Below are 55,884 nucleotides of genomic sequence, written 5' to 3'. Positions count from 1 at the left end.
TTCTCGGCGACGCTCTGCCGGGTCATCACCAGCGCGGCGGCGCCGTCGGAGATCGACGAGGCGTTGGCGGCGGTGATCGTGCCGTCCTTGGCGAAGGCGGGCTTCAGCGTCGGGATCTTGTCGGGGCGGGCCTTGCCGGGCTGCTCGTCGCGCTCGACCACGGTGGCGCCGCCGCGCGTCTCGATGGTGACGGGGACGATCTCGCGGTCGAAGGCGCCGCTCTCGATCGCGGCGTTGGCCCGGCTCAGCGAGCGGATCGCATAGTCGTCCTGCGCCTCGCGGGTGAGCTGATAGTCGCGCGCCGAATCCTCGGCGAAGGCGCCCATCAGCTTGCCCGGCGTATAGGCGTCCTCGAGCCCGTCGAGATACATCGAGTCCTTGACGACGTCATGGCCGATGCGCGCGCCCGAACGGTGCTTGGCGAGCAGATAGGGGGCGTTGGACATGCTCTCCATGCCGCCCGCGACGATGATGTCGGCGCTGCCGGCGGCGAGCGCGTCGTGCGCCATGATCGCCGCCTGCATGCCCGATCCGCACATCTTGTTGACGGTGGTCGCCTCGACCGAGCGCGGCAGGCCGGCGCCGAGCGCCGCCTGCCGCGCCGGGGCCTGGCCGAGGCCGGCGGGCAGCACGCAGCCCATGAAGATCTGTTCGACCTTGTCGGCGTCGACGCCGGCGCGCTCGACCGCGGCCTTGACCGCGGCGGCGCCGAGCTGGGTCGCCGACGCGCCCGCGAGCGCGCCCTGGAAGCCGCCCATCGGCGTGCGGGCATAGGAGGCGATGACGACGGGATCGGTGCTCATGCTGATATCCTCTGATTACAGGGCGCGGGCGATCACCATCCGCTGGATGTCGGATGTGCCCTCGTAGATCTGGCAGACGCGGACGTCGCGATAGATTTTCGCGAGCCCGAATTCCTCAAGATAGCCGTAGCCGCCCAGCGTCTGGATCGCGCCCGAGACGATCGCCTCGGCCGCTTCGGACGCGAACAGCTTCGCCATCGACGCTTCCTTGAGGCAGGGCAGCCCCGCATCCTTGACGCTCGCCGCGTGGAGGACGAGCTGGCGCGCCGCTTCCAGCCGGGTGGCGAGGTCGGCGAGGCGGAAGCCGACCGCCTGGTGCTCGATGATCGGCTTGCCCATGCTGCGGCGGTCGCGGGCATAGGCGACCGCGATCTCCAGCGCCGCCTGCGCCATGCCGACGCACTGCGCGGCGATGCCGATGCGGCCCTGCTCGAGATTGGCGAGGGCGATGTTATAGCCGCGCCCCTCGGCGCCGAACAGCAGCCCGTCCTCGACGAACAGGTCGTCGAAGCGGATCGCGCAGGTGTCGGACGCCGCCTGGCCCAGCTTGTGCTCGACCTTGTCGACAGCATAGCCGGGGCTGTCGGTGGGGACGAGGAAGGCGGAGATGCCCTTCTTGCCCGCCGCCGGATCGGTCACCGCGAAGACCATCGCCACCCCGGCGATCTTGCCCGATGTGATGAACTGCTTGGCGCCGTTCAGCACCCAGCCGCCCTCGGCCCGCGTCGCGCGGGTGCGCAGCGCGGCGGCGTCGGAGCCGGCGTCGGCCTCGGTCAGCGCGAAGGCGCCGATCATCCGCCCGCCGATCAGGTCGGGCAGGAAGCGCGCCTTCTGCGCCTCGCTGCCTTCCTTCAGCAGGCCGCCGACCAGCAGGCTGTTCTGGATCGAGACGATCGTCGACAGCGCGCCGTCGGCCGCCGCGATCTCGATCAGCGACAGCGCGTAGGAGACATAGTCGGCCCCGCCGCCGCCGGCCGCCTCCGGCGCGACCATGCCGAGCAGGCCGAGTCCCGCCAGCTCCTCGAACAGGCCGGCGGGGTAGCCGCCCGCCGCCTCGAACGCCTGGCTGCGCGGGCGGATCTGCTCCTGCGCGAAGGCGCGCACCGCCTCCTGGATCGCGGACTGGGTCTCGGAAAGAATCATGGAACCTCGGCGAACAGGTTACTCATGGGTATATTGATTGCTCACCGGTTTTCTGTCAATGCTCGGCGATGGATATCGAGGCTCCGGCATCCCCGTTCCGAACCCGCGAGCAGAAGGCGGAGGAGCGTTCGGCGAAGCGCCAGGCGCTGCTGATCGCGGCGGTGCGGATGTTCAACGAGCGCGGCTATCACGCGACCCTGCTCGAGGACGTGGCGGCGAGCCTCGGCGTGTCGAAGCCGACCATCTACCATTATCTCGGCAACAAGGAGCGGGTGCTGCTCGAATGCATCGCGCTCGGCATCGAGCATTATCATCGCGCGATCGACGAGGCGCGGGAGGCGCCGGGCAGCGGCCTCGACCGGCTGCGCCATTTCCTGCGCGCCTATGCCCGCGCCAACATGGACGATTTCGGCCGCTGCGTGATCCGCACCGGCCCGGAGCCGCTGTCGCCCGAGGGCCGGAAGAGCCTGCGCGAGGGCAAGCGCGGGATCGACGCGGCGATGCGCGCCTTCATCGAGGAGGGCATCGCCGACGGCTCGATCGCGCCGACCGATTCGAAGCTGCTGGGCTTCACCCTGGCGGGCGCGCTCAACTGGCCCGCGCGCTGGCACGTCCCCGGCGGCGAGCTGAGCGCCGAGGAACTGGCGCGCCGCATGGTCGACATGCTGACCGCCGGCCTGGCGCCGCGCTGATCACGTTTATCGGTCGCCTTCCTTCGTCATTCCCGCGAAAGCGGGAATCCACGGTCGCGGGACGCTGTTTGACGCGAGGTGCCGCCGTCCATGGATTCCCGCTTTCGCGGGAATGACGATAAGGGGAGCTAGAACAGCCCCGCCAGCAGGTAGAAGCCCGCGCCGAACGCGGCGGCGGCGGGGAGGGTGACCACCCAGGCGACGACGATGCTGCTGGCGACGTTCCAGCGCACCGCCGACAGGCGCCGCGACGAGCCCACGCCGACGATCGCGCCGGTGATGGTGTGGGTGGTCGACACCGGCACGCCCAGCCAGGTCGCGGTGAACAGGGTGATCGCGCCGCCGGTCTCCGCGCAGAAGCCCTGCGCCGGGGTCAGGCGGGTGATCTTCGATCCCATGGTGTGGACGATCTTCCACCCGCCCGCGAGCGTGCCGAGGCCCATCGCCGCCTGGCAGCTGATCACCACCCAGAAGGGGACGTGGAAGGCGCCGCCGAGCAGGCCCTGCGAATAGAGCAGCACGGCGATGATCCCCATCGTCTTCTGCGCGTCGTTGCCGCCATGGCCGAGCGAGTAGAGCGAGGCCGAGATGAGCTGCAGCCGGCGGTAGCGCTTGTCGGCGGCGCCCGGCGTGCTGCGCACGAACACCCAACTCGTGATCAGCACCAGCAGCAGCGCGAGGACGAGGCCGATCGTCGGCGACAGCACGATCGCGAAGCTGGTCTTGAGCACGCCCGACCAGACGATCGAGCCCACCCCGGCCTTGGCCGTGCCCGCGCCGAGCAGGCCGCCGATCAGGGCGTGGCTGGACGAGGAGGGGATGCCGAGCAGCCAGGTGATCAGGTTCCAGCTGATCGCCCCCATCAGCGCGCCGAAGATCACATGCGCGTCGATGATGTCGGCATGGACGATCCCCTTGCCCACCGTCTCGGCGACGTGGAGGCCGAAGAACAGGAAGGCGATGAAGTTGAAGAAGGCCGCCATCGCCACCGCCTGGTGCGGCTTGAGCACGCGGGTCGACACCACCGTCGCGATCGAGTTCGCCGCATCGTGCAGGCCGTTCAGGAAGTCGAACGCCAGCGCGATGGCGATCAGCCCGACCAGCAGCGGGAAGGAGATGATTTCCATGGTCAGGCGTGGTCGAGCACGAGGCCCTGGATCTCGTTGGCGACATCCTCGAAGGCGTCGGTGATCTTTTCGAGATGGCTGTAGATCTCGCGGCCGATGATGAAGGCCATCGGCGACTTGTCGCCCTTCGCCTTGAACAGCGTCTTGAGGCCGGCGGCGTGGATCTCGTCGGCATGGCCTTCCAGCCGGACGATCCGCTCGGTCAGGCTGTGCAGCCGCCCGGCGTTGCGGCCGAGGTCGCGCAGCAGCGGCATCGCGTCGGCGGTGATCCGCGCCGCCTCGACGATCAGCCCGGCCATGTCGCGCATCTGCGGCTCGAACTCCTGGACCTCGTAGAGGGTGATCGCCTTGGCGGTCTGGTTCATCTGGTCGATCGCGTCGTCCATCGATCCGATCAGGCTGGTGATCGCGGTGCGGTCGAACGGGGTGATCAGCGTCTTGCGGACGTCGACCAGCACGTCGCGGATGATGTCGTCCGCCTCATTCTCCCGGTCGAAGATCTCTTGGCTGTGGAGCGGCATGTCGGGCCCGCCCTGCAGCAGCCGGCCGAGCGCGTCGGAGGCGGCGACGGTCAGCGCCGCGTGCGCCTCGAACTGCTCGAAGAAGCTGCCCTGCTTGGGCAGCAATGCCTGGAACCAGCGCACGATGGTGAACCTTTCTGCTGTATGGCGGCGGGTGGCCGTGACCACCCGTTCGGCAAGGCCGGGATTCCAGACCGGCGGGGTGAACCCGGCCAGGATGTCGCGAAGCTCCTCCTCGTCGACCGCGGCGGCCGCGCCCTGGGGCGTGAACCAGCGCAGCTCGCGCTCGTCCTTTTCCGGCCAGCTGTCGAGCTGGGTGGTCACCGAGAAGGGGAAGATGTCGACCGTCGCGGGGCGCGACGTGCCGTTGCGGCGCTGCTTGCGATATTGATAGGTGCCGATCGCATAGGGGCAGGCGATGCCGACCAGGCCCGCTTCCTCATAGGCCTCGTGGCTTGCCGCCTCGTGGCTTTTCAGGCCCTTGATCCGGTTGCCCTTGGGCAGCACCCAGCGCTTCGTCTCGCGCGAGGTGATCAGCAGGACCTCGGTCTGGCCCGCTTCGGTGGTGCGATAGGGCAGGACGGCGATCTGGCGAATGGTGCGAATCCCCCGGGCGTACCGGGGCTCCCTACAAATATGACAATTTCGTTGCAATGCGCTGTTGGCGATTCGGGTCCTTCGCCGTCGATCGATCGCCCCTCCATGCCCTTCCTGTCGTTCGTCGACCGCCAGCGGACGTTCGTCGGCCGAAATCGACCTTTGTGGAGAGGGCGGCGCGGTCGGTCGAAGCGTCGATGCGGGTCAACGGTCCTTGGCATAGTTGGTTGCTCAACGGCGGTTCGGAAGCAAGCCCGGGACGCCGCGGAACAGGGATTTTCACCGGACGAAGGTCGCCACCCCCGTCCGGCGCACAACAGGAGACACGACATGACCCGTTCGACCAAGATCATCGCCGCCCTCGCCGCCGCCCTCGCCACCAGCGGCACCGTCGCCTTCCCGGCCTATGCGGCCGAAGCGGGCAAGGTCTCGGCGGTCAGCTATGCCGACCTCGACCTCGCCAGCACCGACGGCGCGGCCTCGCTGAAGAAGCGGGTGGAGCGCGCGGCCCGCGACGTCTGCACCTTCGAGGGCGACCGTTCGCTCGACGGCGCGATGGAAGCCAAGGCCTGCGCCAAGGTCGCCGCCGCCCGGGCGATGCCCCAGGTCGAACTGGCGCTGGCCAAGGCCGGCACCCAGCTCGCCGACAACGGCCGGATCACCGTCGCGGCCCACTGATCCTACACGGCCGGAGCCAGCCCGGTCCCCACCTAGCCTCCCGGGAATCCCCCAAGCCACCTGACCCCCCGGGAGGCACCGCCTTACACGCGGCCGGACTGGCAATTTCCACCGCGTGGGACGCACCCTCGGGTTCCCTTGCCCGGGGGTGCTTTCCGTTTCCGCCCGGCTTTTCCGACGCATCCGCGCCATGAATTCGTGGCCGGAACGGAACCCAGGCCGGTTTCCGCGCGTCCTTCCCGCAGTTCACCCCGGCCGATGACCGGTCCGTCCATGGCCGGTTGATTCCACGGCTGTTATTGCGGCGAGGAAATGAAATGCTGTCCCGGTCCCATCAGCCGGCGCTTGCGCCCCCGCCGGCGATCGATCCAGCGAGCCATAGTCTTTTCGTCGATTTCGACGGGACGCTGGTGCCGCTCGTCGATCATCCGGAACTGGTGCGCGCCGACGCCGAACTGGTCGAGCTGCTGACGACGCTGCACCGGCGTTTCGCCGGGCGGGTCGCGCTGGTCAGCGGCCGATCGATCGCCCAGCTCGACCAGATGGTCGGGCCGATCGCCGCCGGGATCGCCCTCGCCGGCAGCCATGGCGCCGAGGTGCGCCGCGACGGCCGGCTGATCGAGCCGCCCAGGCCCGAGGGGCTCGACGGCGCGATCGCCGACGTCCGGCTGTACGGCGCCGGCCATCCCGAGATGATCATCGAGGAGAAGAGCCACGGCGTGGCGATGCACTATCGCGTCGCGCCGATCCTGGAGGAACCGGTCAAGCGCCGCGCCCAGGCGATCGCCGAGCGCCACGGCCTGATCGTCCAGCCCGGCAAGATGATGGTCGAGCTGCGCGGCGCCGGCTGGAACAAGGGCGAGGCGGTCGAGGCGCTGATGGCCGAGCCGCCGATGGCAGGCAGCCGCCCCGTCGTGATCGGCGACGACCTGACCGACGAGCCCGCGCTCGCGGTGGCGGGCGCGATGGGGGGCTTCGGCGTGCTGGTCGGCCCCGGCCGCGAGAGCGCCGCGCTCTACGGCCTCGCCGACGTCGGGTCGGTGCGCCGCTGGCTGTGGGAGGTCGCCGCGTGACCGCGACGCTCGACCTCTGGCCGATCGGCAATTGCCAGGCGTCCGCACTGGTCGACCGCGCCGGGCGCTTCGTCTGGGCCTGCGTGCCGCGGGTCGACGGCGATCCGGTGTTCTGCTCGCTGCTCGACGACAATGTGCCGGCGGCGCCGGGCGCGCGCGGCTTCTGGGAGATCGACCTGGAGGACTGCGCCGAGACCCGGCAGGACTATATCCGCAACACCCCGATCCTCGTCACCCATCATGTCGACGCGGCCGGCAACGCGATCGAGGTGGTCGACTTCTGCCCGCGCTTCTTCCGCCACGGCCGGATGTACCGCCCGGTCGCCTTCTGCCGGATCGTCCGCCCCACCGCGGGCAGCCCGCGCATCCGCGTCCGGCTGCGTCCCGCGCACGACTGGGGCGGCGGCGATCCCGAACGGACGCGCGGGTCGAACCATATCCGCTACATATTGAGCGAGACGACCCTGCGGCTGTCGACCTCGGCGCCGGTCGGCTGGCTCGAGAGCGAGCGGCTGTTCCGGGTCGAACGGCCGCTCCACTTCTTCCTCGGCCCCGACGAGAGCTTCGTCGGCGACATCGGCGACACGCTCGACACCATGCTCGAACACACCGCGCACGAATGGCGCCGCTGGGTCCGGGCGCTGGCCACCCCGGTCGAATGGCAGGACGCGGTGATCCGCTCGGCGATCACCCTCAAGCTGTGCCAGCACGAGGAGACCGGCGCGATCGTCGCGGCGCTCACCACCTCGATCCCCGAACATGCCGATTCCCAGCGCAACTGGGACTATCGCTACTGCTGGATCCGCGACGCCTATTACACCGTGCAGGCGCTCAACCGGCTCGGCGCGCTCGACGTGCTGGAAAGCTATCTCGAATATCTGCGCAACATCGTCGACAACGCCAAGGGCGGCCATATCCAGCCTCTCTACGGGGTCGGCGGCGAGGCGACCCTGGTCGAGGGCGTCGCCCCCGCGCTCAACGGCTATCGCGGCATGGGACCGGTCCGCATCGGCAACCAGGCCTATGAGCAGGTCCAGCACGACGCCTATGGCCAGATCATCCTGTCCAACGCGCAGGCCTTCTTCGACCAGCGGCTCTACCGCATGGCCGGCGAGGAGGATTTTCGCGCGCTGGAGAAGGTCGGGGAGCGCGCCTGGCAGGTCCATGACCAGCCCGATGCCGGGCTGTGGGAATTGCGCACCAAGAGCTATGTCCACACCTATTCGGTGGCGATGTGCTGGGCGGCCTGCGACCGGCTGGCCAACGCGGCCGAGGCGCTGGGGCTGGGGGAGCGGGCCGGTTTCTGGCGCGCGCGCGCCGACGCCATCCGCGAGCGGATCGAGACCGACGCCTGGCGGGAGGAGACGCAGCGCATCTCCGCGACCTTCGATGGCGACGATCTCGACGCCAGCCTGATCCAGCTGCTCGACCTGCGCTTCGTCAAGCCGGGCGACGAGCGCTTCCAGGGCACGCTGCGCGCAGTCGAGGACGGGCTGCGGCGCGGGTCGCACATGCTGCGCTACGCGACCGAGGACGATTTCGGTCTGCCGCACACCGCGTTCAACATGTGCACCTTCTGGCTGATCGAGGCGTTGTGGCTCACCGGGCGGACCGATGATGCGAGGGAATTGTTCGAAGAGATGCTGTCGCGCCGCACCCGGGCCGGGCTGTTGTCCGAGGATATCGATCCGGCGACGGGCGAGCTGTGGGGCAATTATCCGCAGACCTATTCGCTGGTCGGCCTGATCAACTGCGCCGCGTTGCTCAGCAAGCCGTGGAGTTCGGTGCGATGAGCCGGCTCGTCATCGTCTCCAACCGGGTGCAGCCGCCGATCGGCGAAGGCGGCAGCGGCGGGCAGGGCGGCCTCGCGGTCGCGCTGTCGGCGGCGCTGCGCGAATCGAGCGGTATCTGGTTCGGCTGGTCGGGCGAGACCACCGAGCAGTTCACCGGCCATATCAACCTGCAGCGCAATTTCGGCGTCACCACCGCGACGATCGACCTCGAGGAGCAGGACGTCGACGAATATTATAACGGCTATGCCAACCGGACGCTGTGGCCGCTGTTCCACTACCGGATGGACCTGGCCGAGTTCGAGAGCGGCTTCGCCGAGGGCTATGAACGGGTCAACCAGCGCTTCGCCGAGACGCTCGAGCCGCTGATCGAGGCCGACGACCTCGTCTGGGTCCACGACTATCACATGTTCCCGCTCGGCCAGTATCTGCGCGACCGGGGGATTGCGAACCGGATCGGCTTCTTCCTCCACATTCCCTGGCCGCCCTATCGGCTGCTGCTGTCGCTGCCCAACCACCGCCAGCTCGCCGAGACGCTGTTCGCCTATGACGTGGTCGGTTTCCAGACGCGCGATTCGCTCGACAGCTTCCGCGACTATGTCATCCAGGAAATGGGCGGTTCGTTCGGCGAGGACGGGCGGATCATCGTCGGCGATCGTTCGATCATCGCGATTCATTGTCCGATCGGCATCGACACCGACAATTTCGTCGAGGCGACCCGGTCGACCGCCGCGCGCCATGCCCATCACCGGATGCGGGAGAGCGCCAACGGCCGCGAGATGATCATCGGCGTCGATCGGCTCGATTATTCGAAGGGGTTGCAGGAACGCTTCCTCGGCTATGAGCGGCTGCTCCAGCAGAACGAGAAGATCCATGGCGAGGTCTTCCTGCTGCAGATCGCGCCGCCGTCGCGCAGCGACGTCCAGAGCTACCAGGAGATCCGGGCCTCGCTCGATTCGCTGTCGGGGCGGATCAACGGCGCCTATGCCGATGTCGAATGGGTGCCGATCCGCTACGTCAATCGCGGCTATCCGCGCGACCGGCTGGCCGGCATCTATCGCGCCGCCAGGATCGGCCTCGTCACCCCGCTGCGCGACGGGATGAACCTGGTCGCCAAGGAATATGTCGCCGCGCAGGACCCGGAGGACCCCGGCGTGCTGATCCTCTCCCGCTTCGCCGGCGCGGCCGAGCAGCTCACCGAGGCGCTGCTGATCAATCCCTACAGCGCCGAGGAGATCGCCGACGCGATCGAGCAGGCGCTGGCGATGCCGCTGGAGGAGCGCCAGGCGCGCTGGCGCGCCTGCATGGACAATGTCGAGAAGGAGGACGTGATGTGGTGGCGCCGCCGCTTCACCGCCGCGCTCGAAGCAGTGACGCAGTCGGCGGCGTGAGTCCGGCCTCCGGCTTCGAGCACGTCATCCTGACGAAAGTCAGGATCCATTGCCGCTCCATCGAGATGGAGCCGGGGCGTTGCGGTTCTGGATCCCGGATCAAGTCCGGGATGACGATGGAAAAACCGCTTCGTCCATCTCTTGACCCCCGGCGCCGCCATCCCTAGCTGGGCGGTGCGAGGCCACGTCCTCCCCCGCGCCCGCGGGTCTCAAGTCCGGGACGGCCCGGCAGCCCTTTGAAGAAGGAGGCTGCCATGGCCTGGGTGTTTCTGATCGTCGCCGGTGGACTGGAGGTCGTCTGGGCCTTCTTCATGAAGCAGTCCGAAGGCTTCACGCGTCCGTTGCCGGCCGCCATCACCATCGTCGCGATGATCGCCAGCTTCGCCCTGCTGTCCTGGTCGATGCGGTCGCTGCCGCTCGGCACCGCCTATACGATCTGGACCGGCATCGGCGCGGTCGGCGCCTTCCTGGTCGGCATCATCGTGCTGGGCGAACAGGCGAATGCCATGCGGATCGCCGCCGCGCTGCTGATCGTCGGCGGGCTGGTGCTGATGAAGCTGTCGTCGCAGGGATAGACGCCGGCGCGGTCAACTGACCGGCGTCCGACGTCGATAGCTCAGCGCCTCGGCGATATGGACGCGCTGGACTGTTTCCGATCCGGCCAGGTCGGCCACCGTCCGGCTTACCCGCAGCACCCGGTGATAGCCGCGCGCCGAGAGGCGCATCGCCTCGGCGGCCTGGGCGAGCAGCTTGCGGCCGGCGTCGTCGGGGGTGGCGACCGCGTCGAGCAGCTCGCCGTCGGCCTCGGCGTTGGTGCGGGCGCCGTGCGCGGCGTAGCGCTCGGTCTGGAGCGCGCGGGCGGCGGCGACGCGGGTGGCGACCTCGGCCGAGCCCTCGGCGGGCGGCGGCAGGACGAGATCGGCGGCGCTGACCGCGGCGACCTCGACATGGAGGTCGATGCGGTCGAGCAGCGGCCCGGACAGCTTAGCCTGATAGTCGGCCGCGCATTTCGGCGCGCGCGAGCAGGCGAGGGCGGGGTCGTCCATATGGCCGCAGCGGCACGGGTTCATCGCCGCGACGAGCTGGACGCGCGCCGGGAAGGTGACGTGCGCATTGGCGCGCGCGACCGAGACCTTGCCGGTTTCGAGCGGCTGGCGCAGCGAATCGAGCACCGCGCGCTGGAACTCGGGCAACTCGTCGAGGAACAGCACGCCGAGATGGGCGAGGCTGACCTCGCCCGGCCGCACCTTGATCCCGCCGCCGACCAGCGCCGCCATCGACGCCGAGTGATGCGGCGCGCGGAACGGGCGGGCGCGGATCAGCCGGCCGTCCTGCAATTCGCCCGCGACCGAGGCGACCATCGACACTTCGAGCGCCTCGGCGGGCGTCAGATCGGGCAGGATGCCGGGGAGGCAGGCGGCCATCAGCGACTTGCCGGCGCCGGGCGGGCCGCTCATCAGCAGATTATGACCTCCGGCGGCCGCGATCTCCAGCGCGCGCTTGGCGGTTTCCTGCCCCTTCACCTGCTTCAGGTCGGCCAGCGGCGCGACGGCCTCGGCGCTGCCGGGCAGCGGCGGGGTCAGCGGGGCGCCGCCCTTGAAATGGCCGATCAGCGACAGCAGGTCGGGCGCGCCGATCACCTCGATCGTGCCGGCCCAGGCGGCTTCGGGCCCCTGCGCCGCCGGGCATACCAGCCCGAGGTCGCGTTCGGAGGCATGGAGCGCGGCGAGCAATACGCCGGGCGCGGGCGCGACCCGGCCGTCGAGCCCCAGCTCGCCGACCACGACATAGGCGGCCAGCGTCTCGGCATCGATCACCCCCATCGCGCCGAGCAGGCCCAGCGCGATCGGCAGGTCGTAATGCGATCCCTCCTTGGGCAGGTCGGCGGGCGACAGGTTCACCGTGATCCGCTTGGGCGGCAGCGCGAGGCCGATCGCCGACAGCGCGGCGCGGACCCGCTCGCGGCTTTCGGCCACCGCCTTGTCGGGCAGGCCGACGACGATGAAGGCGGGCATGCCCGGCGCGACCTGCACCTGCACCTCGACCGCACGGGCCTCCAGCCCGAGAAACGCGACCGTCGCGACATGCGATACCATCAACCAGCCCCCGATGTTCGCGGACTGTTCTAGAATCGTTACGCTGCCATCGCAACGGCCGGGTCGTGCGTCACTGGCTCAGCAGGTCGACCGTGCCGTTGTCGAAGCCCGAGACGCGCACCCAGCCGAGCTGGGTCGGCGGCACGCCGGCGAGGTCGACCGTATATTGCTTCCAGCTTCCGGGCGGCAGCGGCTCGGGCGCGGTGAACAGCAGCGACTGCGTGCTGGTTGCTGCCATCGGCAGGCCCTTGGCGTCGTTGGAGCCCCATTCGATCTTGGCCTTGAGCCCGCTCAGCCGGGCCGCGGTCGGGTTGCCGAAGTCGAGCACGACGCGCGATCCGCTGGCATAGGGCTCGATATTGGCGATCGCGACGGCGATCCGCCCCATGTCGCCGTCGATCATGCTGTAGCCGCTGCCGCCGGGCTTCAGCGTGATCGCCTTGTGCGCGTCGGCGGCCTGCTCGACCTTGGCGAGGCGGGCCTCGATCGTCTTCAGCCGCTCCTCGGTCTTCGACCCGCAGGCGGTCAGCGCGGGCAGCAGCATCAGCATGCAGAGGGTGGTAGGACGCATTTCATACTCTCCCGGATGGTCATCGGCGTTCCGAACGTCCGTGAAACGAAAAGGAGCCATCGTCCGTAACGAAAACCTGTTCCCGCCATCCATGCCCGAGGGAAATGGCATGAAACTGCGGTGGCCGGTACGGCCGGCGATTGACTCATCCGGCCCTTTTGCCTAAGCGCGCTCCCGATATGTGGCTGCCGCATTGTTCGGCGGCCCCTTTTGTTTTGGATTTGAGGCAGAGACGATGAAGCGCACTTTCCAGCCGAGCAACCTGGTCCGCAAGCGGCGCCACGGCTTCCGTTCGCGCAGCGCCACCCCCGGTGGCCGCAAGGTGCTGGCGGCCCGCCGCGCGCGCGGCCGCAAGAAGCTGTCGGCCTGACCGGGACTCCCTACGCGGTGCTCCAGCGCCGCGCGGATTTTCTCGCGGCCAATGGCGGCAGGCGGGCGCCGATGCCCGGTTTCGTCCTGCTCGTCCGGCCACGGGGCGATGATGATCCGGTCATGCGCCTCGGCATCACCGTCACCAAGAAGATCGGCAACGCGGTCGTCCGCAACCGCGTGAAGCGACGCTTCCGCGCGCTCGCGCGCGAGCTGTTGCCGGTCGCGGGCATCGCGGGCGCCGATCATGTGCTGATCGGCCGCGCCGGCGGAGTCGAGCGCGATTTCGCGCAGCTCCGCGCTGAACTGCTCAAGGCGCTCGGCAAGATCGCACGATGATCGGCCGGCTCATCATCCTGCTCGCCAGGGCCTGGCAGATGGGCCCGTCGCTGGTCCTTCCCCCCACCTGTCGCTATGTACCGAGCTGTTCGGCCTATACGATCGAGGCCGTCTCGCGCTATGGCGCGCTCAAAGGCGGGTGGCTGGGGTTCCGCCGGATCTGCCGATGCCACCCCTGGGGTGGGTCGGGTTTCGATCCGGTGCCCTGATCGCCAATCTGATCATCCAAGGAATTCCGGGAGTTTTTGGTGGAAAACCAGCGCAACATGATCCTCGCGATCGTCCTGTCGGCGCTCGTCCTGTTCGGATGGCAGTTCCTCGGTGATCGTTTCTTCCCGCCCGCCAAGCCGCCGGTGACGAAGATCGAGGGCGGCCAGGAGAAGGTTCTTCCCCAGCCCGGCGCCGATCCGGCGGCCGCCGGCCCCAAGGCGATTCGCGCCCGCGCGGCGGTGCTGCGCGAGACCCCGCGCGTCGCGATCGACACGCCGAAGCTCGCCGGCTCGATCAACCTGAAGGGCGCGCGGATCGACGACCTAGTGCTCAAGGCCTATCGCGAGACCGTCGCGAAGAACGCGCCGCCGATCCGCCTGCTCTCGCCGCTCGGCTCGCCCGCGGCCTATTATGCCGGCTTCGGCTGGACCGGCGACGGCGTCGACGCGCCGGGCCCCAACACCGTCTGGACCGCGAGCGGCACGGCGCTGACGCCCGAGACGCCGGTGACGCTGAGCTGGACCAACACGCGCGGCCAGCGCTTCGAGACCGTCATCGCGGTCGACCGCGACTATATGTTCACGATCACCCAGAAGCTGGTCAACGGCGGCGCGGGCGCCGTCGCGGCGCGGCCCTATGGCCTGATCTCGAAGGACGGCGTGTCGAAGGACCCGTCGAGCTGGACGCTCCACACCGGCCCGATCGGCGTGTTCAACGATGCCGCCAATTACGACCTCAGCTTCAAGAAGCTCGACGAGGCGGGCCAGCCCGGCATCCGCTTCGCCAGCACCGGCGGCTGGCTGGGCTTCGGCGACAAATATTGGCTGACCGCGCTGGTCCCCGACAGCAAGGCGTCGGTCGACGCCGGCTTCCTGTCGACGGCGCCGCAGGTCTACCAGGCGGTCGAGAGCGGCCGCGCGCTGGTGATCGCGCCGGGCCAGGCCGGCTCGGTCTCGCAGCGCTTCTTCGCGGGCGCCAAGGAAGTGGCGCTGCTCGACCGCTACGAGAATGACCAGGGCGTGCCGCTGTTCAGCCGTGCGATCGACTGGGGCTGGTTCCGCGTGCTCGAGAAGCCGATCTTCTGGGTGCTCGACCAGGTGTTCAAGCTGGTCGGCAATTTCGGCGTCGCGATCATCATCCTCACCTTCCTGGTGCGCGGCCTGATGTTCCCGATCGCGCAGAAGCAGTTCCGCTCGATGGCCGGCATGCGCCGCGTCCAGCCGAAGATGAAGGAGCTGCAGGAGCGGCTGAAGGACGACAAGCCGCGCCTCCAGCAGGAGCTGCTCAAGCTCTACCAGGAGGAGAAGGTCAATCCGCTCGCGGGCTGCCTGCCGATCCTCGTCCAGATCCCGGTCTTCTACGCGCTCTACAAGGTGCTGATGGTGACGATCGAGATGCGGCACCAGCCCTTCGTGCTGTGGATTCGCGACCTGTCGGCGCCCGATCCGCTGCACGTCCTCAACCTGTTCGGGCTGCTCGACTTCACCCCGCCGGCGTTCCTCGGCATCGGCGTGCTGGCGCTGCTGCTCGGCGTGTCGATGTGGCTGCAGTTCAAGCTCAATCCGCAGCCGATGGACGACGCGCAGAAGCAGGTGTTCGCGCTGATGCCGTGGATCATGATGTTCATCATGGCGCCGTTCGCGGCCGGCCTGCTGATCTACTGGGTCACCTCCAACTTCCTGACGATCGCGCAGCAGGCGTGGCTCTATCGCCAGCATCCGGTCGAGCCGGTGCCGGCCTCCGCCACCACCATCGTCGCGAAAAAGAAGTGAGCGAGCCCGACGACTTCGAGACGCTGGTCGAGCCCGCGCGCAAGCTGTTCGCGGGCCCGGTCTCGTTCCTGAAGTCGGCCCCGGATCTCCGCTATCTGCCCGATCCGGTCGCGCCCGAGGTCGCCTTCGCCGGGCGCTCGAACGTCGGCAAGTCGTCGCTGCTCAACCGGCTGACCAACCGGGTCGGCCTCGCGCGCACGTCGAACACGCCGGGCCGCACGCAGGAGCTCAACTTCTTCGACGTCGGCGCGGACGAGGAGGGCGGCGTCCCGGCGCTGCGCCTCGTCGACATGCCGGGCTACGGCTTCGCCAAGGCGCCCAAGGACATCGTCCGCAAATGGCGCCATGTCGTGAACGACTATCTGCGCGGCCGGGTCGTGCTGCGCCGCGCGCTGGTGCTGATCGACAGCCGCCACGGCATCAAGGACGTCGACCGCGAGATCATGGAGATGCTCGACAAGGCGGCGGTGACCTATCACCTCGTCCTGACCAAGGCCGACAAGATCAAGGCCAGCGAGCTCGCCGCCGTCACCGAGCGGACGGCCGCCGAGGCGCGCACCCATGTCGCCGCCCATCCCCGGCTGCTGGTCACGTCGAGCGAGAAGGACATGGGGATGGCCGAGCTGCGCGCGGCGATCCTCGACGCGATCAGGTCCTGATCCGGCCGCTTCCGATTCGGTGGAAGTGAAACCGCCCATCGGTTAAAGGCGCGGTCATCCATCCAGGAGGCCCCGATGACGCTCAGCATCCATATCGGCAACAAGGTCTATTCGAGCTGGTCGCTGCGCGGCTGGCTGGCGGTGCGGCAGTCGGGTCTTCCGTTCAGGGAGGTGGTCGCGCCGCTCTACGACGACAGCTGGGACGAACGGCGGCAGACGCCCGAATTCGCGCCGTCCAACGGCAAGGTGCCGATCCTGTGGGACGGCGACACGCCGGTGTGGGAAAGCCTGGCGATCATCGACCATCTCGCCGACAAGGTCGGCCGCGACCGCTTCTGGCCGGCCGACGACGCGGCCCGCGCCTTCGCCCGCTCGATCGCGTCGGAGATGCATGCCGGCTATCAGGCGCTGCGGTCGCAATGCGGCATGAACCTGCGCCATGTCTACCCGCCCGAGCCGCTCGCGCCCGAGGTGGAAGCCGACGTCCGGCGCATCACCTCGCTCTGGGACCAGGCGAAGCGGCGCTTCGGGCAGGGCGGCGACTATCTGTTCGGCGGGTTCGGCGCGGTCGACATCATGTTCGCGCCGGTCGTCACCCGCTTCCGCACCTATTCGATCCCGCTCCCCTCGCTCGCCTCCGACTATTGCGCGGCGGTCTGGGACCATCCTTTCATGGTCGACTGGAGCCGCGGCGCGGCCGGCGAGAGCTGGGTGATCGAGAAGTTCGAGCGCGCGGCGGAGAAGGCGTAGGCAGGGGGGCGAACGTCGCAGTCGCCCCTTGTCGTCATTCCCGCGGAGGCGGAAATCCACCGGCGAACGATTTCCGAACCAAGAGGGACACGACCAGGCCTCCCGGTGGATTCCCGCCTTCCCGGGAATGACGTCCGGTTTTTTTGGGGGGAGATGCATCGATCGATCGGGTGTCCTCTACCCCTTTGCATATCGACGTGGGGAGGCTAGGCGGGCGGCGTGGTGAACATGATCGACCCCCTCGACCTGACCCGGCGCCTGATCGCCTGTCCCAGCGTGACCCCGGCCGACGCCGGGGCGATGGCCGTGATCGCGACGGCGCTGGAGTCGATCGGCTTCACCGTCCATCGCTTCGCGGCCGGCGAGGCGCCCGACGGTCCGGTCGAGAATCTGTTCGCGATCCGGGGGCAGGGCGGGCCGCATTTCGCCTTTGCCGGGCATAGCGACGTGGTGCCGCCCGGCGACGGCTGGACCAGCGATCCCTTCGTGCCGGAGATCCGCGGCGAGCTGCTCTACGGGCGCGGCGCCGTCGACATGAAGGGGGCGATCGCCGCCTTCATCGCCGCCGCCGCGCGGCTGGGCGATCATCCCGGGACGATCAGCCTGATCATCACCGGTGACGAGGAGGGACCCGCCACCTTTGGCACCGTCGCGCTGATCGACTGGATGAAGGCGCGGGGCCTGTGCCCCGACCTTTGCCTGGTCGGCGAGCCGACCTCGACCCACCGGCTCGGCGACATGGTGAAGATCGGCCGGCGCGGATCGGTCAACATGTGGATCGAGAATGTCGGGACGCAGGGCCATGTCGCCTATCCGCACCTCGCCGCCAACCCGATCCCCGCGCTGGTCAAGGCGCTCGACGCGCTCGCGGCGCTCCATCTCGACGACGGAAACGCCTGGTTCCAGCCGTCGAACCTCGAGATCACGACGGTCGACGTCGGCAATGCCGCGACCAACGTCATCCCCGCCGTCGCGCGGGCGCGGCTCAACATCCGCTTCAACGACGAGCATCGCGGCGCCGACCTGGTCGAGCTGGTCCGCCGCACCGTCGCGGAGCATGCGCCGGCCGCGACGCTGCGCGCGGTGATCTCGGGCGAGAGCTTCATCACCCCGCCCGGCGACTTCTCGGCGCTGATCTCGGCGGCGATCATGAAGGTGACGGGGCTGACCCCCGAGCTGTCGACCACCGGCGGCACCTCCGACGCGCGCTTCCTGTCGAAGCTCTGCCCGGTCGTCGAGTTCGGCCTGTGCAACGCGACGATGCACAAGCTGGACGAGGCGGTGGCGATCCCCGATCTCCACGCCCTCGCCGACATCTACGAGGACATCGTCCGCACCGTGCTGGCGCACCCCGGAGCCTAATTGCAGTAGCGCGCGATCGTCTGGCGCAGGCCCATGGCGAGGCGCCGGGTCCGGGCCTCGTCGCGCAGGTTGAGATCATGGCCGATCAGGCCGATCGCGACCGGCACGTTGCTGCCCGACGGCAGCGGACAGGCGATCGATTCGACCGCGACCGTGTCGTTGCGCCGGCACAGCGCATAGCCCTGCGCGCGGATGCGGCCGACCCGTTCGATCAGCTTGCCCATCGTCGGCGCGCCGCGCGCGGCGATGCCGATCTTCTGGCTGCGCCCGGCGACGTCCATTACGTCGACATTGGACTGGCTGGCCAGCAGGATGCCGGCGAAATTGGTCGCGGGCCGCCAGCCGCCATCGTCGTAGTGGACCAGCGTGCGGCGATAATCGATCGTCGCGCCGTCGAAATGCCAGGAGCCCTCGACCGCGCCGACCGTCTCCAGCCAGCAGTCGTTCTGGGCGGTCATGTAGACGGTGGCGCCCGTCTCGTCGCGCAGCTCGCGCATCAGCGCCGCCGTCCGCCCGTCGCCGAAATAGGAGCGTTCGATCGCGCGGGCGGTGCCGACGATCTTGTAGGACGGCTGGTAGGTCTTCGACAGCCGGTTGAAGGTCAGGTAGCCGCGCGCCGCGAAGGTCCGCAATATGTCGTCGATGCTGCTGTTGGGCAGGCCGAGCGCGCCGCTCACCTCGCTGGTCCGCACCGGCCCCTGCACCGACGCGAAATATTCGAGGACGTCGATCGTCCTGTCGCACGACTTCACCGTCCCGCGTTCGGACGGATTCTTGCCGCGGCCCGGAACCACCTTGGCCATGCGCCTCTCCCGCCGTCATCGCCGGCTGCGCGGCGTTTCCTGCTGCGGCGGAGGGTCGGCGCGGGAGCGCTTTCGCACAATCCCCATTTGGGGAGGAAGGAGACCGGCGTCCCCCCTCCCTTTCAAGGGAGGGGGGTATCAGCCCAGCACCGCCACGCTGCGCAGGATCAGCCGGACGAGATCGGCCTGCCGCCCGACTCCGACCTTGCCGAGGATCGCCTTGCAATAGGTGCGGACGGTGCTTTCCTTCAGGTCGAGCCGGTCGGCCGCCTGCGCCAGGCTGTAGCCCATGGCGAGCAGCGTCGCGAGCTGCGCCTCGGCCGGGGTCAGGTCGAAGATCTTGGTGACGAGCCGCTCGATCGGGCGCTCGCTGGTGTCGCCCGCGAAGTGGAGGATGACGGCGGGGCTCGCGTCGCTGACATAGGGGGTCGGCGAATCGATCCCGCGCACCAGCAGGCCGAGATGCTCGTCCTCGGCCGAGCGGATCTTCATCCCCTCGGCATAGCGGCCCGCCTCGCCGGCGCGCCAGGCCTCGATCGCCTGCCCGACCAGCGCCTGGAAGATATTGTTCTCGCCACGGTCGGGGATCACCACCTTGCGGTCGGTGACGATCAGGTCGCCGCGCTCGGCCAGCCGCTGCGCCGCGCCGTTCATCCGCACGATCCGCCCGGTGCCCGACAGGATGATCGTCGAGATGGTGAGCCGGTCGAGCGTGTCGGCCAGCGCGTGGAGCTCCGATCCGTCGCGCTGGATGCGCGAATAGAGGGTCAGCGCCTGTTCGAGATGCGGCCGCAGCCGCGCCAGCATCAGCTTGTCGCGCTCGTCGAAGTCGCCGCGGCTCTCGTCGTTGACCAGGCCGACATTGCATTCCCAGCCGCCCGGCTCGGAGATGTACATGCCCAGCGCATATTCGACGCCGTAGGGCTTGAGCACGCGGCGGTAGAACTCGTTCTCGTGCAGCGTGTCGCGCGGCATGATCTCGTCGAGCGTGTGGATGTCGCCGGGCTTGGTCAGCGCGTTGCGCAGCGGATCGAGATGGCCGAGCCGGGCATGGGCGAGCCGCGCTTCGTCGGCGTCGCCCATGGCGAGCGCGGGGCGGTGGCCCCAGACCAGCAGCGGCGGCCGGCCGCGCCCGCTCAGGCGCAGCACCATGCCCGCGCTGAGGCAGCCCATCCGCTCCTCCAGCCGGCCCAGGAACTGCTGCCAGGGCGTGGTCTCCAGCGGACCCCGGTAGATGAGCCCGATCAGTTCGTCGGGCTCGGCTATGCTGTGCTCGGTCGCCATCTCGTCCTTCAAGCCGGCCGCCATCATGCGCATGGGCGGCAGGCTTGGCAATCGCGGGGATGGGGCCGGCGACGGGTGGTCGGCGGCGTCAGGACGCGGAGGCGAGGTCGAGGAAGACGGGGCGCTCGCCGCCGCCATGGATGGCGATCCGCGCCCCGCTCAGATAGGCGGCGGCGGGCGAGGCGAGGAAGATCACGGTCGCGGCGACGTCGGAGCCCTTCGCCATCCGCTTCATCGGCAGCGAGGCGTTGATCCGGGCGATCCCCTCGGCCCCGCCATAATGGTCGGCGTCGGCCGCGCCGGTGTCGAGCAGGCCGACGATGAGCGCGTTGACGCGGATCGTCGGCCCCCATTCCATCGCCAGCGAGTCGGTGAGGTTGAGCAGGCCCGCCTTGGCCGCGGCATAGGCGGCGGTGCCCGGCGACGGGCGCGTGCCCGAAATGCTGGCGATGTTGACGATCACGCCGCCCTCGGGCTGGCGCGCCATCACCGGATGGCAGGCGCGCGCCATGTGGAGCGGGCCGAGCAGGTTGAGCGCGACGATCGCCTCGCTGAACCGGGGCGACGCCTCGGCGGCGGGGACCGGCGGCGATCCGCCGGCATTGTTGACGAGCAGGTCGATCCGCCCGGTGCGGGCGACGACCCGGTCGACCAGCGCCGCGATCTCGTCCGGCTTGCGGACGTCGCACGGCTCGAAGAAGGCGGTGCGGCCGCCGGCCTCGGGCAGCGTCTCGGGCTCGCTGCGGCCGCAGATGGCGACCGTCCATCCCTCCGCGAGCAACGCCTTGCTGATCGCACGGCCCAGCCCCTTGCCGCCGCCCGTGATCAATGCCGTCCTGCCTTCGTCCGCCACGCCTTCGCTCTCCCTTTCCCGCGCACAGTAGGCGCGGGGCGCGGGATCGGAACCCCCCAAATGGGGAGCGGGCGTCATGTCCGCATCCTTCCCCGTCATGCTGAACTCGTTTCAGCATCCACCGGGAGGCTGGGCTCTTGCTTTCCGGCTCCTGCGACGATCTGACGCACCGTCTCCAGTCCAGCCCGAGCGGTCGGGTGGATCCTGAAACAAGTTCAGGATGACGATCTGCGGAGATGAGCGTCCGAACCTCCGCTGGCATGATGGACAGGGTGAAAGACTCCTCCCCCTCCAAATGGTGATGGGCGGGGAAGGCGGCCCTGCATAGGCTTTGTCCCGATCGAGGATGCTGGGAGAAAGCGTTTGGACAAGCAGGGCATGGCTCCCGTCGTGGACGGCCTGTTCGCGATGGGGGATGACGGGCTGGCGCTGCTCGGCTCGCGCTGCACGGCGTGCGGCACCTATTATTTCCCGAAACTGGCGACCTTCTGCCGCAACCCCGATTGCGCGAGCGAGGGCTTCGAATCGGTCCGCCTGTCGCGCACCGGCAAGCTCTGGTCGTTCACCGACGCCTGCTACACGCCGCCCGCGCCCTATGTCGCGGCCGATCCCTTCATCCCCTATGCGATCGCGGCGGTCGAGCTGGAGCGCGAGCAGATGATCGTGCTCGGTCAGGTCGTCGACGGCGTCGGCGTCAGGGACCTGCGCGCCGGCATGGAGATGGAACTGGTCCCCGGCATCCTGCTCGACAGCGGCGAGGCGGGGGAGAAGGCGACCTGGAAATGGCGTCCCATCGCGGGAGACGCACGATGAGCGGCGAGATCGCGATCCTCGGCGTCGGCATGCACCCCTGGGGCAAATGGGGCCGCAACTTCGTCGAATATGGCGTCGCCGCCGCGCGCGAGGCGCTGGCCGACGCGGGCGTGCCGTGGCGCGACGTGGGCTTCGTGTCGGGTGGCGCGACGATGCGCTGCGGCTATCCGGGCTATGTCGCTGGCGCGACCTTCGCCCAGGCGCTCGGCTGGCAGGGGGCGGAGGTCAATACCAGCTATGCCGCCTGCGCCTCGGGCTCGCAGGCGCTGGCCGCCGCGCGCGCCAAGATCCTGGCGGGGCAGGCCGACGTCGCGCTGGTGGTCGGCGCGGACACCACGCCGAAGGGCTTCCTGGCGCCGGCCAAGGGCGAGCGGCCCGACGATCCCGACTGGCTGCGCTTCCGCGTCGGCATCACCAACCCGACCTATTTCGCGCTCTACGCGCGCCGCCGGATGGAGGCCTATGGCGACACGCCGGAGGATTTCGCCCGGGTGAAGGTGAAGAATGCCGAGCACGGCTTCACCAATCCGCGTGCGCGCTATCGCAAGAAGTTCACGATGGAGGACGTCGCCGCCTCGGCGATGGTCGCCGATCCGCTGCGGCTGATGGACGTCTGCGCGACGTCGGACGGCGGCGCGGCGCTGATCGTCTCCAGCCTCGATTATGCGAAGCGCATCGGCAAGGGCGACGCGCCGCGCATCGCCGCGATCTCGACGGTCACGCCGACCTTCGCCTCGGCGATCATCGAGATGCCCGACCTCGCCACCGACAGCGCGGTCGCGGTGCCGGCGAAGAGCTTTCGCGCCGCGCTGCCGGCCAAGGCCTATGAGGAAGCCGGCATCGGCCCCGAGGACATCGACGTGGCCGAGGTCTACGACCTGTCGACCGCGCTCGAGCTCGACTGGATCGAGGACCTGCGGCTGTGCGGGCGCGGCGAGGCGGCCGGGCTGCTGCGCGACGGCGCGACCCGGATCGGCGGGCGTATCCCGATCAACCCCTCGGGCGGTCTCGCCTGTTTCGGCGAGGCGGTGCCCGCCCAGGCGCTGGCGCAGGTCTGCGAGCTTGCCTGGCAGCTTCGCGGCCAGAGCGGCGACCGCCAGGTCGAGGGCGCGAAGGTCGGCATCACCGCTAACCAGGGCCTGTTCGGCCATGGCTCCTCGGTGATCGTGAAGCGCTGAGATGGGCGATCCCCTCTGGACCGCGCTGACCGACAAGCTCGGCTGCCGCCTGCCCGTCGTCCAGACGGCGATGGGCTGGGTGGCCGAGCCGCCGCTGGTCGCGGCCTCGTGCGAGGCGGGGGCGTTCGGCTTCCTCGGCGCGGCGGTGATGACGCCCGACGAGGCGGCGGCGAAGATCGCCGAGGTGCGGCGGCGGACGACGCGGCCGTTCGGCGTCAACTTCCACATGTTCCAGCCGGGCGCGGCGGCGATCGTCGAGACGATCATCGCCCATGCCGACCAGGTCCGCGCGGTCAGCTTCGGGCGCGGGCCCGACGCGAAGATGATCGCCCGCTTCCGCGACGCCGGCATCGTCTGCATGCCGACCGTCGGCGCGGTGAAGCATGCCCGGAAGATGGTCCAGCTCGGCTGCGACATGATCACGGTGCAGGGCGGCGAGGGCGGCGGCCATACCGGATCGGTCGCGACGACGGTGCTGCTGCCGCAGGTGCTCGACGCCGTGCAGGTGCCGGTGGTGGCGGCGGGCGGCTTCGGCGACGGGCGCGGCCTGGCGGCGGCGCTCGCCTATGGCGCGGCCGGGATCGCGATGGGCACCCGCTTCCTGCTGACCCGCGAAAGCCCGGTGCCCGACGCCGCCAAGGCGATCTACCTGAAGGCCGGCACCGACGACATCGTCGTCAGCCGCAAGGTCGACGGCATGCCGCAGCGGATGGTGCGCACCCCGCTGCTCGACCGCATCGAGCGGTCGGGGCGCATCGGCCTGTGGATGCGCGCGATCGAGGGCGGGCTGGCGATGAAGCGCCGGACCGGCGCGTCGATCGGCGAGCTGCTGTCCGCCGCGCGCGGCATGGCGTCGCATGGCGACGGCGGGCTGGTCGGGGCGATGATGGCCGCCGCCGCGCCGACGCTGATCCAGAAGGCGGTGGTCGACGGCGACATCGACCATGGATTGCTCGCGACCGGCCTCGTCGCCGGCCGCATCGACGCGCTGCCGAGCTGCGCCGAATTGCTCGACCGGATCGAGGCCGAGGCGCGCGCGCGCCTCGCGGCGCTCGCCGGCGGCTGAGGAGAAGAGGATGCCGATCCGTACAGAAATCCGCGACCGCATCGGGGAGATCATCTTCGATCACCCGCCGGTCAACGCCTTCGACAGCGCGACCTGGAACGAGATTCCGGGGATCGTGCAGAAGGTCGGCAGCGACCCGTCGGTCCATGTCGTGCTGATCCGCGCCGAGGGGCGTGGCTTCTGCGGCGGCGTCGACATCAAGGAGATGCAGGCGCATCCCGAGCGGATCGCGCTGCTCAACCGCGGCAACTATCTGACCTTCAAGGCGATCCGCGACTGCGAGGTGCCGGTCGTCACCGCGGTCCACAATTTCGTGATCGGCGGGGGCATCGGCGTGTGCGGCGCGTCCGACACGATCTTCGCCGCCGACAACGCCTATTTCTCGCTGCCCGAGATCGATCGCGGCGCGATGGGCGGCGCCAGCCACCTGTCGCGCATGCTGCCGCTCCACAAGGTGCGCGCGGCCTTCTTCACCGGCGGCCGCATCCCGGCGGCCGAGGCGCACCGGCTGGGCGGGGTCGAGGCGGTGGTGCCCGCCGACCGGCTGGTCGAGGAGACGCGCGCCTTCTGCGCCGTCATCGCCGGCAAGAGCCGCAAGGCGCTGACCATCGCCAAGCAGGCGCTGAACGGCATCGAGCCGCGCGACGTCGATCGCGACTATCGCTTCGAACAGGGCTTCACCTTCGAGATGTACATGCACGAGGACAGCCAGGCGTCGCGCGACGCCTTCGTCCAGACCGGCGAGGCGGCGAAATTCTGATGGAGCTCGCCTACACCCCTGAACAGCAGGCCTTTCGCGCCGAGGTGCGCGACTGGATGGCGGCGAACGTCCCCGCCCGTCCGCTCGTCACCCTCGAACGCGAGGAGGGCTATCACCAGCACGTCGCCTGGGAGCGCCGGCTGGCCGAGGGCAATTGGGGCATGGTCACCTGGCCCGAAGCCTATGGCGGGCGCGGGCTCGACCTGATCCAGTGGCTGATCTTCGAGGAGGAATATTATCGCGCGCAGGCGCCGCTCCGGGTCAACCAGAACGGCATCTTCCTGCTCGGTCCGACGATCATGGAATATGGCACCGACGAGCAGAAGGCCCGCTTCCTGACGCCGATGGCGAAGGGCGAGGTGATCTGGGCGCAGGCCTGGTCGGAGCCCAATGCCGGATCGGACATGGCCGCGATCAAGACCCGCGCGGTCCGCGACGGCGACCATTATGTGATCAGCGGGCAGAAGACCTGGTCCTCGCGCGCCAGCTTCGCCGACTGGGGCTTCGGCCTGTTCCGCACCGATCCGGAGTCGAAGCGGCACAAGGGGCTGAGCTTCATCCTGTTCGACCTGAACACCCCCGGCATCACCCGCCGGCCGATCCGCCAGTTCCACGGCGATCCCGGCTTCGCCGAGCTGTTCTTCGACGAGGTGCGGGTGCCGGTCGAGAACCGCATCGCCGCCGAGGGCGAGGGCTGGAACGTGGCGATGGCCACCGCCGGCTTCGAGCGCGGGCTGATGCTGCGCAGCCCGGCGCGCTTCCAGGCGGCGGCGGCGCGGCTGGTCGCGCTGTTCCGCGAGCATCGGGACCGCGCCTCGCCCGCCGCGCGCGAGCAGGTGCTCGCCGCCTGGATGGGGGCGCAGGCCTATGCCTACAACACCTATGCCGTCGCCTCGAAGATCATGGCGGGCGGCCATATCGGCGCCGAGGCGAGCCTCAACAAGATCTTCTGGTCCGAGCTGGACCGGGCGATGCACCGCACCGCGATGCAGTTGCTCGGCGCCACCGCCGAGCTCCGCCAGTTGGCGGGCGACCGCGCCAACGACTGGCTCGAAGGCTATATCTTCTCGCTCGCCGGGCCGATCTATGCCGGGTCGAACGAGATCCAGCGCAACATCATCGCCGAGCGGCTGCTCGGCCTGCCGAGATAATCGCATGGATTTCCGCATCACCGAGGACCGCGCCGCGCTGGTCGACAGCGTCCGCGACTATCTGGCCGGCGTGCACGGCGTCGAACGGCTGCGCGCGCTGGACGCCGACGGCTCGGCGCGCTCCGACGAGCTGCGCCGGGGCCTGACCGAGATGGGCCTGCGCGGCCTGCTGGTGCCCGAGGCGCAGGGCGGGCTCGGCCTGTCGCTGGTCGACGCGGCGCTGATCGCGGTCGAGCTGGGCCGGGCGGCGGTGGCCGAGCCGCTGGTCGACGACGCCTTCGTCGCGGTCCCGCTGCTGATCGCGGCGGGCGGGCAGGAGGCGCTGCTCGGCGCGATCGCGACCGGCGACGCGCGGGTCGCGCTCCAGCATCCCGTCAACGGTTGGGTCGCCGACATCGACGGCGCCACCCATCTGATCGCCGAGCGCGACGGGCGCCTGCTGCTCGACGCCGCTCCGGCGCGGGGCGAGGCGCTCGACAGCGTCGATCCGCTGCGCCGCCTTCAGGCGCCGGTCGCCGCGAAGGGCGACGACGTCGGCGCGTCCGACGCGCTGCTCGACCATGCCGGGCTGTTCGCCGCCGCGCAGGGCATCGGCCTCGCCGAGGCGATGCTCGCCCAGGCGACCGATTACGCCAAGATCCGGACCCAGTTCGGCCAGCCGATCGGCTCCTTCCAGGCGGTCAAGCACCACCTAGCCAGCGCGGCGGTGGCGATCGAGTTCGCGCGGCCGCTGCTGCTGCGCGCCGCGCTCGCGCTCGAACAGGGGCTGGCCAGCGCGCCGGTCCATGTCAGCCACGCCAAGCTCGCCGCCGCCGACCTCGCCTGGTCGGTCGGAGAGGCCGCGATCCAGGTCCATGGCGCGATGGGCTACACCTATGAGGTCGATCTCCACTTCTGGATGAAGCGCGCCTGGGCGCTCGCCGGCGCCTGGGGCGATCGCGCCTTCCACCTTGCCCGCATCGACGCGGCCGTGATCGGCGGATCGCTGCCGATCGGCCCCGCGCACAGCTTTGCTTGAGGAAACCACCATGGCCGAAGCCTATATCATCGACGCCGTCCGCACCCCGGTAGGCCGCAAGAAGGGCGGACTCGCCGGCGTCCACTCCGCCGATCTCGGCGGCCATGTCATGGCCGAGCTGATGCGCCGCACCGGCGTCGATCCCGGCGCGGTCGACGATGTCGTGTTCGGCTGCTGCGACACGATCGGCAGCCAGGCGGGCGACATCGCGCGGAGCTGCTGGGTGGTCGCGGGCCTGCCCGAGCACGTCCCCGGCGTGACGATCGACCGGCAGTGCGGATCGGCGCAGCAGGCGGTCCATTTCGCCGCGCAGGGGGTGATGAGCGGCACCCAGGACCTCGTCGTCGCGGGCGGCGTCCAGAACATGAATGCGATCCCGATCTCGGCGGCGATGTGGGCGGGGCAGAGCTACGGCTTCCCCGATCCCTTCTCGACCTCGCCCGGATGGAAGGCGCGCTATGGCGACCAGGAGGTCAGCCAGTTCCGCTCGGCCGAGATGATCGCCGAGAAATGGTCGATCAGCCGCGAGGACATGGAGCATTTCGCGCTCGCCAGCCACCAGCGCGCGATCGACGCGCGGGCGCAGGGCCGGTTCGACCGCGAGATCGTGGCGGTGGGCGACGTCGCCCATGACGAGACCCCGCGCGAGACCTCGCTGGAGAAGATGGCGGCGCTCGCCCCGCTGATCGAGGGCGGCCGGCTGACCGCGGCGGTGTCGAGCCAGACGGCGGACGGCGCGGCGGCGCTGCTCGTCGCGTCGGAGCGCGCGGTCAGGGAGCATGGGCTGAAGCCGCGCGCGCGCATCCACCATCTGTCGGTGCGCGCCGACGATCCGGTGTGGATGCTGACCGCGCCGATTCCCGCGACCCGCCACGCGCTGGCGAAGGCGGGGATGCGGATCGAGGACATCGACCTGTTCGAATGCAACGAGGCGTTCGCCAGCGTCGTGCTCGCCTGGATGAAGGAGCTGGGCATCCCGCACGACCGGGTCAACGTCAACGGCGGCGCGATCGCGCTCGGCCATCCGCTCGGCGCGACCGGCGCCCGGATCATGACGACGATGCTGGCCGAGCTCGAACGGCGCGGCGGGCGCTACGCGCTCCAGACGATGTGCGAGGGCGGCGGCCAGGCCAACGTCACCATCCTCGAACGGCTCTGATCGACGCGGAAACATCCACAGGAGGACATCGACCATGGCCGGCATCTGCCAGGACCGCACCGTCATCATCACCGGCGCCGCGCGCGGCCTCGGCAAATCCTATGCGCTGGCCTTCGCCCGCGAAGGGGCGAACGTCGTCGTCAACGACATCGGCACCAGCCTGCACGGCGAGGGGCGCGACACATCGGCCGCCGACGCGGTGGTCGAGGAGATCCGCGCCGCCGGCGGCCAGGCGGTCGCCAATTATGACGACATCACCGACTGGGACGCGGCGGGCCGGATCGTCCGCACCGCGATCGACAGCTTCGGCGGGCTCGACGTGGTGGTGAACAATGCCGGCATCGTCCGCGACCGCATGTTCGTCTCGGCGACGCTCGAGGAATGGGACGCGACGATGCACGTCCACCTGCGCGGCCATTTCTGCGTCAGCCGCCACGCGGTTGACTATTGGCGCGCGCAGCAGAAGGCGGGCAACCCCGTCGACGCGCGGATCATCAACACCACCAGCAACGCCGGCCTCCAGGGATCGATGGCGCAGGCGGCCTATTCGACCGCGAAGGGCGGCATCGCCGCGCTGACCCTGGTCCAGGCGGCCGAGCTGGGCCGTTACGGGATCACCGCCAACGCGCTCGCCCCCGCCGCGCGCACCCGCATGACCGAGGGCGCCTTCGCCGAGAAGATGGCGAAGGTCGAGAGCGGCTTCGACGCGCAGGACCCGGACAATATCGCGCCGACCGTAGTGTGGCTGGGATCGGTCCAGTCGCGCGACGTCACCGGCTGCGTCTTCGAACTGGAAGGCGGGCGCATCTCGATCGAGGACGGCTGGGACCTCGGCCCGACGGCCGAGCAGCAGGCGCGCTGGAACCCGGCCGAACTCGGCCCCGTCGTCGCCGGCCTGCTGGCGCAGCGCAAGGCCCCGCGCAAGGTGTGGGGTAGCTGACTGGCCATGCGGTTCAGCTTCTCCGACGAGCAGGCGATGATCGCCGAGACCGTCCGGTCCTTCTTCGCCGAGCAGGCGACGAGCGAGCGGACGCGCGCGGCGATGGAGACGGCGCACGGCCATGACGCCGAGCTGTGGCGCTCGGCCGCGCAGGAGCTGGGCCTCGTCGGGCTCGCCCTGCCGGAGGACTGTGGCGGGAGCGGGCTCGGCCAGATCGAGTCCGCGATCGTCGCGGAAGCGGCCGGCCATCAGGTCGCGGCGCTTCCCCTGCTTTCGACCGCCCTCGCGGCGCGGGCGCTGGTCGCGGGCGGGACCGCCGACCAGCGCGCGCGCTGGCTGCCGAAGCTTGCCTCGGGCGAGCTGATCGGCAGCTTTGGCGAGGGCGGTCGGATCGACGGCGGCAGGCTTCACGGACGGATCGACCATGTCCCCCACGGCGCGGTCGCCGACCTGTTCGTGATCGCGGCGGAGGGCGGCGTCGCGCTGCTGTCGCGCGATGCCGCCGTCGTGGCCCCCTGCACCTCGATGGACCAGACCCGGCCTTATGCCTGCATCGACGCGGACGGCGCCGCGGTCGAGCTGCTCGCCGACGGCCCGGCCGCGATCGACGCGGCGACGCGCGCCGGCTGGATCGCGCTGGCGGCCGATGCGCTGGGCGGCGCGCAGGCCTGCCTCGACCGCACCGTCGCCTATGCGAAGGAGCGGGTCCAGTTCGGCCGGGCGATCGGCAGCTTCCAGGCGATCAAGCATCGTCTCGCCGACATGATGGTCGAGATCGAGCAGGCCCGTTCGGCGGTCTACTGGGCGGCCTGCGCGGCCGACGAGGGGGCGCCCGACGCGCTGCTCGCCGCGCACGCCGCCAAGGCGCTGGCGGCCGACACCTATCGCTTCTGCGCGGGCAACATGATCCAGCTCCACGGCGGCATCGGCTTCACCTGGGAGCATGACGCGCATCTGTTCTTCAAGCGGGCCCAGTCCGACGCGACCCTGCTCGGCACGCCCGAATGGCACCGCGAGCGCATCGCCGTGCTCGTCGGACTGGATGGAAGCTGTTTGGACGAGGCGGCCTGATGAAACTCGGTTTCTCTCCCGAGGAAGAGGCGTTCCGCGCCGAGGCGGCGGCCTGGCTGCAGGCCGAGCTGTCGGGCCCGTTCGCCGACCTGCGCGGCATCACCAGCCTCACCGCCGCGCCCGATCGGCGGCGGGCGTGGGAGCGGCGGCTGGGCGAGGCGCGCTGGGGCTGCATCGGCTGGCCCGAGGCCTATGGCGGCCGTGACGCGACGCTCGCCGAGCAGGTGATCTTCGCCGAGGAATATGCCCGGGCGGGCGCGCCGCCCCGGCTCAACCATATCGGCGTCGAGCTTGCCGGGCCGACCATCCTCGCCTTCGGCAGCGACGAGCAGAAGGCCCGCCTGCTGCCGCCGATCGCGCGCGGCGAGCAGCTCTGGTGCCAGGGCTATTCGGAACCCAATGCCGGCTCCGACCTCGCCAATGTCCGTACCCGCGCTTGGCGCGACGGCGGCGACTGGGTGATCGAGGGGCAGAAGGTCTGGACCAGCCTCGCCCAATTTTCCGACTGGATATTCGTCGTCGCCCGCACCGAGCCGGGATCGAAGGGCCCCAAGGGGCTGAGCTTCCTGCTCGTGCCGATCGACCAGCCCGGCGTCACCGTGCGGCCGATCCGGCAGATCACCGGCGACGCCGAGTTCAACGAGACCTTCTTCGACGGCGCGCGCACCGCCGCCGCCAACATCCTGGGCGAACCCGGCCAGGGCTGGCAGGTGGCGATGGCGCTGCTCGGCTTCGAGCGGGGCGTGTCGACGCTCGCCCAGCAGATGGGCTTCCGCAACGAGCTCGACGCGGTGATCCGCGCGGCGAAGACGAACGGCGCGGCGCGCGACCCGCTGATCCGGCAGCGCATCGCCAAGGCCGAGATCGGCCTGCGGCTGATGCGCTACGGCGCGCTGCGGATGCTGAGCAGCGGAACCGGCGGCGCGGAGGGCAATGGCAATGGGGCGGCCGCGCTCACCTACAAGATCCAGTGGGCGAGCTGGCGCCGCAGCCTCGGCGAACTGGCGATCGACGTGCTCGGCATCGCCGGCGAGATCGGGGAGGGCCCCGACTACGGCTTCGGCGAGCTGTCGACCCTGTTCCTCTACAGCCGCGCCGACACGATCTACGGCGGCACCAACCAGATCCAGCGCAACATCATCGCCGAGCGCGCGCTCGGCCTGCCGCGCGAGCCGCGCGGCGATATCGGATAGGAGAGAGAATTGGCGCGTCCCGCACCCGAATATCCGCGCCCGTCCAACATGATGGCGGGCAAGACCATGCTGATCACCGCCGCCGCCGGCAGCGGCATCGGCGGCGCATTGGCGCAGCGCGCGGCGGAGGAGGGGGCGACCCTGATGCTGTCCGACATGCACGAGCGGCGGCTAGGCGAGACCGCCGACCGCATCGCCGCGCTCGGCCTGCCGCGTCCCGAGACCTTCGCCTGCGACGTGACGCAGGAGGAGCAGGTCCAGGCGCTCGTCGCCGCCGCGATCGACCGGCTCGGTTCTGTCGACGTGCTGGTCAACAATGCCGGCCTCGGCGGCAACGCGCCGGTCGTCGAGATGACCGACGACCAGTGGTTCCGGGTGATCGACGTGACGCTCAACAGCGTCTTCCGCATGACCCGCGCGATCCTGCCGCACATGTACGGGCGGCAGCGCGGGGCGATCGTCAACAACGCCTCGGTGCTCGGCTGGCGGGCGCAGAAGCTGCAATCGCATTATGCCGCCGCCAAGGCGGGGGTGATGGCCTTCACCCGCTGCTCGGCGCTCGAGGCGGCCGAGCATGGCGTCCGCATCAACGCGGTCGCGCCGAGCTTCGCGATGCATCCGGCGCTCAGCAAGGTGACGCCGCCCGGCCTGCTCGAGGAACTGGTCGGCAAGGAGGCGTTCGGCCGCGCGGCCGAGCCGTGGGAGGTGGCGAACGTCATGCTGTTCCTCGCCTCCGACCTGTCGTCCTACATGACCGGCGAGGTCCTCTCCGTGTCGAGCCAGCAGGCATGAGCGCGCTCGTCATCGAGACGCCGGGCGCGCTGCTCGGCCGCGAGGGGACGGCGCTCGGCCCGACCGACTGGCTCACCATCGACCAGGCGCGCGTCGACCGCTTCGCCGATGCGACCGGCGACCATCAGTGGATCCATGTCGATCCGGTCCGCGCGGCCGAGGGGCCGTTCGGCGGAACGATCGCGCACGGTTATCTGACGATGAGCCTGGTCAATTATTTCCTGCCGCAGATGATCGACGTCCGTGGCTTCTCGATGGGCGTCAATGTCGGCGCCGACCGGCTCCGCTTCCTCAATCCCGTCCGCACCGGCAGCCGCGTGCGCGGGACCGGCGAGATCGTCGGGGTCGAGGAGATCAAGGGCGCGATCCAGAGCACCGTCCGCATCACCGTCGAGATCGAGGGCGAGACCAAGCCCGCCTGCGTCATCGACACGATCAGCCGCTATTATCCGGAGGCCACCCCCCATGCGTGAAGCCGTCATCGTTTCCACCGCGCGCACCCCGATCGGCAAGGCCTTTCGCGGCGCGTTCAACGACACCGAGGCGCCGGTGCTGGGCGGCCATGTCGTCCGCGAGGTCGTCGCCCGCGCCGGGATCGACCCGGCGATGGTCGAGGACGTGATCATGGGCTGCGCCGCGCAGCAGGGCACCCAGGGCTATAATCTCGGCCGGCTGTCGGCGGCGGTCGCGGGGCTTCCCGACAGCGTCGCGGGGATGACGGTCGACCGGCAATGCTCGTCGGGGCTGATGGCGATCGCCATCGCCGCGCGGCAGATCATGTTCGACGGGATGGACGTCGCGGTCGGCGCGGGCACCGAGTCGATCAGCCTGACCCAGAACAAGCACAAGAATGCCTATCGCGCCCGCTCCCAGGCCGCGATCGCCGCGTCGCCGCACATGTACATGCCGATGATCGAGACGGCCGAGATCGTCGCCGAGCGCTACGGCGTCAGCCGCGCGGCGCAGGACGAATATTCGCTGTCGAGCCAGCAGCGCACCGCCGCGGCGCACGCCGCCGGCCGCTTCGCCGAGGAGATCGCGCCGCTCGCCACCGACATGCTGGTGACCGACAAGGCGACCGGCGAGACCAGCACCCGCCGCGTCACCCTCGACCGCGACGAGGGCGCGCGCGGCGACACCACGCTCGAAGGGCTGGCGTCGCTGAAGCCGGTCTTCTCGGGCGGCGAGGTGATCGCCGAGGGCAAGCACATCACCGCCGGCAATTCGAGCCAGTTGTCGGACGGCGCCGCCGCTTGCCTGCTGATGGAGGCGAGCGTCGCGGCGAAGCTCGGCCTGACGCCGCTCGGCGCGCTGCGCGGGCTCGCGGTCGCCGGCTGCGCGCCCGAGGAGATGGGGATCGGCCCGGTCTTCGCGGTGCCGAAGCTGCTCGAACGCAACGGGCTGACGGTCGACGACATCGACCTGTGGGAACTCAACGAGGCCTTCGCCTGCCAGGTGCTCTACTGCCGCGACCGGCTCGGCATCCCGCAGGAGCGGCTCAACGTCGACGGCGGCGCGATCGCGATGGGGCATCCGTTCGGCATGTCGGGCGCGCGCATGACGGGCCACGCCCTGCTCGAAGGGCGGCGGCGCGGCGCGAAGCGCGCGGTCGTCACCATGTGCATCGGCGGCGGCATGGGCGCGGCGGGATTGTTCGAGATCTACTGAGACCAACCCAACCCCAACGATAACAGGAGAGGCGGGCGATGACGGTGGAGCAAAAGGCCGATCGGCCCGGGGAGGAATTCCGGCCGGGTCCGGCGGCGGTCGTCGCGATGATGTCGGGCGCCTGCTCGATCGGGCTGGTGTTCGTCGTGCTGCCGCCGATCCTGCACCAGCTCGCCGATCATCTCGGCGGCGACGCCGATGCGGCGTTCGGGGTGCAGATGATGGCGGCGATGCCGGGCATCGGCCTGGTGCTCGGCGGCCTCGTCGCGAGCTGGACGATCGACCGGCTCGGCGCGCGGGCGCTGCTCAACTACGCGCTGATCGCCTATATGGTCCTCGGATCGGCGGGGCTCTACATCGACGACCTGACCGGGCTGTGCGTCACCCGCCTGCTGCTCGGCCTCGCGACGGCGGGGATATCGACCGCCGCCAACACGCTGATCGCCCATTTCTACGGCGGCGCCGCGCGCGGGCGGATGATCTCCGCCGCGACGGTGGTCGGCAGCATGGCCTGCGTCGTCGCGATGCTGGCGAGCGGCGAGATCGCCGAGATCGCCGGCTGGCGCGGGCCCTTCGCCATCTACATCGCCGCGCCGATGGTGCTGTGGCTGGCGACGATCATCGGCATCCCGCGCATCTCGATCCGGGGCGAGGCGCCGGCCGATGGCGAGAAGGGCAGCACCGGCATCGTGATCGCCAGGCTCTGGCCCTATTATCTGCTGATCACCAGCCTCTACGTCGTGCTGATGATGACGAGCACGCAGGTCTCCTTCCTGCTGGCCGAGAACGGCATCATCCGGCCGGTGATCCAGGCGCGCGTGCTGGGCACGGCGAGCTTCTTCCTGATCCTCGGCGCGTTGCTCTATGGCTGGATGCAGGGCCGCTACGGCGCGAACGCGGCGTTCCGGCTCGGGCTGCTGACGCTGGGGATCGGCATCGTCGGCTTCGGTTTCGCGCACGACGCGGTCACCGCCTCGATCGCCGCCGCGTCGAAGGGGCTGGCGAGTGGTCTGCTCAATTCGGGCTTCATCCACATGATCATGAACCGGTCCGAACCGCATCTGCGCGGCCGCGCGCTCGGGATCATGACCAGCGCGATGTTCCTGGGCGACTTCATCAACCCGATCGTCGTCCATCCGATCAAGGAGATGCTCAGCCTCCACGCGGCCTTCCACGTGCTCGGCGCGCTGGTGCTCGCGGGGTTGCTCTGGTCGCTGCTGCGCCGGTCGAGCCCGCCCGCGCTGGCGGCGGGGTAGGGAGACGCTCGTCCCTGCCTCCTCGTCATTCCCGCGAAAGCGGGAATCCACGGATACGGGACACAGTTTGACGCGAGGTGCCGCCGTCCATGGATTCCCGCTTTCGCTGGAATGACGGAAGGGGGGCCAGGAGAAGGGGAGAGGATATGAACAGGCTGCAGGACAAGGCGATCCTGATCGCCGGGGCATCCGCCAACATCGGCGCGGCGACGGCGATCCGGCTGGCCGGGGAGGGCGCCCGGGTGATGCTGGGCGCGCGGAGCCCCGACCGGATCGGCGCGGTCGCCGACCAGATCAGGGCCAAGGGCGGCCAGGCCGAGACGGTCTGCTTCGACGCCACCGACGACGCCTCGATCGCGGCGATGGTCGCGCAGGCGGCCGATCGCTTCGGCGGGCTCGACGGCATGTTCGTCAACATGGCCGAGCTGACCCTGCACAAGGTCGACACCGACGCCGTCTCGGTCCCGCTCGAGGTGTTCGACCGGGCGGTGGCGGTGAACCTGCGCGGGCATCTGCTCTGCGCGCGCCACGCGATCCCGTTGCTGGTCGAGCGCGGCGGCGGATCGATCGTCTTCACCTCGTCGAGCGCGGCGTTCATGGGGCGCGACCGGGGCATCTCCTACACCGTCACCAAACATGCGCTGACCGCGCTGATGCGCCATGTCGCGACGACCTGGGGCAAGCAGGGGGTCCGCTCCAACATCGTCTCGCCGGGCCTCGTCCTGTCGGAGAAGAACCGCAACCATCCCGAGATGGACAAGGTGCTGGCGAACACGCCCAGCCCGCGCCTCGGCGAGCCGGAGGACCTGGCCGCCGCGGTGGCGATGCTGATGTCGTCCGACGGCGAATGGATCAACGGACAGGTCCTCTGCGTCGACGGCGGCGTGGTGATGCGCTGAACGGGGGAGGCGGACGATGCTGCTGAAGGACAAGGTCGTGATCATCACCGGGGTCGGCCCGGGGATGGGATGCAAGATGGCGACGATCGCCGCCGCCGAGGGCGCCAGCGTGGTGATGAGCGCGCGGTCCGCCGCCTTCGTCGACGGCGTCGCGGCGGAGATCGTGGCGGCGGGCGGACGGGCGATCGCCGTGCCCAGCGACGTCACCCGGATCGAGGACTGCGATCGGGTCGCGCAGGCGGCGATCGACGCCTATGGCCGGATCGACGGGCTGGTGAACAGCGCCTTCCGCTTCGTCGGCGGGCTGCCCTTCGGCCGCGAGGCGCTGCCCGAATGGCAGGCGTCGCTCGACGTCGCGCTGTTCGGCACGCTCAAGATGATCGATGCGGTGATCCCGCATATGAAGGCGCGGCGCGAGGGATCGATCGTCAACGTCAGCACCCGATCGACGATGCAGCCGCTCGCGGGCGAGGGCCCCTATGTCGCTGCCAAGACCGCGCTGCTCGGCGTCAGCCGCCAGCTCGCGATGGAGTTCGGTCCCTATAATATCCGGGTCAATTCGCCGCGCATGGGCTGGCTGTGGGGCGATCCGGTGCGCGGCTACCTGACCGCCAAGGCGGAGAAGCGTGGCGTTCCGCTCGACGAGGTCGTCGCCGAGATCGTCCGCGACATCCCGCTCGGCGTGATCCCGCCCGACGAGGAATGCGCCCGGTCGGTGCTGTTCTTCCTGTCCGACCATGCCCGGATGGTGACGGGCACCTCGCTCGACATCAACGGCGGGCAGTTCATGATGTAGCGGCGGCCATCCGCTCCTCGGCCACCGAACGGATCATCGCGCGCAGCCAGTCGACCGCCGGCTGATCGCCGTGCCAGCGGTGCCACACGGTCGAGATCTGGAACAGCGCCGACGGATGGGGCGGCTTCCACAGCGCCAGCTTGTACCGCTCGGCGAACGCCTCGGCCAGGTTGCGCGGCATCATCGCCGCCAGGTCGCATTCGGCGACGATCGCCATCGCGACGATCGGGTTGGGCGCGGTCATCGCCACCGTCCGGCGCAATCCGCGCTCCTCGAAATACTGGTCGAGGATGCGGGGATCGTCGCGCACCACCCGCCGTTCGAGGCCGGCGTCGGAGACGATGCCGCTGACCGCGCGGTCGTTGTCGGGGCTGGCGATCGCCAGGTGCGGCAGCGCGGCGAGCCCCTCCAGCGTCGGCTGGCGATTGGCGAAGGGGCTGTCGGCCCGCATCACCCAGACCATGTCGTCGGCGAACAGGGGTTCGGAGGCGAGCCGCTCGGGAATCCGCTCGAACCCGCCCATCGCCAGGTCGATGCGGCCGGCGTCGAGCTCCTTCATCACCGCGCCGACCGGCTGGATGCGCAGCTCGGCGAGCGGGGCGGCCTTGCGGAAGCGGGCGATCACCTCGGGCATCAGCACGGCGGTGACATAGTCGCCGCACGCGATCGAGAAGCGCCGGTCGGTCTTCTCGGGCACGAAGCTGTCGCCGTTCAGCGCCTGCTGGATGTCGACCAGCGCGCGGCGGATCGGCACCGCCAGCGCCAGCGCCTTGGGGGTCGGGTTCATCCCCTTGGCGCCGCGCAGGAACAGGTCGTCCTTGAGGATGTGGCGCAGCCGGTTGAGCGAGTGGCTGACCGCCGACGGGGTCAGCCCGAGCAGCCCGGCGGCGCCGGTCACGCTGCCCTCCTCGGTCAGCGCGTCGAACACCCGGAGCAGGTTCAGGTCGAGCGATCGAAAATGAATCTGGGTCAATTCAGTCCTGACGACATCTCATTCGAATCAATGTGATTCACAGATAAGATGTTGGGGAAGTCGGAAAGGCGCAACAACAAAGCATGGCCTTCCACCCCCAATGAACCGCGCGGCCCCAGGCCGGCGCACAGGACCAGGAGACGGACGATGGCGACGCAACTTTCCCCCGAATCGCATGAGGAACGGGTCTATAACGGACGGGCCTGGGAGGATTTCTGCGACGGGCTGAAGGCCGCCGGCCAGGTGATCTTCCGCCCCGAGGCGCCCGACACGATGCTCGACCGGGCCGAGGGCTGGCGCTGGCTGACCCGGCTGACCCGCGCCGCGCTCGACATGGCGGTCGAATATGGCGACCCGGCCTTTCCAGGCTTCTACCAGCTGTCGAACCACACGATCCGGATCGGCGCCGACAATCCCGACAACACCTATTTCAACGCCACCATCACCGCCGATCACGACTATAAGATCAGCGGCTATCGCGGCACCGCGCCGATCCTGACCTTCGGGTCGAAGGCGAACCGCTACGCGATCGACGGGACGATGGCGACCACCGGCGAGATCGACCAGCGCACCCTGAAGGTCGACGAGAACGGCTATTTCGAGATCATCGTCAGCCAGAAGGAGCATCCCGGCAACTGGCTGCGGCTGGAGCCGGATTCGACGATGGTGATCGGGCGAGAGACCTTTCTCGACCGCGCCACCGAGAAGCCCTGCGCGATCAAGATCGAGCGGATCGGCCGGGTCGGCGGCCCGCCGCCGCTGTCGGCCAAGCAGATCGACGAGGCGCTGCAGGAGACCGCGCGCTGGGTGCACGGCACCGCCAAGACCTTCGCCGACTGGGCGCAGCTCTTCGCCAAGGACCCGAACGACCTGCCGCCGGTCCACCAGGCGATGTCGATCAACGGCGGCGGCGACCCGACGATCCGCTATTATCACGGCTATTGGGAGCTGAAGCCCGACGAGGCGCTGGTGATCGAGAGCGAGGTCCCGGACTGCGTGTTCTGGAACTTCCAGCTCAACAACTATTGGATGGAATCGCTCGAATATCGCTACCTGCCCGTGCATGTGAACAAGCACAGCGCGCGCTACCGGCCCGACGGCAGCGTGATGATCGTGGTCGCGGCCGAGGACCCCGGCGTCGGCCATTTCCTGACCACCGACGGTCATGCCACCGGCACGATGCTGCTGCGCTGGGTGTTCGCCGACAGCGACCCGCAGCCGCGCTGCCGCGTCGCCAAGATCGCCGACCTGCGGGCCGGGAAATAAGGCGATGACCGAGGCGGTTCCGCTCGAATATGACGCGCTCATCGCCGCCGCGCGGCAGCGGTCGGGGCTGGAGGATTTCGGGCCCGACTGGATCTTCACGCCCTTCCGCGTCTATCTCGACGCGATCGCGAAGGAGGCCGAGCTCAGCGAGATCGGCCGCTTCATCCAGGCGGAAAGCATCATCAAGGGGCTCGTCGCGCGGCTGCGCCGCACCGACGACATCCGCCGCCATCCGGAGATCCTCGACGAGCAGGTGACGGTCGCCGCGACGATCGTCAGCCTGCACCGGACCGGCAGCACGCTGATGCACCGCATGCTCGGCAGCGCGCCCTCGCTCACCGCGATGCACTGGTGGGAGACGCAGTTCCCCGCGCCGCTGGAGGGCGAGGCGCGCGGCGATCCGGGCGGGCGGCGGGCGGCGGCGCAGACTCTGCTCGACCAATGGCTCGCGGCGATGCCGGAGCTGCTCTCGATCCACCCGATGTCGCTCGACCAGCCCGACGAGGAGGTGTCGCTCCAGGAACAGATGTTCATGGGGCTGTCGCCCGAGTCCTTCCTCCACATCCCGTCCTATGCGGCGTGGAGCGCGACCGCCGATCATCGCCCGGTCTATGAGGATTTGCGGCTGTGGCTCCAATATCTGCAATGGCAGGACCGGAGCCGCGCCGGCCGCGCCTGGGTGCTCAAGACCCCGGCGCACCTGACCGCGCCCGAGCAGCTGGCCGCGGTCTTCCCCGAGACGGTGATCGTGATGACGCATCGCGACCCTATCAAGACGATCCCGTCCTTCGCCAGCATGTCCTTCACCCTGCGGCGGATGCTGTCCGACCGCGCCGACAAGGCGCGCACCGGCCGGCACTGGCTCGATCGGCTGAGCACGCTGATGAGCCGGCTGATGCGGCTGCGCCCGTCGATCGGCGAGCATCGCTTCGTCGACATCGACTATGAGGAGCTGGTCAAGGACCCGATCGCCCAGGCTCGCCGCGTCTTCGCCGCGATGGGCCGCGAGCTGGGCGGCGAAGACGAGGCGGCGATGCGCGCCTGGTTCGATCGCAATCCGCGCGACGGGCGCCCGTCGCATCAATATGGGCTGGAGGAATATGGCCTGACCGCCGAGGCGATCGACGAGCGCTTCGCCGACTACAAGGCCCGCTTCCTCAAGCGGCGCGCGGTGGAGGCGGCATGAGGCCGTTCCGCATCGGCGACGTCGAGATCGGCCGCGTGGTCGAGCTCGACGGCGTGCCCTTTCCGGCTGACCTGATCTTTCCGGGGATCGATCCGGCGGCGATCGCGCGCAGCCGCGAATGGCTCGACGAGCGCTTCGTGCTGCGCGACGCCGACCAGCTGATGTGGAGCTTCCACAGCTATGTGATTCGCGCCGGTGGGCGGAACATCCTGATCGACACCTGCCATGGCAACGACAAGCAGCGGCCCGCGCCGGTCGACTATTGCCACATGTGGCAGACCGACTATCTCGGCAATCTGGCGCGCGCCGGGCTGCGGCCCGAGGATATCGACATCGTCATGTGCACCCATCTGCACATCGACCATGTCGGCTGGAACACCCGCCTCGACAATGGCCGCTGGGTGCCGACCTTCCCCAACGCCCGCTACCTGATGACCCGGCTCGACTATGAGCGGTTCGAGCATATGTCGCCCGACGACCAGGAAGGCGCGATCAGCCATTATTCCTTCCAGGACAGCGTGCTGCCGGTGATGGAGGCGGGGCAGGCCGACCTGATCGAGACCGACCATGTCGTCGAGCGCGACCTGGCCGGCGGCATCTGGCTGGAGGCGGCGCCGGGGCATACCGCCGGGTCGGCGCTGATCCACGTCCAGAACGCCCATGGCCACGCCATCTTCTGCGGCGACGCGCTCCACCATCCGGTCCAGGCCGAGGACCTCTCGATCCATGTCGCGGGCGAATATGACAGCGCCAGGGGCGAGCGGACGCGCCGCGAGCTGCTGGCGCGCTGCTGCGACACCGACACGCTGCTGCTGCCCGCCCATTTCGCCTCGCCCTCGGCGGCGCGGGTGATCGCGCCGGGCGGCGGTTTCCGCTTCCACTTCGACGGGGAATGACGATGACCGGCTTCGATCCCGCTTTCGTCCAGCTCGGCTACGTCACCGCCGACATCGACGCCGCGATCGACCATTTCACGCGCAGCGCCGGGGTTTCGCAATGGCTGCGCTGGTCCGACGTCGCGGTCGAGAAGGAGATTGACGGCGCCGTCGCGCGGTCGGTGCTCGACCTCGCCTTCGCCTGGCGCGGATCGACGATGCTGGAGCTGATCCGGCCGGTGTCGGGCGCGGTCGACATCTACAGCCTGCGCGGGGCCGAGGACGCGCCGGTGACGCTCCACCATATCGGCCATGGCGTGCCGGGGGCGGAGGCGGAATTCGAGGCGCGGCTGGAGGCGATGGCGGCGGCCGGCCATCCGGTCGCGCTCGTGACACGCGGGGAGATGGGCAATTACGCGCTGCTCGACACCCGCGCGACCACCGGGCTCTACACCGAATATCTGTGGGGAGGACCCAGGGGAGACGCGCTGTTCGACAGCGTTCCCCGCAACGAGATTTTTTACCAAGCTATCGCTTGAATTTTCTGGACGGGCGCCGCCATCGGTGGCAATAAGCGGCCGAACGACTGCCAGTCCAGATCGGCGACACGAACCGAGCAGAATGTCAGTCAGGAGGTTGCAATGGCTACGATCGCAGAAGACCGGAAGGTGGAATCCACCGCCAGGGACATGATCATATCGGCGGACAGCCACATCAATGAGCCGCCCACCGTGTTCGACCGGCTGCCCGCCAGCTTCAAGGACCGCAAGCCCGTGATGATGCGCGGGATCGACGGCGGCGACGGCTGGAGCTTCGACGGCAATCCCCCCAAGCGGACCTTTGGTATCGAGGCCATGGCCGGCTTCGATAAGAAGGATTTCAAGCTCAGCGGCATGCGCTTCGACGAGCTGCGCCCCGGCAACTGGGACGGCCGCGCGCATCTCGACGACATGGACATCGACGGGATCTACGGATCGGTGCTCCACCCCGCCAACGCGATCCAGGTCTATTCGCTGGCCGACCGCGAGCTCGGCGTCGCCTGCATGCGGTCCTACAACGACTGGCTGCTGCTCGACTTCCAGGCGGTCGATCCGAAGCGGATCGTCGGCCTGCCGATGCTGCCGGTCGACGACGGCATGGACGTCACCCTCGCCGAGTTCGAACGGGTGCTGAAGAACGGCGCCAAGGCCTGCTTCATCCCCGGCATGCCGGTGCGGCCCTATAACGATCCCTATTATGAGCCGCTCTGGGCGGCGGCGAGCGCGGCGGACATCTCGCTCAACCTGCACCGCACCTTCGGCGGCAAGCCCGACAAGTCCGACTGGGACGAGCTGGTCGACCAGCGGGTCAGCGTCGGCGGCATCGTCTTCCGCTATTTCTCGTCGGTGCGGCCGCTGACCTACATGATCTTCGCCGGCATCTTCGACCGGCATCCCAATCTGAAGATCGTCGCGGCCGAGGTCGATTGCGGCTGGGTGCCCTTCTGGGGCCAGACGATGGACGCGCATTGGGAGGCGCAGCAGGCCTGGTTCCCGCAGAAGCTGGAGCACAAGCCGACCGACTTCCTCGGCCGCAACTGCTTCGTCACGACGATCGACGACTATGTCGGCTACGACCTGATCAAGACCGGCCGCTACCCCTATCTGGCGGCGATGACGATGTTCTCGACCGACTATCCGCACTCGGCCACGATCTGGCCGAACTCGCGGGCGGTCGCCGACAAGCTGACCGAAGGCATGACGGAGCATGATCGCTCGCTCGTCCTGCGGGACAATGCGATCCGCATCTTCCACTTCGGCGAATGACCAACCGGCGGCACGGCAACAGCCGGCCGCGACCGAAGCCTGATCGTTTGAGGCGGAAGCGCGTCGCGCTTCCGCCGATGACGTGAATCGGGCCCTTTGAAAGGCGAGGAGGAGAGGCCATGAGCGCGACCGAAGCCACCGCAACGATGGAGCGGCCGCAGGGCGCGCGATGGCTGGCCGCGATACCCGCGATGATGGCGGGGGCCTGCTCGATCGGCCTGATCTTCACCGCGCTGACCCCCGTCCTCCCCAGGCTGTCGGCGCAGTTCGGCGGCGGCAAGGTCGGCGCCGAGATCGCCGGGCAGATGGTGATGTCGGTCCCCGCGATCGGCCTCATCCTGGGCGGCATCGGATCGGGCTGGCTGATCGAGCGGGTCGGCGCGCGCCGGCTGCTGCTCGCCTCGCTCCTGCTCTACGCGCTGTGCGGATCGGCCGGGCTGTGGGTCGGCGATCTCTGGGCGCTGTTCGTGTCGCGCACGCTGCTCGGCTTCTTCACCGCCTGCATCTCGACCTCCGCGAACAGCTTCATCGGCGAGTTTTTCGACGAGAAGGGGCGCGGCCGGATGCTCTCCGCGATGACGGTGGTGGGCAGCCTGCTCGCGACCTGCGCGGTGCTGATGTCGGGCTGGTTCGGCGAGCATGTCGGCTGGCGCGCGCCGTTCGCCATCTACCTGATCGTGCCGGCGGTCCTGTTCACCCTGGCGGCGATCGGCCTGCCCGTCATCCCGATCCGCACATCGGGCCATGGCGAGGCCGGGCAGGGCGTGTTCCTGCGCAACTGGCCGATCTACCTGATGATCGGCGCGCTCTACGTCGTGCTGATGATGACCAGCACCCAGATATCCTATCTGCTCACCGAACGCGGCATCACCAGCCCGATCATCCAGTCGCGGGTGATCAGTATGGCCTTCGCCTGGCTGATCGTCGGCGCGATCTTCTACGGGACGATGCAGGGCCGGATCGGCTGGGCGCCGACCTATTATATCGGGCTGCTGTCGCTCGGCCTCGGCATTGGCGGGCTCGGCTTCGCGCCCGACGCCTGGCTGGCGGGCGCCGCCACCGCGCTCAAGGGCTTCGGCGCCGGCATCCTCAGCCCCGCCTTCATCCACCTCGTCCTCAACCGGTCCACGCCGGAGACGCGCGGTCGCGCGCTCGGCCTGATGACGACATCGATGTTCGTCGGCGACCTCGCCAACCCGATCGTGGTGGCGCCGTTCCGGGCCGTCTTCGGGATGCACGGCGCCTTCATTTCCTTGGGCTCGCTGGTGCTGCTCGGCGCGGTCATGGCCTTCTTCACCGGGCTGGGACGCAAGGCCCCGCCCGCCGCCGGACACAGGAGGGTTGCGGCATGACCATCGATCTGGGCCGTCCGGCGATATTGAGCATGGAGATGCAGCGCGGCGTCGTCGGCGACCGCAGCCGCATCCGTCCGCTGATCGAGGCGGTCGACGCGGTCGGGCTGGTGCCCAACCTCGCCGGCATGATGCGCCGGGCGCGGGCGGCGGGGATCAGCGTGATCCACTGCAATGCCGAGTTCCGCGCCGACCTGAAGGGCTCCAGCGCCAATTGCCCGCTGCTCGCGGCGATGACGCGCAAGCCCGACCATATCCTCGAAGGATCGGAAGGGGCCGAGGTCGACCAGCGGCTCGAACCCTCGCCCGAGGACATCGTCCTGCGGCGCTTCCACGGCGTCTCGCCCTTCACCGGCAGCACGCTCGACATGACGCTGCGCAACCTGGGCGTCGACACGGTGATCGCCACCGGCGTCTCGGTGAACATGGGCGTGCTCGGCCTGTGCATCGAGGCGGCGAACCTCGGCTATCGCGTGCTGCTGCCGCGCGACGCGGTCGCGGGCTTCCCCGCCGACTATGCCGCGGCGGTGATCGACAACAGCCTGGCGCTGGTCGCCACCATCACGAACAGCGCCGCCGTCTCCGCCGCGATCGAGGCGATGACCCCGGCACGGGAGCTTGCCCATGGTTGATCGTACCGACGATCCGGTCCTCGTCGAAGTCGTCCGCAACGCGCTTGCCATGGTCGCCGAGGAGGCGGGCATCGCCGCCGCGCGCAGCGCCAGCTCGCCCTTCGTCAGCCAGGCCTCGGCGATCGCCTGCGCGATCTTCGATGCCGAGGGCCGGCTGGTGGTGCAGACGGCGGGGGGCATGCTCCACGTCTCGGCGCTGCAGGTGATGCTGCCCGAGATCTGGAAGAGCCATCCGCCCGAGAGCCTGCGCGAGGGCGACGCGATCATCCTCAACGATCCGTTCCGGGGCGGCATCCACCCGACCGACGTCGGCGCCTTCCGGCCCATCTTCCACGACGGGAAGCCGGTCTTCTACTGCGGCGCGATGATGATCGTGTCGGACCTGGGCGGCCTGTCGGCGGGCGGGCTGCCGGCCAACGCGACCGAGACCTTCCACGAGGGCATCGTCCTGCCGCCGCTCAAATTCTTCGCGCAGGGCGCGCGGGTGGCCGAGGTCGAGACGCTGCTCCAGGCCAACAGCCGCACGCCGCAGCGCATCGTCGGCGACATCGAGGCACTGGTGATCGGCGGCAACATCGCGGCGGCGCGGATGGCGGTGCTGATCGAGCGCTACGGCATGGCCCGGCTCGGCGCGATCATCGACGACCTGTTCGACCATGCCGAGCGGATGACCCGCCACGGTATCGCCGCGATCCCGGACGGCACCTATCGTGGCGCCTATGCGATCGAGGAGGACGGCGTCGAGACGGGGCGCGATTTCCGGGTCGAGGTGACGGTCACGGTCGACGGCGACCGCTGCCGCTTCGACTTCACCGGCACCTCGCCGCAGGCGCGCGGGGCGATCAACTCCTCCTATTCGCAGTCGCTGTCGGGCGCGGTGTTCGCGCTGCGCTGCTATCTCGATCCGGAGATTCCGCTCAACGAGGGCTTCTACCGCTGCCTCGACATCGAGCTGCCGGTCGGCACGCTGGTCAATCCGCGCCATCCGGCGGCGTGCAACCTGCGCATGGCGACGGTGCAGGCGATGATCGATGCGATCAGCCGGGCGCTGTCGGGCGCCTATCCCGACCATGCCGCCGCCGCCGCCGGGCTGGTCTCGACCGTCACCGCGCACGGCAAGCAGCTCGACGGCGCGACGAGCTGGAGTTTCCTCGACGTGTTCTTCGGCATCGGCGGGGCCCGGGCGGGCGCGGACGGGGCGGACGGATCGCCGTTCATCATCTACGGTGCGTCCAACTATGACCGGAACATCGAGTCCTACGAACTCGAATTCCCGATGGTCTACCAGGAATATCGGCTGTTGCAGGACTCGGGCGGCCCCGGCCGCTGGCGCGGCGGCTGCGGGCTGGTCAAGACCGTCACCTTCGAGGTCGACGCCGAGATTACGGTGCGCGGCACCGACCGCTATATCGTGCCGCCGCAGGGCGCCGACGGCGGCATGGCGGGCCAGCCGGGCGCCTGGGTGCTCAACCGGGGGCGGGCCGACGAAGCGCATCTGCCGCCCAAGAAGACCAACCATCGCATCCGCGCCGGCGACACGCTGACCATGGTCGTCGCGGGCGGCGGCGGCCTCGGCGATCCGCGGGAGCGCGATCGCGATCTCGTCCGCCGCGACGTCGAGGAGGGCTATGTCTCGCCCCGTTCGGCCCGCGACGATTATGGACTCGACATTGAGGTGACGGCATGAGCGCGCGGCGCATCTTCATCGGCGTCGATATCGGCGGCACCTTCACCGATCTGGTGCTGGCCGACAATCGCGGCGCGATCCACAACATCAAGACGCTGACGACGGCCGACGATCCGGTGCGCGGGGTGATGACCGCCGTCGCCCAGGGCCTCGACGAGGCGGGCGCGGCAGCGGGCGAGGTCACCCGTTTCGTCCATGCCACGACGCTGCCGACCAACCTCGTCCTCGAACGCAAGGGCGCGAAGCTGGGGCTGATCGCCACCGAGGGGTTCGGCGACCTGTTCCACATCGGCAAGCAGCATGCGATCGGGCCCGACCGCTTCAACCTGTCCTACACGCCGCCGGCGCCGCTGCTGCCGCGATCGATGGTCGCCGAGGTCGGCGAGCGGGTGAACGCGGCCGGCGCGGTGCTGCGCGCGATCGACCGCGCCGATATCGAGCGCGCGGTGCGCGGACTGGTCGAGCGCGGCGCGGAGGCGATCGCGGTCTGCCTGCTCAACAGCTACGCCAATCCCGCGCATGAGGCGGTGGTCGGCGAGGTCGCCCGCGCGGTCGCGCCCGACGCCTATGTCTGCCTGTCGTCGGAGGTGTGGCCCGAATTCCAGGAATATGAGCGGGCCGCGACGACGCTGATCTCGGCCTATATCGGCCCGACCCTCGCCAATTATGTCGGCCGGCTGGAGGATGCGCTGCGCGGCATCGGCATCGATGCGGAGCTGCAGATCATGCAGTCGAGCGGGGCGGTGATGGGCGCGGCGATGGCGGCGCGCAAGGCCGCCTATGCGATCGAATCCGGCCCGGCCGCCGGCGTCATGGCCGCCGCCCATCTGGCGCGCGAGGCGGGGCGCCCGGGCCTCGTCTCCTTCGACATGGGCGGGACGACCGCCAAGGCCGGACTCGTCGTCGACGGCGAGCCGCGCATCACCCACCAGTTCCGCGCCGGCGGCGGCACCAGCGCGGCGGGTCGCGCCGATGCGGGCGAGCCGATCAAGGTGCCGGTGATCGACCTGGCCGAGGTCGGCGCGGGCGGCGGCAGCATCGCGCGCGTCGACACCGGCGGCTTCCTGCGCGTCGGGCCGCACAGCGCCTCCTCTTATCCGGGGCCGGCCTGCTACGGGCTCGGCGGCACGCAGCCGACCGTCACCGACGCCAATGTCGTGCTCGGCTACATCAACCCCGGCTATTTCGCGGGCGGCAGCATGACGCTCGACGCCGAGGCGAGCCGCCGCGCGATCGAGGAGCATGTCGCCCGGCCGCTCGGGATCGACGTGGTCGCGGCGGCGCGCGGCATCCATGCCCTCGCCAACACCGCGATGGCGGCGGCGATCCGGGTCGTCACCCTCCAGCGCGGCATCGACCCGCGCGACCATGCGCTGGTCGCCTCGGGGGGCGCCGGGCCGATCCACGCGGTCAAGCTCGCCGAGCTGTTCGGGATCGAGACGGTGATCATCCCACCGTCGCCGGGGGTGCGATCGGCCTGGGGCCTGCTGATCTCCGACCTCGCCCATGATTTCGTCGCGACCGCGATCATGCGCGCGGCCGACGCCGATCCGGCGCGGATCGCTACGATCCTGGCTGGGCTGGAGGAGAAGGGCCGGCAGGCGCTGGCCCGCGCTGCCTCGGCCGAGACGCGGATCATCGTCCAGCGCAGCATCGACATCCGCCTCGCCCACCAGCACCAGGAGATCACCGTGCCGCTCGGCGACGGGCCGGTCGACGCTGCGCTGCTGGCGCAGGCCGAGGCCGATTTCCGCACCATCTATGCCCGCACCTTCGGCATCCGGCCGAAGGAGGCGTGCCAGTTCGTCAATTTCCGGCTGCGCATCTCGGCGGTGGTCGAGAAGCCCGCGCCGCTCGGCCGCGCCTGGGGCGACGGCGTCGCCGACCGCGCGCGCAAGGGCGTCCGCCAGGCTTGGTTCGACGGCCGCGCGCTCGCGACCCCGGTCTACGACCGCGCCCGGCTCGAACCCGGCGACCGCATCATGGGGCCGGCGATCGTCGAGGAACCCGATTCCTCGACGATCTGCCCCGACGGCTATGCCGCCACCGTCGACCTGCACGGCAACCTGCTGATCTCGCCGGTCAGCGCCGACGAGCGCGCGGGCCCCGAGGACGGCGACGCGGCGCCGGTCGCGCGGACCCTGCACGACGCGCTGTGCTGAGGTGCGGTGCGCTTACTTCATCGTCATTCCCGCGAAAGCGGGAATCCACGGTTACGGAGCATCTGGCCCCTTGCGGGCCGCCGTCCATGGATTCCCGCTTTCGCGGGAATGACGGAAAGATGAGGCAATCCGCAGAATTCGATCGGCAATAGCCGCTCCTTTTGGGGAGCGGCTTCCGGTCATCCTCAGCCGATCACGCCCGCCGCGCGATAGCGGTCGATCTGGTCGGCATCGAGGCCGAGCGCCGCGAAGATCTCGTCGCTATGCTCGCCGCAATGGGGCGCGGGCTGGTCGGCATGCGCCGCCCGGCCATCGACGGTCAGCGGCGCCGAGACGAGCTTGACCGGATAGCCGTCCTTCGTGCCGATCTCGAAGATCATGTCGTTGGCGACCGTCTGCGGGTCGGCGTAGAGATCGTGCAGGTTCTGGACCAGCTCCCAGGGCGCGTCGAACGCTTCGAAGCGGGGTTGCCACTCCGCCCAGTCGCGCGCGCCGAACGCCTGTTCGAAGATGCCGATCAGCTCGCGGCCGTTGGCCATGCGCGCGGCCGCGTCGCGGAAGCGCGGATCGTCGATCAGCGCGTCCAGCTCCAGCGTCGCGCACAGGCCGGGCCAGAAGCGGCTCGAATCGAGGAAGACGAGCTGAATCCAGCGGCCGTCGCGGGTGCGGTAGGTGCCGACCAGCGGGTTCTGCTCGACCGCGCGTTGGAGGATGTTGGGCGGATAGCCCGGGTCCTGCGACGCGACCAGATCGTTCGAGAGCATCCAGGTCGCCATCGACAACAGCGAGGTTTCGACGACCGACGGCTCGCCGGTCTGCGCCCGCTTGAACAGTGCCCCCGCCACGCCGAAGGCGAGCGCGACCGCGCTGGCATGGTCGCCCACCGCGCGCGGCTGGCGCGCATAGCTGCCCTCCTGCGACAGGATATGGCCGAAGCCGCCGCGCGCCCAGAAGGAGCTGGCGTCGAAGCCGGCCTTGCCCGCCTCGGGCCCGGCGAAGCCCAGGCCGTTGGCGCGGGCGTAGATCAGCTTCGGATTGTGCGCGCGCAGCTCCTCGACCGTCAGGCCGAGCTTGCGGATCGCCGCCGGGCGCAGGCTGGTCATGAATATGTCCGCGCTCTCGATCAGGCTGCACAGCAGCGCGTGGCCGTCGGCGCTCTTGAGGTCGATGCAGACGCTCTTCTTGCCGCGGTTGTTCTGTTCGAGGCTGAAATTGGGGCCCGCTGTCGAGCGACGGTCGACGACGAGGCTGCGATAGGGATCGCCGACGCCCGGGGTTTCCACCTTGATCACTTCCGCGCCGAGGTCGGCGAGCATGGTGCTCGCGGCGGGCACCATGACATATTGTGCCAGTTCGACCACGCGGACGCCCTTGAACAGTTGCATCCGATCCCTCCAACCGCGGTCCGTTCGATCGGCCGCGCCCGATCACAAATATGACCAAGCGCTTTGTTGGTCAATCGGCGCCAAGCTTTAATCAAGTTGAATATTATGCATTTTCATTTTTACCAAACAAGCGCTTGGATTGTGTCTGATGTCCCGTTAGGTTGAGTGAAACGACATGAGGAGGGGAAGGCGACATGGCGTCTGGCCTGTCGGGAAAGGCGGCGATAGCCGGGATCGGCTATACCGAATTCTCGCGTAATTCCGGTGTCAGCACATTGACGCTCGCGCTGCGCGCCATCATGGCCGCGCTCGACGATGCGGGTCTCGATCCGGACAAGGTGGACGGTATCGCCACCCACCGCGTCGGTGACTCGATCCCGGCTCCAATGGTCGCGACGACGCTCGGATTGACCGACCCTCATTATTATGTCGACCATTTTGGTGGCGGCGGCAGCTCGCACGGACTGGTCGGGCAGGCGGCGCTCGCGGTCGCCAGCGGCGTCGCCGACCATGTCGTCTGCTACCGGGCGATCAATGCCCGTTCCGAATTCCGTATGGGCGGCACCGGCCGCCCGCTGGTCGACCATATCGAGACCCAGTATCAGGCGGCCTACGGCTATATGGCCCCGCCGCAATATTATGCGATGATGGCGCGGGCCTATATGGATGCCTTCGGGATCGACGAGCGCCACCTCGGCGCGGTCGCGATCTCGCAGCGCGCCAACGCCGCGCACAATCCGCGCGCGATGATGCGCGATCCGATCAGCTTCGACGACTATTGCGCGTCGCGGATGATCGCCGAGCCGTTCCGCCTGCTCGACTGCTGCCTGGAGACCGATGTCGGCGTCGCCCTGCTCGTCACCACGCCCGAACGGGCGCGCGACCTGCGCAAGCCGGCGGTGATCGTCGACGCGGCGGCCTGGGGCGGCGGCACGACCCTGCAGAGCGCCGGCGCGCCCGACATCACCACCTCCTATGCCGCGCGGATGGCGCCGCGCCTGTTCGACATGGCGGGGATCGGCCCGGCCGACGTCGACTTCGCCAATTTCTACGACTGCTTCACCTTCTCGGTGCTGATGCAGCTCGAGGATTACGGCTTCTGCGGCAAGGGCGAGGCGGGCGGCTTCGTCCTCGACGGGCAGCACCGGATGGACGGGCGACTGCCGGTCAATCCGCATGGCGGCTTCCTGTCCGAAGGCTATGCGCACGGCATGAACCATATCGCCGAGGCGGTGCAGCAACTGCGCGGCGAAGCGGGCGGCCGCCAGGTCCGCGACGCCCGGATCGGCCTCAGCACCGGCGCCCCCGGCTATGTCGGCGGCGTCACCAGCGCGCTCCTGCTCCGGAGGGACGGATGATCGCCAAGCCTGTTCCCGTGCCCGACAAGGATTCGGCCCCCTATTGGGAAGGGCTGGCGGCGGGCGAGCTCAGGGTGCAGCGCTGCTCGGGCTGCGGCACGCTGCGCTGGCCGGCGCGGGCGATCTGCAACCGCTGCCGCAGCTTCGACGCCGACTGGGTGGCGATGAGCGGGCGCGGCACGATCAAGAGCTGGATCCGCACGCATCAGCGCTTCCACCCGGCCTTCGCCGACGAGCTTCCCTATGTGACGCTGCTCGTCGCGCTCGCCGAGCAGGCGGACATCCAGATCATCGGCGCCTTCGCCGATCCGGCGGCCGAACCCAGGACGGGGGCGGCGGTGCGCGCGGTGTTCAGGAACGGCCAGGACGGTGGGCCGATCCTGTTCTGGGAGCCCGATGCTCCCTGACGCGAGCGGGCCGGCCAAAAATACAAAGCAAGCATTTGGTTTAATGAAGAGTGCGGGCAACGACCCGCATGAACAGGGGACGAGCATGACGGACAGGACGACGACGGTTTCGCTGCTTCTGGGGATTTCCGCGATCGCGCTGGGCGCCGCTGCGCCGGCGGCGGCGCAGGGCACGCCCGAGGAGACGGTGGCGACCACGGGCGGGGGGCTCGAGGAGATCATCGTCACCGCCCGCCGCCGCGAGGAGGCGATGCAGGACACGCCGATCTCGGTCAGCGCGCTGTCGAGCGCCTCGCTGGAGCGGTCGAACGTCCAGGCGCTCGACGACATCACCCGCCTGATGCCGAACGTGGCGATCCAGGCGCAGTCGGGCTTCCTGGCGGGCAACACCGCCTTCATCCGCGGCATCGGATCGCAGGAGCCGCTGCTGTCGGTCGACTCGCCGGTCGGCATCTACATCGACGGCGTCTATATCGGGCGCAACAACGCCTCGAACCTCGAACTGGTCGACCTGGAGCGGATCGAGGTGCTGCGCGGGCCGCAGGGCACGCTGTTCGGCCGCAACACCACCGGCGGCGCGATCAGCATGGTGACCAAGAAGCCGGCCAGCGCGTTCGGCGTCGAGCAGAAGGTCACCGTCGCCCAATATGACGAATATGCCGCGCGCACCCGGATCGACACCGGCCTGCTCGGGGCGACGGGGCTCAGCGCGACGCTGTCCTACATGCACCGGCAGCGCGACGGCTGGCTGAACAACAAATATGCCAAGGGATCGCACACCCAGGGTGCGCTCAACACCGATGCGGTCTGGGTGAAGGTGCATGGCGAGTGGGGCGCCTTCCAGGCGGACTACACCTTCGACTGGACCGACATGCGCGGCGTGCCCGGCGGTTTCCAGACGCGCTTCCTGTCGCCGCTGCTGCAGGCCTATTATGGCAACACCACCGGCAATTCGCTGCTCGACGAGGTGCAGCAGGATTATAACAAGAATTTCAGCGTCCGGTCGAAGGCGTTGCAGCGGGTCAAGATCATCGGCCATGCGCTGACCCTGCAATATGACGTCAGCGACGACATCACGCTCAAGTCGATCACCGGCCGCCGCACCTACAAGGCGGCGCTCGGCACCGCCTATGCCCCGCCCGGCATCTTCGGCAACACCACCGCCGGTATCCAGGAAGTGCAGATCTACTCGGCCGACGCTAAGGACGAGGACGTCAAGCAGTTCTCGCAGGAGTTCCAGCTGCTCGGCAAGCTCGGCGACTTCAGCTATGTCGGCGGCCTCTATTATTTCGAGGAAGACAGCAAATATTTCAATCCGACGAGCTATTCGTTCGTCGTCTCGCCGACGCTGGCGTCGAACCTGTCCTCCTCGACCATCTTCGACTATCAGGCGAAGTCCTACGCCGCCTTCGGCCAGGCGAGCTGGAAGCCGCAATCGCTCGACGAGAAGCTCGAGCTGACCTTCGGCGTCCGCTACACCAAGGACAAGAAGGCGGTGCAGCAGACCGCCAGCACCGTCCGCAACGGCAAGGCCAGCTTCGACGACACCTCGATCAACGCGATCGTCAGCTACAAGCCGGTCGACGACGTGATGGTCTATGCGCGCTACGGCACCGGCTATCGTTCGGGCGGCTTCAACACCCGCGCCAGCGCCACCCAGTCCTTCGTGTTCGAGCCGGAGAAGGCGAAGACCTACGAGGCGGGGATCAAGAGCGAGTTCCTCGATCGCCACGTCCGGCTCAACGCGGCGGTCTTCCACACCGACTACAAGGACCTCCAGGTCACCCAGTATCTCGCCACCGCGGCGGGCGGCGGCGGCTTCACCAACAACGCCTCGGCCAGGTTCCGCGGCTTCGAGGTGGAGTTGCAGGCGGTGCCGGTCGACGGCCTGACGCTCGACGGCAGCGTCGGCTATGTCGATCCCAAATATAACGAGATATTCTTCATCGTTCCCGCGGCGCCCGTGCCCGGCCACACGCCGGGGGCCGGCGAGGTGGCCGGCGGCCTCGGCAACTATGCCGACATCAGCAAGTTCCCCTATGTGCCGAAATGGACGGTCCATCTGGGCGGGCAATATCTGAGCGAGGATATCGGTTTCGGGAAGCTGCTGCTCAAGCTCGACTATTCGTACAGCAGCAAGCGCTACTTCATGACCAACGTCCTGAACGGGCTGAACTTCGCCGATGCGATCGCCGATCCCGGCCAGCACCAGTTCGATGCGCGCATCGGCCTGGTCGAGGTGCCGGTCGCCGGCAAGTCGATGGACATCAGCCTCTTCGTCGAGAACCTGACCAACGAGCACAACATCAGCTCGGGCATCGACTTCGGCGCGCTCGGCTTCGCCGGCAACATCTACAGCCCGCCGCGCCGGATCGGCGTGGACGCGAAGATCAGCTTCTAGGACGACCAGGCGCCGGGCGATCGATCGTCCGGCGCCGCCACGATCATCGGAGTTCTAACCGCACGAGGAACAGGAAGGGAGGGACGGATGCAGGACCTACTCGAACGGCTTCCCGTCATCGACGTCGACGCCCATGAGATGGCCCCGGCCCATGTCTGGGGCGAGATGTTCGGGCCGCACAGCGCCCGCTTCGCCGAGGTCGCGGCCGACTTCATCCGATCCTTCGGCGCCAACAGCTTCTGGCGCCCCGGCCTGGCCGATGACGCGGCGATCACGCCGGCGAGCGTGTGGACCGAGAAAGGACCGTCCGCGCCGGGTGCATTCGACTTCGATCGCCGCCGCCGGGTGCTCGATGCGATGGGCATCGCCCGCCAGCTCATCTTCCCGTCCGCCGCGCTGCTCGCCTTCGGGCCGCTGACCGGCAGCAGCCTCGCCAGCCTCGGCCTGCCGATCCCGGCCGGCGAGGAGGGACAGCGCATGCTGCGCGGCGTCGTCGCCGAATATAATGACTGGGTGGTGCGGACGACCACCGCGCCGGACAGCCGCTTCCGCCCGGCGGCGCTGCTGTCGGGGGCGACGGTCGACGAACTGATGGAGCAGGCCGGCGACCTGGTGGCGCGTGGCGCGCGGGCGGTGTGGCTGCCGACCGGACGGCCGCCCGGCGGTCGCTCGCCCGCCGCGCCCGAACTCGATTCCTTCTGGGCGCTGATGGCCGCCAACGGCGTCGCGGTGACGCTCCATCTCGGCACCGATTCCGGCTTCCGGTCGAGCGACGCGTGGAGCCAGGCGCCGGCCTTCGCGGTCGGCAAGGTCGACAGCGTCGAGATCGCGCTCGAACCCTTCGGCACCACGACCGTCCATATGGGGGCGAGCAACTTCCTCTCGGCGATGGTGCTGGGGGGGGTGTTCGAGCGTCACCCGATGCTGCGCTTCGGCGTCATCGAGCTGGGCGCGACCTGGTTCGGTCCGCTCGCCGAGCATCTCGACCTGTGGGTCGAGCATATCTACGCCAAGCGCATGGCCGGCGTGCTGTCGATGCCGCCCTCGGCCTATATGGATCGCAACGTCCGGGTCACGCCCTTCTATTTCGAGCCGGTCGACCTCTATTTCCGCCGCTATCCGCAGCTCAGCCACGCCTGGTGCTATTCGAGCGACTATCCGCATGTCGAAGGCGGGGTCGACAGCAAGCTCGGCTTCCTGGCGCGGCTGGAACCGCTCGGCACCGTGGCGATCGAGAAATTCTTCGCCGGCAACGGCGCCTGGCTGGTGCCCGAATGAGGGTGCCGGCTATCCTATCTCCAGCGAAAGGACGGACATGATCCTCTCCGGCAAGACCGTGATGATTTCGGGTGTGGGGCCGGGCATGGGCCGCAAGCTCGCCCTGCTCGCCGCCGCCGAGGGGGCGAAGGTGGCGATCGGATCGCTGCCCTCCGAACAGGCGTTCATCGACGGCGTCGCCGCCGAGGTGAAGGCGGCGGGCGGCGAATGCATCGCGGTCGGCTGCGACGTCACCGACCAGGCGCAGTGCCACGCCTTCGCCGCCGCGACGATCGAGGCGTTCGGCACGATCGACGGCCTCGTCAACAGCGCCTATGTCCATGGCGGCTGGGACCTGTTCGAGGATGCCGACCTCGACGTCTGGCGCCGCGCCTTCGAGGTGACCTTCTGGGGCGCGCTGCACATGACCAAGGCGGTGTTGCCCGAGATGAAGCGCCGCCGCGCCGGCGCGGTCGTCAACATCTCGACCCAGGG

54 protein-coding genes (2 of these 54 cut by a window edge) are annotated in these 55,884 nt (G+C 69.3%); 43 read left to right on the top strand and 11 right to left on the bottom strand.

Translation table 11 applies throughout. From position 1 onward, the window contains the following. Both HRJ34_RS13755 and HRJ34_RS13750 read right to left on the bottom strand, forming a co-directional pair. Positions 1-803, bottom strand: partial view of an acetyl-CoA C-acyltransferase gene (locus HRJ34_RS13755; protein ID WP_012049787.1) — the 5' portion only. Its footprint begins 382 nt before the window's first position; 803 of the gene's 1,185 nt are visible here — the first part of the coding sequence; its start codon is at positions 801-803; the stop codon falls past the left edge of the window. A gap of 15 nt (positions 804-818) precedes the next feature. After that, on the bottom strand, positions 819-1,946 hold the full coding sequence (locus HRJ34_RS13750) for an acyl-CoA dehydrogenase family protein (RefSeq protein WP_208631516.1): 1,128 nt from the start codon (positions 1,944-1,946) through the stop codon (positions 819-821). A 68-nt stretch (positions 1,947-2,014) separates the two neighbouring features. On the opposite strand from HRJ34_RS13750, the gene HRJ34_RS13745 reads away from it, so the two are divergent. Continuing rightward, the gene (locus HRJ34_RS13745) at positions 2,015-2,638 is read left to right on the top strand and encodes a TetR/AcrR family transcriptional regulator (RefSeq protein WP_012049789.1); all 624 of its coding nucleotides are present in this window, start codon (positions 2,015-2,017) and stop codon (positions 2,636-2,638) included. Between the two features lie 128 nt (positions 2,639-2,766). Here HRJ34_RS13745 and HRJ34_RS13740 read toward each other — a convergent pair whose 3' ends face one another. Continuing rightward, complete coding sequence (locus HRJ34_RS13740; RefSeq protein ID WP_012049790.1) at positions 2,767-3,765, bottom strand: inorganic phosphate transporter; 999 nt, start codon at positions 3,763-3,765, stop codon at positions 2,767-2,769. A gap of 2 nt (positions 3,766-3,767) precedes the next feature. Continuing rightward, positions 3,768-4,883 carry a DUF47 family protein gene (locus tag HRJ34_RS13735; RefSeq protein WP_029548781.1) on the bottom strand — a complete coding sequence of 372 codons (1,116 nt, stop codon included), beginning with the start codon at positions 4,881-4,883 and terminating at the stop codon, positions 3,768-3,770. Between the two features lie 330 nt (positions 4,884-5,213). Here HRJ34_RS13735 and HRJ34_RS13730 point away from each other — a divergent pair, with 330 nt between their 5' ends. The 5 genes from HRJ34_RS13730 to HRJ34_RS13710 all read left to right on the top strand — a co-directional run bounded on the left by HRJ34_RS13730 (position 5,214) and on the right by HRJ34_RS13710 (position 10,390). Beyond that, positions 5,214-5,561: a UrcA family protein gene (locus HRJ34_RS13730; protein WP_016745828.1), complete on the top strand. Its 348-nt coding sequence runs from the start codon at positions 5,214-5,216 to the stop codon at positions 5,559-5,561. 317 nt (positions 5,562-5,878) lie between these two features. Next, positions 5,879-6,634, top strand: coding sequence for a trehalose-phosphatase (gene otsB / locus HRJ34_RS13725; RefSeq protein ID WP_012049793.1), 756 nt, complete (start codon positions 5,879-5,881; stop codon positions 6,632-6,634). Then, positions 6,631-8,427 (top strand): glycoside hydrolase family 15 protein, encoded by a 1,797-nt coding sequence (locus HRJ34_RS13720; RefSeq protein WP_016745829.1) that lies wholly within the window; start codon positions 6,631-6,633, stop codon positions 8,425-8,427. Before otsB ends, HRJ34_RS13720 begins: the two co-directional genes overlap by 4 nt. After that, positions 8,424-9,815, top strand: coding sequence for an alpha,alpha-trehalose-phosphate synthase (UDP-forming) (locus HRJ34_RS13715; protein WP_192812889.1), 1,392 nt, complete (start codon positions 8,424-8,426; stop codon positions 9,813-9,815). The genes HRJ34_RS13720 and HRJ34_RS13715 overlap by 4 nt, the downstream gene beginning before the upstream one ends. Positions 9,816-10,069: 254 nt before the next feature. Further along, on the top strand, positions 10,070-10,390 hold the full coding sequence (locus HRJ34_RS13710; RefSeq protein ID WP_208631515.1) for a DMT family transporter: 321 nt from the start codon (positions 10,070-10,072) through the stop codon (positions 10,388-10,390). Positions 10,391-10,402: 12 nt separating this feature from the next. On the opposite strand, the gene HRJ34_RS13705 is transcribed toward HRJ34_RS13710, so the two are convergent. Continuing rightward, a complete protein-coding gene (locus tag HRJ34_RS13705) occupies positions 10,403-11,911 on the bottom strand; it encodes a YifB family Mg chelatase-like AAA ATPase (RefSeq protein ID WP_208631514.1) in 1,509 nt (502 codons plus the stop codon). Positions 11,912-11,981: 70 nt separating this feature from the next. Continuing rightward, a complete protein-coding gene (locus HRJ34_RS13700) occupies positions 11,982-12,482 on the bottom strand; it encodes a DUF3251 domain-containing protein (protein WP_012049798.1) in 501 nt (166 codons plus the stop codon). A gap of 235 nt (positions 12,483-12,717) precedes the next feature. Between HRJ34_RS13700 and rpmH the strand changes: the two genes are divergently transcribed. The 7 genes from rpmH (at position 12,718) to dapE (ending at position 17,943) form a co-directional block, all read left to right on the top strand. Next, positions 12,718-12,852 (top strand): 50S ribosomal protein L34, encoded by a 135-nt coding sequence (gene rpmH, locus HRJ34_RS13695; RefSeq protein WP_012049799.1) that lies wholly within the window; start codon positions 12,718-12,720, stop codon positions 12,850-12,852. Between the two features lie 17 nt (positions 12,853-12,869). Next, complete coding sequence (gene rnpA / locus HRJ34_RS13690; protein WP_016745833.1) at positions 12,870-13,190, top strand: ribonuclease P protein component; 321 nt, start codon at positions 12,870-12,872, stop codon at positions 13,188-13,190. After that, positions 13,187-13,399 carry a membrane protein insertion efficiency factor YidD gene (gene yidD / locus HRJ34_RS13685; RefSeq protein ID WP_012049801.1) on the top strand — a complete coding sequence of 71 codons (213 nt, stop codon included), beginning with the start codon at positions 13,187-13,189 and terminating at the stop codon, positions 13,397-13,399. Before rnpA ends, yidD begins: the two co-directional genes overlap by 4 nt. 39 nt (positions 13,400-13,438) lie before the next feature. Then, entirely contained in the window at positions 13,439-15,172 is a 1,734-nt protein-coding gene (yidC, locus tag HRJ34_RS13680; protein ID WP_012049802.1) for a membrane protein insertase YidC, read from the top strand. Further along, a complete protein-coding gene (gene yihA / locus HRJ34_RS13675) occupies positions 15,169-15,831 on the top strand; it encodes a ribosome biogenesis GTP-binding protein YihA/YsxC (RefSeq protein ID WP_012049803.1) in 663 nt (220 codons plus the stop codon). Before yidC ends, yihA begins: the two co-directional genes overlap by 4 nt. A gap of 75 nt (positions 15,832-15,906) precedes the next feature. After that, positions 15,907-16,581 (top strand): glutathione S-transferase family protein, encoded by a 675-nt coding sequence (locus HRJ34_RS13670; RefSeq protein WP_016745836.1) that lies wholly within the window; start codon positions 15,907-15,909, stop codon positions 16,579-16,581. 228 nt (positions 16,582-16,809) lie between these two features. Next, the gene (gene dapE / locus HRJ34_RS13665; protein WP_208631513.1) at positions 16,810-17,943 is read left to right on the top strand and encodes a succinyl-diaminopimelate desuccinylase; all 1,134 of its coding nucleotides are present in this window, start codon (positions 16,810-16,812) and stop codon (positions 17,941-17,943) included. Here dapE and HRJ34_RS13660 read toward each other — a convergent pair. From HRJ34_RS13660 to HRJ34_RS13650, 3 genes are all read right to left on the bottom strand, one after another. Further along, positions 17,940-18,746: a helix-turn-helix domain-containing protein gene (locus HRJ34_RS13660; RefSeq protein ID WP_012049806.1), complete on the bottom strand. Its 807-nt coding sequence runs from the start codon at positions 18,744-18,746 to the stop codon at positions 17,940-17,942. The genes dapE and HRJ34_RS13660 overlap by 4 nt on opposite strands. 138 nt (positions 18,747-18,884) lie before the next feature. Further along, positions 18,885-20,063, bottom strand: coding sequence for a helix-turn-helix transcriptional regulator (locus tag HRJ34_RS13655; protein WP_016745839.1), 1,179 nt, complete (start codon positions 20,061-20,063; stop codon positions 18,885-18,887). A 55-nt stretch (positions 20,064-20,118) separates the two neighbouring features. After that, complete coding sequence (locus tag HRJ34_RS13650) at positions 20,119-20,883, bottom strand: SDR family oxidoreductase (protein WP_226948784.1); 765 nt, start codon at positions 20,881-20,883, stop codon at positions 20,119-20,121. Positions 20,884-21,261: 378 nt separating this feature from the next. On the opposite strand from HRJ34_RS13650, the gene HRJ34_RS13645 reads away from it, so the two are divergent. The 16 genes from HRJ34_RS13645 (at position 21,262) to HRJ34_RS13570 (ending at position 36,643) form a co-directional block, all read left to right on the top strand. Further along, on the top strand, positions 21,262-21,696 hold the full coding sequence (locus HRJ34_RS13645) for a Zn-ribbon domain-containing OB-fold protein (protein WP_226948783.1): 435 nt from the start codon (positions 21,262-21,264) through the stop codon (positions 21,694-21,696). Then, on the top strand, positions 21,693-22,874 hold the full coding sequence (locus HRJ34_RS13640; protein WP_012049810.1) for a lipid-transfer protein: 1,182 nt from the start codon (positions 21,693-21,695) through the stop codon (positions 22,872-22,874). Before HRJ34_RS13645 ends, HRJ34_RS13640 begins: the two co-directional genes overlap by 4 nt. 1 nt (position 22,875) lies before the next feature. After that, positions 22,876-23,940 carry an NAD(P)H-dependent flavin oxidoreductase gene (locus HRJ34_RS13635; RefSeq protein WP_208631510.1) on the top strand — a complete coding sequence of 355 codons (1,065 nt, stop codon included), beginning with the start codon at positions 22,876-22,878 and terminating at the stop codon, positions 23,938-23,940. A gap of 10 nt (positions 23,941-23,950) precedes the next feature. After that, on the top strand, positions 23,951-24,700 hold the full coding sequence (locus HRJ34_RS13630) for an enoyl-CoA hydratase family protein (protein ID WP_016745842.1): 750 nt from the start codon (positions 23,951-23,953) through the stop codon (positions 24,698-24,700). Further along, positions 24,700-25,851 carry an acyl-CoA dehydrogenase family protein gene (locus HRJ34_RS13625; RefSeq protein WP_029993913.1) on the top strand — a complete coding sequence of 384 codons (1,152 nt, stop codon included), beginning with the start codon at positions 24,700-24,702 and terminating at the stop codon, positions 25,849-25,851. The genes HRJ34_RS13630 and HRJ34_RS13625 overlap by 1 nt, the downstream gene beginning before the upstream one ends. Positions 25,852-25,855: 4 nt before the next feature. Further along, entirely contained in the window at positions 25,856-26,869 is a 1,014-nt protein-coding gene (locus tag HRJ34_RS13620) for an acyl-CoA dehydrogenase family protein (RefSeq protein WP_208631509.1), read from the top strand. A gap of 10 nt (positions 26,870-26,879) precedes the next feature. After that, positions 26,880-28,028, top strand: a complete 1,149-nt coding sequence (locus HRJ34_RS13615; protein WP_208631508.1) for an acetyl-CoA C-acetyltransferase — start codon at positions 26,880-26,882, stop codon at positions 28,026-28,028. 34 nt (positions 28,029-28,062) lie between these two features. Next, positions 28,063-28,968, top strand: a complete 906-nt coding sequence (locus HRJ34_RS13610; protein WP_208631507.1) for an SDR family oxidoreductase — start codon at positions 28,063-28,065, stop codon at positions 28,966-28,968. A gap of 6 nt (positions 28,969-28,974) precedes the next feature. Beyond that, positions 28,975-30,039, top strand: a complete 1,065-nt coding sequence (locus HRJ34_RS13605; RefSeq protein WP_208631506.1) for an acyl-CoA dehydrogenase family protein — start codon at positions 28,975-28,977, stop codon at positions 30,037-30,039. Further along, complete coding sequence (locus tag HRJ34_RS13600; RefSeq protein ID WP_208631505.1) at positions 30,039-31,232, top strand: acyl-CoA dehydrogenase family protein; 1,194 nt, start codon at positions 30,039-30,041, stop codon at positions 31,230-31,232. The genes HRJ34_RS13605 and HRJ34_RS13600 overlap by 1 nt, the downstream gene beginning before the upstream one ends. A 9-nt stretch (positions 31,233-31,241) precedes the next feature. Beyond that, positions 31,242-32,024: an SDR family oxidoreductase gene (locus tag HRJ34_RS13595; protein WP_012049819.1), complete on the top strand. Its 783-nt coding sequence runs from the start codon at positions 31,242-31,244 to the stop codon at positions 32,022-32,024. Further along, on the top strand, positions 32,021-32,497 hold the full coding sequence (locus HRJ34_RS13590; RefSeq protein ID WP_208631504.1) for a MaoC family dehydratase: 477 nt from the start codon (positions 32,021-32,023) through the stop codon (positions 32,495-32,497). The genes HRJ34_RS13595 and HRJ34_RS13590 overlap by 4 nt, the downstream gene beginning before the upstream one ends. Next, positions 32,490-33,692: an acetyl-CoA C-acyltransferase gene (locus HRJ34_RS13585; protein ID WP_030090199.1), complete on the top strand. Its 1,203-nt coding sequence runs from the start codon at positions 32,490-32,492 to the stop codon at positions 33,690-33,692. Before HRJ34_RS13590 ends, HRJ34_RS13585 begins: the two co-directional genes overlap by 8 nt. A 38-nt stretch (positions 33,693-33,730) precedes the next feature. Continuing rightward, complete coding sequence (locus HRJ34_RS13580; RefSeq protein ID WP_208631503.1) at positions 33,731-34,948, top strand: MFS transporter; 1,218 nt, start codon at positions 33,731-33,733, stop codon at positions 34,946-34,948. Positions 34,949-35,094: 146 nt separating this feature from the next. Beyond that, entirely contained in the window at positions 35,095-35,847 is a 753-nt protein-coding gene (locus tag HRJ34_RS13575; RefSeq protein ID WP_208631502.1) for an SDR family NAD(P)-dependent oxidoreductase, read from the top strand. A 16-nt stretch (positions 35,848-35,863) separates the two neighbouring features. After that, positions 35,864-36,643, top strand: coding sequence for an SDR family oxidoreductase (locus tag HRJ34_RS13570; protein ID WP_208631501.1), 780 nt, complete (start codon positions 35,864-35,866; stop codon positions 36,641-36,643). Here the strand turns inward: HRJ34_RS13570 and HRJ34_RS13565 are convergent. Next, on the bottom strand, positions 36,633-37,616 hold the full coding sequence (locus HRJ34_RS13565) for a LysR substrate-binding domain-containing protein (RefSeq protein WP_016745853.1): 984 nt from the start codon (positions 37,614-37,616) through the stop codon (positions 36,633-36,635). The two genes, HRJ34_RS13570 and HRJ34_RS13565, sit on opposite strands and share 11 nt — an antisense overlap. Before the next feature lie 147 nt (positions 37,617-37,763). Here HRJ34_RS13565 and HRJ34_RS13560 point away from each other — a divergent pair, with 147 nt between their 5' ends. The 9 genes from HRJ34_RS13560 (at position 37,764) to HRJ34_RS13520 (ending at position 48,581) form a co-directional block, all read left to right on the top strand. Next, on the top strand, positions 37,764-38,882 hold the full coding sequence (locus HRJ34_RS13560; RefSeq protein WP_208631500.1) for a DUF1214 domain-containing protein: 1,119 nt from the start codon (positions 37,764-37,766) through the stop codon (positions 38,880-38,882). Positions 38,883-38,886: 4 nt separating this feature from the next. Continuing rightward, a complete protein-coding gene (locus tag HRJ34_RS13555) occupies positions 38,887-40,068 on the top strand; it encodes a sulfotransferase family protein (RefSeq protein ID WP_208631499.1) in 1,182 nt (393 codons plus the stop codon). After that, complete coding sequence (locus HRJ34_RS13550) at positions 40,065-40,964, top strand: MBL fold metallo-hydrolase (RefSeq protein ID WP_208631498.1); 900 nt, start codon at positions 40,065-40,067, stop codon at positions 40,962-40,964. The genes HRJ34_RS13555 and HRJ34_RS13550 overlap by 4 nt, the downstream gene beginning before the upstream one ends. 2 nt (positions 40,965-40,966) lie before the next feature. After that, entirely contained in the window at positions 40,967-41,482 is a 516-nt protein-coding gene (locus HRJ34_RS13545; protein WP_100213011.1) for a VOC family protein, read from the top strand. 102 nt (positions 41,483-41,584) lie between these two features. Further along, positions 41,585-42,748 carry an amidohydrolase family protein gene (locus HRJ34_RS13540; RefSeq protein ID WP_012049830.1) on the top strand — a complete coding sequence of 388 codons (1,164 nt, stop codon included), beginning with the start codon at positions 41,585-41,587 and terminating at the stop codon, positions 42,746-42,748. 119 nt (positions 42,749-42,867) lie between these two features. After that, the gene (locus HRJ34_RS13535) at positions 42,868-44,100 is read left to right on the top strand and encodes an MFS transporter (protein ID WP_208631497.1); all 1,233 of its coding nucleotides are present in this window, start codon (positions 42,868-42,870) and stop codon (positions 44,098-44,100) included. Further along, entirely contained in the window at positions 44,097-44,732 is a 636-nt protein-coding gene (locus HRJ34_RS13530; RefSeq protein WP_208631496.1) for a cysteine hydrolase family protein, read from the top strand. The genes HRJ34_RS13535 and HRJ34_RS13530 overlap by 4 nt, the downstream gene beginning before the upstream one ends. Then, a complete protein-coding gene (locus HRJ34_RS13525) occupies positions 44,725-46,419 on the top strand; it encodes a hydantoinase B/oxoprolinase family protein (RefSeq protein ID WP_208631495.1) in 1,695 nt (564 codons plus the stop codon). The genes HRJ34_RS13530 and HRJ34_RS13525 overlap by 8 nt, the downstream gene beginning before the upstream one ends. After that, positions 46,416-48,581 (top strand): hydantoinase/oxoprolinase family protein, encoded by a 2,166-nt coding sequence (locus HRJ34_RS13520; RefSeq protein WP_208631494.1) that lies wholly within the window; start codon positions 46,416-46,418, stop codon positions 48,579-48,581. Before HRJ34_RS13525 ends, HRJ34_RS13520 begins: the two co-directional genes overlap by 4 nt. Positions 48,582-48,766: 185 nt before the next feature. On the opposite strand, the gene HRJ34_RS13515 is transcribed toward HRJ34_RS13520, so the two are convergent. Continuing rightward, positions 48,767-49,966 (bottom strand): CaiB/BaiF CoA transferase family protein, encoded by a 1,200-nt coding sequence (locus tag HRJ34_RS13515; protein ID WP_012049835.1) that lies wholly within the window; start codon positions 49,964-49,966, stop codon positions 48,767-48,769. A gap of 194 nt (positions 49,967-50,160) precedes the next feature. Here HRJ34_RS13515 and HRJ34_RS13510 point away from each other — a divergent pair, with 194 nt between their 5' ends. From HRJ34_RS13510 to HRJ34_RS13490, 5 genes are all read left to right on the top strand, one after another. Continuing rightward, entirely contained in the window at positions 50,161-51,324 is a 1,164-nt protein-coding gene (locus HRJ34_RS13510) for a thiolase C-terminal domain-containing protein (protein ID WP_208631493.1), read from the top strand. After that, positions 51,321-51,731 carry a Zn-ribbon domain-containing OB-fold protein gene (locus tag HRJ34_RS13505; RefSeq protein ID WP_012049837.1) on the top strand — a complete coding sequence of 137 codons (411 nt, stop codon included), beginning with the start codon at positions 51,321-51,323 and terminating at the stop codon, positions 51,729-51,731. The genes HRJ34_RS13510 and HRJ34_RS13505 overlap by 4 nt, the downstream gene beginning before the upstream one ends. 85 nt (positions 51,732-51,816) lie before the next feature. Next, positions 51,817-54,132, top strand: coding sequence for a TonB-dependent receptor (locus tag HRJ34_RS13500; RefSeq protein WP_208631492.1), 2,316 nt, complete (start codon positions 51,817-51,819; stop codon positions 54,130-54,132). 87 nt (positions 54,133-54,219) lie between these two features. After that, positions 54,220-55,410, top strand: coding sequence for an amidohydrolase family protein (locus tag HRJ34_RS13495; protein WP_226948782.1), 1,191 nt, complete (start codon positions 54,220-54,222; stop codon positions 55,408-55,410). Positions 55,411-55,447: 37 nt separating this feature from the next. After that, positions 55,448-55,884 carry the 5' portion of an SDR family oxidoreductase gene (locus HRJ34_RS13490; protein WP_208631491.1) on the top strand. 352 nt of this gene lie beyond the right edge of the window, so 437 of the gene's 789 nt are visible here — the first part of the coding sequence; it begins with the start codon at positions 55,448-55,450; its stop codon lies beyond the right edge, outside the window.

This window comes from Rhizorhabdus wittichii, from assembly GCF_017607425.1.
In the GTDB taxonomy this organism is placed as follows: domain Bacteria; phylum Pseudomonadota; class Alphaproteobacteria; order Sphingomonadales; family Sphingomonadaceae; genus Rhizorhabdus; species Rhizorhabdus wittichii.
The sequence above is the reverse complement of the archived record's forward strand: the minus strand, read 5'-3'. Positions and strand labels throughout refer to the sequence as shown.

What these genes read in the sequence shown, in the direction of transcription:
- HRJ34_RS13655 (WP_016745839.1), bottom strand. Translation starts at nt 20,063, where the DNA reads ATGCGCATGATGGCGGCCGGCTTGAAGGACGAGATGGCGACCGAGCAC.
- yidD (WP_012049801.1), top strand. Translation starts at nt 13,187, where the DNA reads ATGATCGGCCGGCTCATCATCCTGCTCGCCAGGGCCTGGCAGATGGGC.
- HRJ34_RS13530 (WP_208631496.1), top strand. Translation starts at nt 44,097, where the DNA reads ATGACCATCGATCTGGGCCGTCCGGCGATATTGAGCATGGAGATGCAG.
- HRJ34_RS13585 (WP_030090199.1), top strand. Translation starts at nt 32,490, where the DNA reads ATGCGTGAAGCCGTCATCGTTTCCACCGCGCGCACCCCGATCGGCAAG.
- HRJ34_RS13705 (WP_208631514.1), bottom strand. Translation starts at nt 11,911, where the DNA reads ATGGTATCGCATGTCGCGACGGTCGCGTTTCTCGGGCTGGAGGCCCGT.
- dapE (WP_208631513.1), top strand. Translation starts at nt 16,810, where the DNA reads ATGATCGACCCCCTCGACCTGACCCGGCGCCTGATCGCCTGTCCCAGC.
- HRJ34_RS13620 (WP_208631509.1), top strand. Translation starts at nt 25,856, where the DNA reads ATGGATTTCCGCATCACCGAGGACCGCGCCGCGCTGGTCGACAGCGTC.
- HRJ34_RS13615 (WP_208631508.1), top strand. Translation starts at nt 26,880, where the DNA reads ATGGCCGAAGCCTATATCATCGACGCCGTCCGCACCCCGGTAGGCCGC.
- HRJ34_RS13740 (WP_012049790.1), bottom strand. Translation starts at nt 3,765, where the DNA reads ATGGAAATCATCTCCTTCCCGCTGCTGGTCGGGCTGATCGCCATCGCG.
- HRJ34_RS13710 (WP_208631515.1), top strand. Translation starts at nt 10,070, where the DNA reads ATGGCCTGGGTGTTTCTGATCGTCGCCGGTGGACTGGAGGTCGTCTGG.
- HRJ34_RS13630 (WP_016745842.1), top strand. Translation starts at nt 23,951, where the DNA reads ATGCCGATCCGTACAGAAATCCGCGACCGCATCGGGGAGATCATCTTC.
- HRJ34_RS13635 (WP_208631510.1), top strand. Translation starts at nt 22,876, where the DNA reads ATGGGCGATCCCCTCTGGACCGCGCTGACCGACAAGCTCGGCTGCCGC.
- HRJ34_RS13520 (WP_208631494.1), top strand. Translation starts at nt 46,416, where the DNA reads ATGAGCGCGCGGCGCATCTTCATCGGCGTCGATATCGGCGGCACCTTC.
- HRJ34_RS13555 (WP_208631499.1), top strand. Translation starts at nt 38,887, where the DNA reads ATGACCGAGGCGGTTCCGCTCGAATATGACGCGCTCATCGCCGCCGCG.
- HRJ34_RS13670 (WP_016745836.1), top strand. Translation starts at nt 15,907, where the DNA reads ATGACGCTCAGCATCCATATCGGCAACAAGGTCTATTCGAGCTGGTCG.
- HRJ34_RS13560 (WP_208631500.1), top strand. Translation starts at nt 37,764, where the DNA reads ATGGCGACGCAACTTTCCCCCGAATCGCATGAGGAACGGGTCTATAAC.
- HRJ34_RS13590 (WP_208631504.1), top strand. Translation starts at nt 32,021, where the DNA reads ATGAGCGCGCTCGTCATCGAGACGCCGGGCGCGCTGCTCGGCCGCGAG.
- HRJ34_RS13645 (WP_226948783.1), top strand. Translation starts at nt 21,262, where the DNA reads ATGGCTCCCGTCGTGGACGGCCTGTTCGCGATGGGGGATGACGGGCTG.
- HRJ34_RS13495 (WP_226948782.1), top strand. Translation starts at nt 54,220, where the DNA reads ATGCAGGACCTACTCGAACGGCTTCCCGTCATCGACGTCGACGCCCAT.
- HRJ34_RS13715 (WP_192812889.1), top strand. Translation starts at nt 8,424, where the DNA reads ATGAGCCGGCTCGTCATCGTCTCCAACCGGGTGCAGCCGCCGATCGGC.
- HRJ34_RS13500 (WP_208631492.1), top strand. Translation starts at nt 51,817, where the DNA reads ATGACGGACAGGACGACGACGGTTTCGCTGCTTCTGGGGATTTCCGCG.
- HRJ34_RS13745 (WP_012049789.1), top strand. Translation starts at nt 2,015, where the DNA reads ATGGATATCGAGGCTCCGGCATCCCCGTTCCGAACCCGCGAGCAGAAG.
- HRJ34_RS13700 (WP_012049798.1), bottom strand. Translation starts at nt 12,482, where the DNA reads ATGCGTCCTACCACCCTCTGCATGCTGATGCTGCTGCCCGCGCTGACC.
- otsB (WP_012049793.1), top strand. Translation starts at nt 5,879, where the DNA reads ATGCTGTCCCGGTCCCATCAGCCGGCGCTTGCGCCCCCGCCGGCGATC.
- HRJ34_RS13540 (WP_012049830.1), top strand. Translation starts at nt 41,585, where the DNA reads ATGGCTACGATCGCAGAAGACCGGAAGGTGGAATCCACCGCCAGGGAC.
- HRJ34_RS13625 (WP_029993913.1), top strand. Translation starts at nt 24,700, where the DNA reads ATGGAGCTCGCCTACACCCCTGAACAGCAGGCCTTTCGCGCCGAGGTG.
- HRJ34_RS13575 (WP_208631502.1), top strand. Translation starts at nt 35,095, where the DNA reads ATGAACAGGCTGCAGGACAAGGCGATCCTGATCGCCGGGGCATCCGCC.
- HRJ34_RS13600 (WP_208631505.1), top strand. Translation starts at nt 30,039, where the DNA reads ATGAAACTCGGTTTCTCTCCCGAGGAAGAGGCGTTCCGCGCCGAGGCG.
- HRJ34_RS13730 (WP_016745828.1), top strand. Translation starts at nt 5,214, where the DNA reads ATGACCCGTTCGACCAAGATCATCGCCGCCCTCGCCGCCGCCCTCGCC.
- HRJ34_RS13510 (WP_208631493.1), top strand. Translation starts at nt 50,161, where the DNA reads ATGGCGTCTGGCCTGTCGGGAAAGGCGGCGATAGCCGGGATCGGCTAT.
- HRJ34_RS13605 (WP_208631506.1), top strand. Translation starts at nt 28,975, where the DNA reads ATGCGGTTCAGCTTCTCCGACGAGCAGGCGATGATCGCCGAGACCGTC.
- HRJ34_RS13660 (WP_012049806.1), bottom strand. Translation starts at nt 18,746, where the DNA reads ATGGCCAAGGTGGTTCCGGGCCGCGGCAAGAATCCGTCCGAACGCGGG.
- HRJ34_RS13640 (WP_012049810.1), top strand. Translation starts at nt 21,693, where the DNA reads ATGAGCGGCGAGATCGCGATCCTCGGCGTCGGCATGCACCCCTGGGGC.
- rpmH (WP_012049799.1), top strand. Translation starts at nt 12,718, where the DNA reads ATGAAGCGCACTTTCCAGCCGAGCAACCTGGTCCGCAAGCGGCGCCAC.
- HRJ34_RS13545 (WP_100213011.1), top strand. Translation starts at nt 40,967, where the DNA reads ATGACCGGCTTCGATCCCGCTTTCGTCCAGCTCGGCTACGTCACCGCC.
- HRJ34_RS13515 (WP_012049835.1), bottom strand. Translation starts at nt 49,966, where the DNA reads ATGCAACTGTTCAAGGGCGTCCGCGTGGTCGAACTGGCACAATATGTC.
- HRJ34_RS13580 (WP_208631503.1), top strand. Translation starts at nt 33,731, where the DNA reads ATGACGGTGGAGCAAAAGGCCGATCGGCCCGGGGAGGAATTCCGGCCG.
- HRJ34_RS13535 (WP_208631497.1), top strand. Translation starts at nt 42,868, where the DNA reads ATGAGCGCGACCGAAGCCACCGCAACGATGGAGCGGCCGCAGGGCGCG.
- HRJ34_RS13750 (WP_208631516.1), bottom strand. Translation starts at nt 1,946, where the DNA reads ATGATTCTTTCCGAGACCCAGTCCGCGATCCAGGAGGCGGTGCGCGCC.
- HRJ34_RS13525 (WP_208631495.1), top strand. Translation starts at nt 44,725, where the DNA reads ATGGTTGATCGTACCGACGATCCGGTCCTCGTCGAAGTCGTCCGCAAC.
- HRJ34_RS13570 (WP_208631501.1), top strand. Translation starts at nt 35,864, where the DNA reads ATGCTGCTGAAGGACAAGGTCGTGATCATCACCGGGGTCGGCCCGGGG.
- HRJ34_RS13610 (WP_208631507.1), top strand. Translation starts at nt 28,063, where the DNA reads ATGGCCGGCATCTGCCAGGACCGCACCGTCATCATCACCGGCGCCGCG.
- HRJ34_RS13505 (WP_012049837.1), top strand. Translation starts at nt 51,321, where the DNA reads ATGATCGCCAAGCCTGTTCCCGTGCCCGACAAGGATTCGGCCCCCTAT.
- HRJ34_RS13550 (WP_208631498.1), top strand. Translation starts at nt 40,065, where the DNA reads ATGAGGCCGTTCCGCATCGGCGACGTCGAGATCGGCCGCGTGGTCGAG.